Origin of the sequence: Erythrobacter sp. W302b, assembly GCF_046452395.1 — a bacterium.
GTDB lineage: Bacteria > Pseudomonadota > Alphaproteobacteria > Sphingomonadales > Sphingomonadaceae > Erythrobacter.
The window spans coordinates 110,609-160,104 of sequence record NZ_JBKFDH010000002.1; the positions used below are offsets into that span (position 1 = coordinate 110,609).

General features: G+C 63.7%; 46 protein-coding genes (1 of these 46 cut by a window edge). 21 read left to right on the plus strand and 25 right to left on the minus strand.

The features are described 5' to 3' along the window. Positions 1-711, minus strand: partial view of a hypothetical protein gene (locus tag ACLBKT_RS15105; RefSeq protein WP_410183807.1) — the 5' portion only. It extends 576 nt beyond the left edge of the window; only the first 711 of its 1,287 coding nucleotides appear in the window; its start codon is at positions 709-711; its stop codon lies off the left edge, out of view. 67 nt (positions 712-778) lie between these two features. Between ACLBKT_RS15105 and ACLBKT_RS15110 the strand changes: the two genes are divergently transcribed. Continuing rightward, the gene (locus ACLBKT_RS15110) at positions 779-1,276 is read left to right on the plus strand and encodes a hypothetical protein (RefSeq protein WP_410183808.1); all 498 of its coding nucleotides are present in this window, start codon (positions 779-781) and stop codon (positions 1,274-1,276) included. Between the two features lie 7 nt (positions 1,277-1,283). Here ACLBKT_RS15110 and ACLBKT_RS15115 read toward each other — a convergent pair whose 3' ends face one another. From ACLBKT_RS15115 to ACLBKT_RS15145, 7 genes are all read right to left on the minus strand, one after another. Next, a complete protein-coding gene (locus ACLBKT_RS15115; RefSeq protein ID WP_410183809.1) occupies positions 1,284-1,778 on the minus strand; it encodes an RES family NAD+ phosphorylase in 495 nt (164 codons plus the stop codon). 4 nt (positions 1,779-1,782) lie between these two features. Beyond that, positions 1,783-2,133 (minus strand): antitoxin Xre/MbcA/ParS toxin-binding domain-containing protein, encoded by a 351-nt coding sequence (locus tag ACLBKT_RS15120; RefSeq protein ID WP_054590611.1) that lies wholly within the window; start codon positions 2,131-2,133, stop codon positions 1,783-1,785. 111 nt (positions 2,134-2,244) lie between these two features. Then, positions 2,245-2,445 (minus strand): hypothetical protein, encoded by a 201-nt coding sequence (locus ACLBKT_RS15125; RefSeq protein ID WP_410183810.1) that lies wholly within the window; start codon positions 2,443-2,445, stop codon positions 2,245-2,247. Positions 2,446-2,461: 16 nt separating this feature from the next. Then, positions 2,462-3,085, minus strand: a complete 624-nt coding sequence (locus ACLBKT_RS15130; RefSeq protein ID WP_410183811.1) for a DUF6927 domain-containing protein — start codon at positions 3,083-3,085, stop codon at positions 2,462-2,464. Positions 3,086-3,097: 12 nt separating this feature from the next. Continuing rightward, positions 3,098-3,739, minus strand: coding sequence for a hypothetical protein (locus ACLBKT_RS15135; RefSeq protein ID WP_410183812.1), 642 nt, complete (start codon positions 3,737-3,739; stop codon positions 3,098-3,100). 408 nt (positions 3,740-4,147) lie between these two features. Beyond that, the gene (locus ACLBKT_RS15140; RefSeq protein WP_410183813.1) at positions 4,148-5,098 is read right to left on the minus strand and encodes an ArdC family protein; all 951 of its coding nucleotides are present in this window, start codon (positions 5,096-5,098) and stop codon (positions 4,148-4,150) included. 82 nt (positions 5,099-5,180) lie between these two features. Further along, positions 5,181-7,274 carry a ParB/RepB/Spo0J family partition protein gene (locus ACLBKT_RS15145; RefSeq protein ID WP_410183814.1) on the minus strand — a complete coding sequence of 698 codons (2,094 nt, stop codon included), beginning with the start codon at positions 7,272-7,274 and terminating at the stop codon, positions 5,181-5,183. A 247-nt stretch (positions 7,275-7,521) separates the two neighbouring features. On the opposite strand from ACLBKT_RS15145, the gene ACLBKT_RS15150 reads away from it, so the two are divergent. Then, complete coding sequence (locus ACLBKT_RS15150) at positions 7,522-8,850, plus strand: TrkH family potassium uptake protein (protein ID WP_410183815.1); 1,329 nt, start codon at positions 7,522-7,524, stop codon at positions 8,848-8,850. Continuing rightward, positions 8,840-9,499 carry a potassium channel family protein gene (locus tag ACLBKT_RS15155; RefSeq protein WP_410183816.1) on the plus strand — a complete coding sequence of 220 codons (660 nt, stop codon included), beginning with the start codon at positions 8,840-8,842 and terminating at the stop codon, positions 9,497-9,499. Before ACLBKT_RS15150 ends, ACLBKT_RS15155 begins: the two co-directional genes overlap by 11 nt. A gap of 10 nt (positions 9,500-9,509) precedes the next feature. Here ACLBKT_RS15155 and ACLBKT_RS15160 read toward each other — a convergent pair whose 3' ends face one another. The 6 genes from ACLBKT_RS15160 to ACLBKT_RS15185 are packed head-to-tail and all read right to left on the minus strand — an operon-like array spanning position 9,510 to position 17,175. Further along, the gene (locus tag ACLBKT_RS15160; protein WP_410183817.1) at positions 9,510-10,190 is read right to left on the minus strand and encodes a response regulator transcription factor; all 681 of its coding nucleotides are present in this window, start codon (positions 10,188-10,190) and stop codon (positions 9,510-9,512) included. After that, the gene (locus ACLBKT_RS15165; RefSeq protein ID WP_410183818.1) at positions 10,183-12,822 is read right to left on the minus strand and encodes an ATP-binding protein; all 2,640 of its coding nucleotides are present in this window, start codon (positions 12,820-12,822) and stop codon (positions 10,183-10,185) included. The genes ACLBKT_RS15160 and ACLBKT_RS15165 overlap by 8 nt, the downstream gene beginning before the upstream one ends. Before the next feature lie 9 nt (positions 12,823-12,831). Next, on the minus strand, positions 12,832-13,386 hold the full coding sequence (gene kdpC, locus ACLBKT_RS15170; RefSeq protein WP_410183819.1) for a potassium-transporting ATPase subunit KdpC: 555 nt from the start codon (positions 13,384-13,386) through the stop codon (positions 12,832-12,834). Between the two features lie 13 nt (positions 13,387-13,399). Beyond that, the gene (gene kdpA / locus ACLBKT_RS15175; RefSeq protein ID WP_410183820.1) at positions 13,400-15,058 is read right to left on the minus strand and encodes a potassium-transporting ATPase subunit KdpA; all 1,659 of its coding nucleotides are present in this window, start codon (positions 15,056-15,058) and stop codon (positions 13,400-13,402) included. Positions 15,059-15,076: 18 nt separating this feature from the next. Then, a complete protein-coding gene (kdpB, locus tag ACLBKT_RS15180) occupies positions 15,077-17,086 on the minus strand; it encodes a potassium-transporting ATPase subunit KdpB (RefSeq protein WP_410183821.1) in 2,010 nt (669 codons plus the stop codon). After that, entirely contained in the window at positions 17,086-17,175 is a 90-nt protein-coding gene (locus ACLBKT_RS15185) for a potassium-transporting ATPase subunit F (RefSeq protein WP_267619191.1), read from the minus strand. Before ACLBKT_RS15185 ends, kdpB begins: the two co-directional genes overlap by 1 nt. 241 nt (positions 17,176-17,416) lie before the next feature. Between ACLBKT_RS15185 and ACLBKT_RS15190 the strand changes: the two genes are divergently transcribed. Then, positions 17,417-18,160: a transporter gene (locus ACLBKT_RS15190; protein WP_410183822.1), complete on the plus strand. Its 744-nt coding sequence runs from the start codon at positions 17,417-17,419 to the stop codon at positions 18,158-18,160. Between the two features lie 438 nt (positions 18,161-18,598). Beyond that, the gene (locus tag ACLBKT_RS15195) at positions 18,599-18,838 is read left to right on the plus strand and encodes a hypothetical protein (protein WP_410183823.1); all 240 of its coding nucleotides are present in this window, start codon (positions 18,599-18,601) and stop codon (positions 18,836-18,838) included. A gap of 6 nt (positions 18,839-18,844) precedes the next feature. Here the strand turns inward: ACLBKT_RS15195 and ACLBKT_RS15200 are convergent, their stop codons facing one another. The 8 genes from ACLBKT_RS15200 to ACLBKT_RS15235 form a co-directional block, all read right to left on the minus strand. Further along, a complete protein-coding gene (locus ACLBKT_RS15200; protein ID WP_410183824.1) occupies positions 18,845-19,090 on the minus strand; it encodes a hypothetical protein in 246 nt (81 codons plus the stop codon). Beyond that, on the minus strand, positions 19,087-19,710 hold the full coding sequence (locus ACLBKT_RS15205; protein ID WP_410183825.1) for a phosphatase PAP2 family protein: 624 nt from the start codon (positions 19,708-19,710) through the stop codon (positions 19,087-19,089). Before ACLBKT_RS15205 ends, ACLBKT_RS15200 begins: the two co-directional genes overlap by 4 nt. Further along, on the minus strand, positions 19,707-20,435 hold the full coding sequence (locus tag ACLBKT_RS15210) for a superoxide dismutase (protein ID WP_410183826.1): 729 nt from the start codon (positions 20,433-20,435) through the stop codon (positions 19,707-19,709). Before ACLBKT_RS15210 ends, ACLBKT_RS15205 begins: the two co-directional genes overlap by 4 nt. Before the next feature lie 10 nt (positions 20,436-20,445). Further along, entirely contained in the window at positions 20,446-21,765 is a 1,320-nt protein-coding gene (gene chrA, locus ACLBKT_RS15215; protein WP_410183827.1) for a chromate efflux transporter, read from the minus strand. A gap of 224 nt (positions 21,766-21,989) precedes the next feature. Next, positions 21,990-22,292 carry a HigA family addiction module antitoxin gene (locus ACLBKT_RS15220; RefSeq protein ID WP_410183828.1) on the minus strand — a complete coding sequence of 101 codons (303 nt, stop codon included), beginning with the start codon at positions 22,290-22,292 and terminating at the stop codon, positions 21,990-21,992. Next, entirely contained in the window at positions 22,292-22,573 is a 282-nt protein-coding gene (locus ACLBKT_RS15225; RefSeq protein ID WP_410183829.1) for a type II toxin-antitoxin system RelE/ParE family toxin, read from the minus strand. The genes ACLBKT_RS15220 and ACLBKT_RS15225 overlap by 1 nt, the downstream gene beginning before the upstream one ends. Positions 22,574-22,671: 98 nt before the next feature. Continuing rightward, positions 22,672-26,889 carry a strawberry notch-like NTP hydrolase domain-containing protein gene (locus ACLBKT_RS15230; protein WP_410183830.1) on the minus strand — a complete coding sequence of 1,406 codons (4,218 nt, stop codon included), beginning with the start codon at positions 26,887-26,889 and terminating at the stop codon, positions 22,672-22,674. A gap of 113 nt (positions 26,890-27,002) precedes the next feature. Next, complete coding sequence (locus ACLBKT_RS15235) at positions 27,003-27,269, minus strand: WGR domain-containing protein (protein WP_410183831.1); 267 nt, start codon at positions 27,267-27,269, stop codon at positions 27,003-27,005. A 655-nt stretch (positions 27,270-27,924) separates the two neighbouring features. Between ACLBKT_RS15235 and ACLBKT_RS15240 the strand changes: the two genes are divergently transcribed. From ACLBKT_RS15240 to ACLBKT_RS15250, 3 genes are all read left to right on the plus strand, one after another. Continuing rightward, positions 27,925-29,007: a replication initiation protein gene (locus tag ACLBKT_RS15240; RefSeq protein WP_410183851.1), complete on the plus strand. Its 1,083-nt coding sequence runs from the start codon at positions 27,925-27,927 to the stop codon at positions 29,005-29,007. A 169-nt stretch (positions 29,008-29,176) separates the two neighbouring features. Beyond that, positions 29,177-30,379 (plus strand): AAA family ATPase, encoded by a 1,203-nt coding sequence (locus ACLBKT_RS15245; RefSeq protein ID WP_410183832.1) that lies wholly within the window; start codon positions 29,177-29,179, stop codon positions 30,377-30,379. A 48-nt stretch (positions 30,380-30,427) separates the two neighbouring features. After that, positions 30,428-31,447 carry a ParB/RepB/Spo0J family partition protein gene (locus ACLBKT_RS15250; RefSeq protein ID WP_410183833.1) on the plus strand — a complete coding sequence of 340 codons (1,020 nt, stop codon included), beginning with the start codon at positions 30,428-30,430 and terminating at the stop codon, positions 31,445-31,447. On the opposite strand, the gene ACLBKT_RS15255 is transcribed toward ACLBKT_RS15250, so the two are convergent. Beyond that, the gene (locus tag ACLBKT_RS15255) at positions 31,407-32,354 is read right to left on the minus strand and encodes a MarR family transcriptional regulator (RefSeq protein ID WP_410183834.1); all 948 of its coding nucleotides are present in this window, start codon (positions 32,352-32,354) and stop codon (positions 31,407-31,409) included. The two genes, ACLBKT_RS15250 and ACLBKT_RS15255, sit on opposite strands and share 41 nt — an antisense overlap. Before the next feature lie 328 nt (positions 32,355-32,682). On the opposite strand from ACLBKT_RS15255, the gene ACLBKT_RS15260 reads away from it, so the two are divergent. Next, the gene (locus ACLBKT_RS15260) at positions 32,683-33,552 is read left to right on the plus strand and encodes a site-specific integrase (RefSeq protein WP_410183835.1); all 870 of its coding nucleotides are present in this window, start codon (positions 32,683-32,685) and stop codon (positions 33,550-33,552) included. Positions 33,553-33,777: 225 nt separating this feature from the next. Here the strand turns inward: ACLBKT_RS15260 and ACLBKT_RS15265 are convergent, their stop codons facing one another. Both ACLBKT_RS15265 and ACLBKT_RS15270 read right to left on the minus strand, forming a co-directional pair. Beyond that, on the minus strand, positions 33,778-34,359 hold the full coding sequence (locus ACLBKT_RS15265; protein ID WP_410183836.1) for a hypothetical protein: 582 nt from the start codon (positions 34,357-34,359) through the stop codon (positions 33,778-33,780). Further along, complete coding sequence (locus ACLBKT_RS15270) at positions 34,352-34,831, minus strand: RNA polymerase sigma factor (protein WP_410183837.1); 480 nt, start codon at positions 34,829-34,831, stop codon at positions 34,352-34,354. Before ACLBKT_RS15270 ends, ACLBKT_RS15265 begins: the two co-directional genes overlap by 8 nt. 127 nt (positions 34,832-34,958) lie before the next feature. Between ACLBKT_RS15270 and ACLBKT_RS15275 the strand changes: the two genes are divergently transcribed. The 12 genes from ACLBKT_RS15275 to ACLBKT_RS15330 all read left to right on the plus strand — a co-directional run. Beyond that, complete coding sequence (locus ACLBKT_RS15275) at positions 34,959-36,380, plus strand: amidohydrolase family protein (RefSeq protein ID WP_410183838.1); 1,422 nt, start codon at positions 34,959-34,961, stop codon at positions 36,378-36,380. Then, positions 36,380-36,637 (plus strand): hypothetical protein, encoded by a 258-nt coding sequence (locus ACLBKT_RS15280; protein ID WP_410183839.1) that lies wholly within the window; start codon positions 36,380-36,382, stop codon positions 36,635-36,637. The genes ACLBKT_RS15275 and ACLBKT_RS15280 overlap by 1 nt, the downstream gene beginning before the upstream one ends. Before the next feature lie 299 nt (positions 36,638-36,936). Further along, entirely contained in the window at positions 36,937-37,230 is a 294-nt protein-coding gene (locus ACLBKT_RS15285) for a hypothetical protein (protein WP_410183840.1), read from the plus strand. Positions 37,231-37,665: 435 nt separating this feature from the next. Beyond that, positions 37,666-38,901 carry a glycerate kinase gene (locus tag ACLBKT_RS15290; protein ID WP_410183852.1) on the plus strand — a complete coding sequence of 412 codons (1,236 nt, stop codon included), beginning with the start codon at positions 37,666-37,668 and terminating at the stop codon, positions 38,899-38,901. A gap of 70 nt (positions 38,902-38,971) precedes the next feature. After that, on the plus strand, positions 38,972-40,381 hold the full coding sequence (locus tag ACLBKT_RS15295) for a glycoside hydrolase family 28 protein (RefSeq protein WP_410183841.1): 1,410 nt from the start codon (positions 38,972-38,974) through the stop codon (positions 40,379-40,381). A gap of 78 nt (positions 40,382-40,459) precedes the next feature. Continuing rightward, positions 40,460-41,224: a FadR/GntR family transcriptional regulator gene (locus ACLBKT_RS15300; RefSeq protein WP_410183842.1), complete on the plus strand. Its 765-nt coding sequence runs from the start codon at positions 40,460-40,462 to the stop codon at positions 41,222-41,224. A 5-nt stretch (positions 41,225-41,229) separates the two neighbouring features. Further along, complete coding sequence (uxaC, locus tag ACLBKT_RS15305; RefSeq protein ID WP_410183843.1) at positions 41,230-42,657, plus strand: glucuronate isomerase; 1,428 nt, start codon at positions 41,230-41,232, stop codon at positions 42,655-42,657. Then, on the plus strand, positions 42,654-43,934 hold the full coding sequence (locus ACLBKT_RS15310; protein WP_410183844.1) for an MFS transporter: 1,281 nt from the start codon (positions 42,654-42,656) through the stop codon (positions 43,932-43,934). The genes uxaC and ACLBKT_RS15310 overlap by 4 nt, the downstream gene beginning before the upstream one ends. Further along, a complete protein-coding gene (locus ACLBKT_RS15315; RefSeq protein ID WP_410183845.1) occupies positions 43,931-45,421 on the plus strand; it encodes a mannitol dehydrogenase family protein in 1,491 nt (496 codons plus the stop codon). Before ACLBKT_RS15310 ends, ACLBKT_RS15315 begins: the two co-directional genes overlap by 4 nt. A 3-nt stretch (positions 45,422-45,424) precedes the next feature. Continuing rightward, on the plus strand, positions 45,425-46,936 hold the full coding sequence (locus ACLBKT_RS15320; RefSeq protein ID WP_410183846.1) for a UxaA family hydrolase: 1,512 nt from the start codon (positions 45,425-45,427) through the stop codon (positions 46,934-46,936). Further along, positions 46,933-48,234, plus strand: coding sequence for a hypothetical protein (locus tag ACLBKT_RS15325; protein WP_410183847.1), 1,302 nt, complete (start codon positions 46,933-46,935; stop codon positions 48,232-48,234). The genes ACLBKT_RS15320 and ACLBKT_RS15325 overlap by 4 nt, the downstream gene beginning before the upstream one ends. Next, a partial coding sequence (locus ACLBKT_RS15330; protein ID WP_410183848.1) for a glycoside hydrolase family 2 protein occupies positions 48,210-49,496 on the plus strand: 1,287 nt, incomplete at its 3' end. The genes ACLBKT_RS15325 and ACLBKT_RS15330, both read left to right, overlap by 25 nt.

The following is a 49,496-nucleotide window of genomic DNA, read 5'->3' on the forward strand; positions in this document are numbered from 1 at the left end:
AAACTCGGGCGGCCAGGTCTCGGCCGCGGCCCGCAATCGGGCATGGACCCGCCGTTTCTCGTAATCGATCGCGTTGGTGTACAGATGATCCGACAGCCGGATGCCCGGCGCGATTTCGAGGCCCTCGGCGGCGCGCTTGAGGTGGCGCATTTCTTCGCTGATCGAGCCTGCGCGCCTGCCACTGGGCGGTAATTCGCGCAGGATATTCGAGCCAGCGCGTTCGAGCAGCAGCCAGAGCAGCTTACCAAGGCGCGGGATGGCGACGCCGCGTGAACGGTCGTCAGGCTCTATGTCCTCTGGCTTCTGTGCAAGCTTCTCCGGCGCCTTTTGGTGCGCGCTGAACAAGCCTTTTGGCAGGCCGATGGCATAGAGCGAGTCCTTCATGGTCTCGCGGATGCGCGGCGGCGCCTGCGGCAGATGAAACGGGCAACCGGGCTCGTGGCCTGGCCGCGAGGTGAGACGCCGTAGGTAATAGGTTTCCTGAAAACTGAGATAGGCCGCGCTCATCAGCGGCGGTGGCCGCTCTGCCCCAAGGCAGTCGCAGGCGATCCACTTGTGGTTCTCTCGCGCGGTCGAGACCAGTGAGACTGAAGCACGGTGGTCGGCCTCGCTGCCTCGGCCTGTATACCAGCGCACCAGCGCAGCCTTCAGCTCGTCGCTGATGGCGACCCTGCCGGTCTTTCCTGTGGTGTCCTTACCTACCAGCCACATGCATGATGACGCCTTGACCCTGTCGTTTGTTCACGGTATGTTCATAATCTGCAGGAGCCCATGAATAATGAACAAGGTCTTTGATATCGGCAAGTTCGACCTCGATATCACGCTGCGCGACGCGGCACTTGATCCGAATTGCCGTCCAACCAAGCGCATGCTCGCCAATGCCTCGATCGGAGTGGAGCCGTTCGATGCCTATTACTCGGCGCGCGAGCTCTACGAGACCTTGCAGGGCGTGTTTCAGGGCCTGCCCAATGCCAAGGCTCGGCTGACGCAAATCCTGTCCTGCCATTGCGATGACTATCAGCGCTGCCTCTACTATGCGCTGGCAGGGCGCGGGGTTATCCAGATGCTCGACGATCTCGAATGGCTCTTCGAACTCCTTGGGGCCCGATGCCAGATGTCGGGGCACATTCTTCGCTCGGGCCAGCACCCTGCGCCGATGGTCAACCCTTACGTGTCGTCAGAGCCTGATGGCCCTGTTCCTGCCCGCAATGCCGACTTTACCGAAGGCCCATCGTGGTATCTCGATCCCGGCCTCGGAGGGATGATCGAGGAATAAGCGGCCATCAGGTATTGCGAAGGCCAAGCCGGTCGTCGTCATCAACAAGCGTGATGCGGCCATCCCAGTCCCACAGGACCAGATTGAGCGCGTCCGCGGGAGCACCCCGGGCGTAGCTCGGGACCACGATGCCGGCATAGCCTTGCGCGATCGCGGCCTCCGCCAGGTCCTGCGTCGGGACCGGCTTGCCGGAGAGCATCCGATCACGCCACGACTGGTCGGCGAGCTCAGCCGGTGTGATGCCGAAGGGATGCAATGCAGCCATGTCCCGGCCATCGAGCAGCGGTCCGACGTCGGCCTGATAGGCGACCAGCGTGGTGGGTTGCAGCGTGCCAACCTGATTGGCCTCGCGCAGCGCGGTCTCGGGGGCGAGGGAAGTATAGAGCGCCGTGCGCCCCATGCGATTGAACCGTCCGCCAAACCGGGCCGCCCCCTCCCCTGAGAGGGGTTCGCGGGACCAAACCGGGTTGTGGGCGCGGTAGAGCAGCCCGGTAAAATGCATTGGACTAGGCGTGGACGCCGGCGTCGACCGCGTCGATATAGGTCAGCACGTCGTCGGCCCGGTTGCTTTGCACCAGCTGCATAGCGGTCTGGCCCGAGAAGCCGGGCAGCGGTTCCGAGCGGTACCAGGCATAGGCCAGCAACGCCGAGCCAAAGCGCGGCTCGACCTTGTTGAGCACCTCGACCATCTGGCGAAGGCGGCGCTGGGTGCGATCGGAAGCGATCCGGTCTTTGCGCTGGATCGCGTCCTTGCCGAGGCCCAGCGAGCGTGCGAGTTCGTCGCTGGTCGTCCGCAGCGCGTCGACGATCTTGCGCGGAGCAAACGCACCGTTGTCAGCGTAGTTTTGAATCGCCATTGCACTTTCCCATGAATTCTGACGCGATATAGCGTCAATCTTTGCGGTAATCAAGGTTTGCTGTGCCGGGCCCGGCAGCTCTTTCGGTTCAGCCGCAGAGGTTTCCCGCTCTTACAAAACCACGACCTGCAATTCGAACGCACCTGGAAGGCCCTCTTCTGCAGGCAGAACGCAGAAGGGCTGGAGCTTGCTGTCTGTCCTCACCACGGCATGGCTCCGCCCGGAATTTGCTGTCATCCGGATGGCCAGGCGCTCGGCATTGGCGCGTCCGCACAGGATCGCCCTTCTGGGATCGAGGCTCTGAAGCAGCATGGTCACCTCCCGAGCGTTACGGCATTGCCGGGAAGAATGTGCGCGGCGCACGTTTGGGGGGCACGACTTCGAACCGGCGCTCCATCAATCTGCTGATGCGGAACCGGCCTCGGCCATCGGGCGTGCTGAGTTCAATCTTCGCGCCGCGCTTTGTCACACTGAATTCGGCGTGTTCGCTCCCGTCGGTGAACTTCATGGGTTCAGTCAGCCGGATCATGTCACCATCGGCGATCTTGCGTTCCTTCAGCCGCAGCTGCCGGTAGCAGCGGTTGCGCCAGTCGAGGGCATAAGGGTGACGGGTTGGCCCAAGTTCCTCGAGGATACTTCTGGGACACCCGGCCTCCACCGGCCCGGAGTTTTCATCCATGTCCTTGTAACCGAACAGGAGGCCGTCGGCTGCCTTGGGGTTCCAGCGGACCAGACAGATCACCGCGGAGATGGCGTGGGTCTGGTTGTTCGGTCCATAGCGCTGGACAGCCGCGTAATAGGCCCCGGTTGTGGACACGCTTCTGATGACCCGGCATCCTTCGAAGGTGCCGGTTTCTTCATTTTCGCGCTCCCATGTGAGCTGATTGTCGAGATAGGCCTTGGGAGTGTCGAAGCCCCCCATTCCGGCACGGTGCATGTAAAGCCAGCCCATGCGTGTTCTCCTTCAGATGAGCCCCGGCTGCGCCGGAGGTGCGATCTTCAATTCGCGCGCGATCCGCGCCGTGAGTGCGGGAATGTCTGCAAGGGCGGTGATCGGCGCTTTGCGCATCACCGCGCCAGGCGGTTTCCAGAACGGGTTGCGCCAGGCGAGACCCGGCTCGCCGAACCTTTCCGGGCTGATCCGGACATAGATACCTTCGGCTTCCAGCACATGCTCGCCCGCGAGCTGTTCCTGTGAGGTGTAATAGCTGATGCGGTAATCGGCATGCTCGAGCCCGATCCCTGCTGCGATCTGGCGAAGGGCGCGCGTGCCCTCGCGCCGGTAGTGGCGCAGCTCTTCGGGACGATAGTCGATCCCTCGCTTGACCAGCGCAATGATCGCCGGTCTGTGCTTGAGCTCGGCAAGGCGTTCGATGCACTGGGACCGCAGCGCCTGGTCGTCGGCATCACATTCGGTCGGCCTTCCGTCGGCAATGCGCTGGAGGTGGCGCGTCAGCAGCAGCACTGCCGGACAGTTTGCAGCCTGCCGGCCTGCAAGGCGGACGTCATCGACGGCCTCGTTCAAAGCTCGCAGCGCATTCTCGAAGGTTGTCAGCCCATCAGGCTGGAGTGCGCGGCGGTAACGGTAATCGATGTCGCAGGACATGAGGCTTCCTTTCCATTGCAAGATGCAATGGCCCCATCCCCCTTCCCTCAATGCAGGCTGCGACGATGTGCGCTTAGGCCCTGCAGCGGCAACGGTTCGTAGATCATCGGTCGCAGGAGCGTGCCTGGCGCAATCTGCTCGAGGATTCGCGCAACAGCCGAGACCGCAACGCCCGCCTCAGTTGTCTGAATGACAAGCGATCGGCCTTGAGCCGGAGCTGTGCCAAGTGACCAACCGGCTTCCCCCTTGCCGAGAAGACCGTCCAGCACCTCGCGTGGATCCCTTAGGGGAAACAGGCCTGCGATATACTCAGCCAGCACACCGCCAAGGGGCGCCCTCCCCCGGCCTGCAACATCGCCGGCATAACGGTGAAGCTGGGTGAGGCGAACGACCTCCTCGGGGGCTGGCTCAAGCACAAGCCGGAACTGGCGCCGTTTCATCGGCTTCCTCCCCTTCATCCTCCGCAGGTTCGCTCTGGTAGCCCGAATAGGCCGCAAGATGGTTGAACGCCTGATCGGCCTTCGCAGCCGCGGTGATGATCGCCGTCTTGTCCGCTTTGAGGATCTCCAGCCAGTGCGAGACGTAACTGGCATGGCTTTCGTGGAGGTCTGCCGGAAGGCCCAGTTCGTAGCAGATCCGGGCACTCACTTGCTCGGCCACCAGTTCCTCGAAAGAGTATGCCTTGTCGCCGAAACGCTTGCCAAATTCGCGGGCAAGCCGCGAGGCATGGCCCGACCAATGGCCGAGTTCGTGCGCTTTCGTGGCCACGAATCCGTCTTCGGTGTTGAAGACATTGGGGTGCGGAAGCTGAATATAATCAGCGCCCGGCGAGTAGAACGCGCGGTCTCCGCCGAGGCGTATATCAGCCGGGACGGGTGCGAAGAAGCGCTCGATGGCAGCGGCCTTCTGCGAGGGCGTCGGCGGCGCTTCGGGCACCGGACTCGGATAGAAATGGGGCGGCAGGCCATCGATCTGCGAGGCGTTGAACACGCTGTAGGCGCGCATGAAGCGGATTGTTTTCGACGATTCCTCACCGGTCGCCTGGTCGATCGCAGTCTTCTTCGTGCTGTTGAAGTAGATGCTCGGCTCGGCGGTCTCGCCCTTGCGGACCTGTCCGCCAAGCTCGATGGCCTGGCGCCAGGTCATCCAGTAGCGTGAGCCATAACCATAGTGGTCGGCGACCGCCCAAAGATAGAGGCGGTTGATCCCTGTGTAGGGGACGCCTGCAGCGCGCAGCGGCGCTCCGCCCATACCTGTCTTCTTCCAGGGTCGGCGCCACGGCAGCGTTCCGGCCTCAATTGTCTTGATGATCAGATTGGTGATTTCCTGCGCGACGTCGCGCTTGGGTCTTTGGCGCATTGGCCTACTCCTCAACAAAAAGAGGCCCGGCTCACTCAGGCGAGTGGCCGGGCCAGGTCATCAGGAGGGGTGATTTGCCGCCTCAGGCGGCTACCGCCGCTTCTTCAAAGGCGACTTCAGGTTGATGGTCATCGATCAGCTCGCCGGCCTCGCTGTCGGCTTCACCGTCATCGCCATCGCAGACGTCGGCGACAGGGTCGCTTTCGTCGGTGTCCGGGATGACCGGATCAGCGGGATTGGCACCAATCGTGAACTTCATGCCTTCAGGCAACCAGGCCAGCGCTGCTTCCTTGACGTCCTGTTCAATGATCGCCTTCCCGGCGAAGATCGTCTCGCAGGTCTTGGCAAGGTCAGCCTTCTTCGATGCGGCATAACGCGCCGCAAGATCGCTGCCGCCGACTTCGGTCAGTGCCGCAAGACACGAGGTCTTGCTCACGCGGTCGAAGAAATTTTCGGCTGTCGGGCGCCACATCGCTGCAACGTCGATGTCGAGCATACTGCCGATGACAGCATGGATCGGATGGTATTCCGAACCATAGCCCTTCTTGGCTTCGAGCGAGATGGCCACCGCATAGGCGAGCCACGCCGCCTTGGCTTCGTCGACAAGTTCGCGGAAGGCAATGAAGCGCTGGGCTGCACAGCCATGTTCCTGCCATGCCGTGTCGAGCGCGTTTTCGGCCTCGGCGAGAATCCCTTCGGCTGTGGACTGCGAAAGTTCTCCGGTCACAGGATCGCTCGGTCGTCCGCCCTTGATCGAGGTTCCTCGGACCTCATAGCTGCGGCTGTCAGCCAGCGCGAAGATGGCGAAGTCGAGCGCGAGCCCCGCATCGGTGAGCAGCGATGCCGACAGGATATTGCGGCGCTGTACCGAAAGCTCGTCGAAGAGGCGGGCGCTGATCGGCTTTTCCGTGCCCGGCGCAACTGCCTCGGGCCTGGAAGGTGCGGCGCTGCCTCGCTTGGTGGAACCTGGCACCGGCTCTTCGGCCGTCGCTGTCACCTTGCCATTCTCATCAGTCTCGAACGAAAGGCGCTTTTCGCTATAGTAGTCGGCCTCGAGCACCATTTCGCCGCGGGTGGTGAGAACGAGGAACCGTCCGGCCTCGCTGCGCCATTCTTCGGGCAGTTCGCGCACCGGATTATTGAGATCACTGCGCTCAGCATCGAGATCCTCGTACTCGGCCTCGAGCTGCCCAAAATCGGCCTCACCGCCTTCATGGCCTTCGTCGATGATCTCGCTGATTTCTTCCATGCGGGCATCGATCGCGTCAATTCGGGCTCGTGCTTCTTCGGAGAGCGGCGCGGGCGGCAGCCGGACAGCATTGACGCCCATTTCGCTGCGCGCCTGCCATGAATTGGTCGAAGCCACCGGGCTGATCCAGGCAAGGCCCGTCTCGGCAGTGATACGCTGGGCTTCGGTCTCCATCTTCTCGGCCGCAAGTCTGTGAGCGATCTCGATGTCGATCCAGCGATCATCTGCCGCTTCGCTGAAGAGGTCGCGCTCGATCTTGCCGCCGGCGGCCACATAGGCATCTTCGCCAATCAGCAGCGCGATTGGGTCATTGCCGCGCATGGAACCGCTCGCCACCATCCGCCGGATGGCATCGGCGCTTGGGTTATAGGCGTAGCGCATCTGCTCAAAGACTCGCAGCTGCACCTCGTGCTGATCGGTCGCGGCGTAAGCCTTGGCGATCTCGAGGGTGACATCGCCCTTGGCGAGTGCTTCGAAGATCGGCTCGGCAAGGTTGGCAAGCCGCAAGCGGCCTTCCACGAAGCGCTGGGTGAGACCGAAGCGTTTGGCGACCGCGGCAACATCGCTGCCTTCCTTGATGAAGTGCTGGAAGGCGCGGCATTCCTCAGCCGGTGACATCCCGACGCGCTGGAAGTTTTCGGCAAGCGAGGCCTCGCCGGCTTCCTCTTCGCTGCCCTCAAGCAGCTTGCATTCGATCTCGGTGTCGGGGTCCCACGCACCGCGCGCGACAATCATCTCGATGGCCCGCAACCGGCGGCCACCGGCGATCACGGCAAACTTGCCGCGCTTCTTGCTCTTGGTGACCAGCAGGTTCTGCAAAAGGCCGCGTGCTTCGATGTCGGCGGATAGCTGGATATCGTCTTCTTCGCTGCGCGTTTTGCGCACATTGGCATCGCTCAGATAGAGCCGGGAAAAGGGAATAAGCATGGTCGTGACTCCTGATGTACACCCGGCAATCACCCGGGCACACATCCCCTCCCCCTCCCCTTCTGATCTGCGTTTCACGCAGACCTCAAGGTTAGTCGTTGTCGTCCCGCGGATGGAAAGCGTGGCATGCAGTGGGGGGCGGAATACAACCCGCTCATGACTGGATCGCGGTGGTTTTTTGCAACGCGCCGACTGCTTTAATTGCATCAAGGTTGCCGAACTGAGCAACATTCGCCAATCCAGCGGGATGAAGTTGCTGCGCAATCCGATCCGACTTGTGCCGAGTCTGTTTCTGCTTGCCATCGCGATCGGAACGCTGCTGCTCAGCCTACCCATTGCGACGGCTGACGGCAGCCGCGCACCGTTCCTGACCGCGCTGTTTACCGCCACATCGGCGGTGGCGGTCACCGGGCTGGTGGTGGTCGATACCGGCAGCTACTGGTCGCCATTCGGCCAGGTGGCCATCCTGTTGATGTTCCAGATCGGCGGGCTGGGGATCATGACGGCGGCGACCTTGTTCGGACTGCTTGCGGGGCGCGGGTTCGGTTTGCACGACCGTATCGCCACCCAGGTGGAGCGGGGGCGACTGGAGCGCGGCGATGCGCTGTCGGTGCTGAAGCTGGTGATTGGCGTGACACTGGCGGTCGAGGCAGTAACGGCGGTTGTCCTTACCATCCGCATGGCCGCTGCCTATGACATGAGCCTTGCAGCAGCCCTGTGGAACGGGATGTTCCACGCCATCAGTGCGTTCAACAATGCCGGATTTTCAACCCATGCTGACAGCGTGATGGGATACCAGACCGATCCGCTTATCCTGATCCCGATCATGGCCGCGATCACTCTTGGCTCGGTCGGCTTCCCAGTGATGCAGGATTTGCGCGACAAACGGTTCGACTGGCGAAGGTGGTCGCTGCATTCCAAGGTCACGGTCTATGGTTCAGCCGCACTGCTGGTGCTGGGGTTCGTCGCGATTCTGGCGATGGAATGGAACAATCATTCCACACTTGGGCCGATGGCTTTCGGCGGCAAGGTGCTTAACGCGGCGTTCCATTCGGTCATGCCGCGCACTGCCGGGTTCAACAGCCTTGATGTCGGTGCGTTTCGGGAATCGACGCTGATGGTCAATTACCTGCTGATGTTCATCGGCGGTGGCAGCGCGGGCACGGCGGGCGGGATCAAGGTGACCACCTTCGTGGTGCTGTTCGCCATCGTGCTGTCCGAAGTGCTGGGCCGCCGCGATGTAGGGCTGTTTGGCCGCCGCTTCGGCCACGAGGTCGAGCGGCAGGCGCTGACCGTCACCGTCATAGCCGCGGCCCTAGTCTTTGCCGCCACCACCTACATCGTCTCGATCACCGCACTGCCGCTGAACGAAGTGCTGTTCGAATGCATTTCAGCCTTTGCCACGGTCGGCATGTCGACCGGCATCACCGCCGATCTGCCGCCCTCGGCGCAGGTCGTGATTGTGCTGCTGATGTTTATCGGACGGGTCGGCACGATTACCTTCGCCACCGCGCTGGCGATTGGCAGCAGCCCGCAGCTTTATCGATATCCCAAGGAGAACCTCATTGTCGGCTGACACGCGCAAACCCGTTCTGGTCGTGGGGCTGGGCCGCTTCGGCGGGGCGGTCGCGCGCCGCCTCGCCAGCATGGGCACCGAGGTGCTGGGGGTCGATATGAGCCCCGATCTGGTGCAGGACCATGCCGAGGCGCTGACCAAGGTGGTCGAAGCGGACTGCACCGATCCCGCCGTGCTGCGCCAATTGGGCGCGGGCGATTTCGCCACGGCGGTAGTCGGCATCGGCAGCGATATCGAGGCGAGTGTCCTGACCGTGCTGGCGCTGGCCGACATGGGCCTCACCAATATCTGGGCCAAGGCCAGCAACGCCAATCATGCACGCATCCTCGAGCGCATCGGGGCGACCCATGTGGTCTTCCCCGAAGAACGCATGGGCGAGCGTGTGGCCCACCTACTCAACGAACGGCTGCTCGACTTCATTGCCTTCGACGATGAATTCGCCATCGCGCGTCTGGCCGCTCCGCAGCCGATCATCGGGCTTCCGCTCGTCACCAGCGCCTGCCGCAAGAAATACGATGTCACCGTGGTGGGCGTGAAAAGGAAGGGCGAGGCTTTCATCCACGCCGTGCCGGACACGATCATCTTCCCGGACGACGAATTGGTGGTGTCAGGCAAGATCAAGGATCTGGAGCGATTTTCGGCGATCTGACCGCCGGTCGCTACCCTGCGACCCTGTATCCCACGCCAGGCTCATTGATGATCAGCTGCGGCTCGCCCGGATTGGACTCCAGCTTGCGGCGCAACGACCGCACCGCCACGCGCAGGTAATTGAGATCATGGCGGTGGGCCGGTCCCCAGACCAGTTCCAGCAGACGCTCGTGCGTCACAACCCGCCCGGTATGATCGGCGAGCGTCCAGAGCAGATCGAATTCGCGCGGGGTAAGGTCGATTTGTGTGTCCCGGACAGTAACCTCGTGCGCATCCCGGTCGATATGTCCGCCGGCGAACTCGCGCCGCGCCGTGGTCGATAGCGGCCCCGCCTTGCGGCGCAGGGCCGAGCGGATACGGGCCAGCAGCTCCTCGCTGTCAAAGGGCTTAGTCACGAAGTCGTCAGCGCCAAGGTCGAGCGCGGCGACCTTCTCCTCGGTCGCGTCGCGGGCGGTGAGGACAATCACAGATAGGCCAAGCGCCGCAAGCTGCGGCACCACCTCCAACCCGTCTCGATCCGGCAAGCCCAGATCGAGCAAGGCGACCAGCGGCGCGGGCACAGCCCCTGCAATGCGCAATGCTTCGGCGGCGGTGGCGGCTTCGACGTGAGCAATACCAGCCCGGTCGAGCGCACCGATCAGTAGCCGCCGGATGGCGGGTTCGTCGTCGATGATCAGCACGTCCTTACGCATCGTCAGCTTCGTCTCGCGGGTTCAAGGCCGGAAGGCTGATCGCAAACTCAGCCCCGCCCTCGGGCCGGTTAATGGCCGATATGGCACCGCCAACAGCTTCGACGAGGTTCTTGGCGATCCACAGTCCCAATCCGGTTCCGCCGACGCGGTCGCTGCCCTCGAGCCGTTCGAAGCGCTCGAACAACCCATCGTGCTGCGCGGGCAGGCCCGGCCCCCGGTCGCACACCCGGCACACCGCCCGGCCTTCGGCATATTCCAGGACGATCTCCACCTCACTGGTCTCGGGCGAAAACTTCAACGCATTATCGACCAGATTTATCAGCGCATGGCGGAGCAGCACCGGATCGCTGGCGATCAGCGGGCCATCATCATCGATGCGGGTCACGACCCTGGCGCCATCGCGGTTCTGCCGCAGATCGCGCAGAACAGCATGGATCACATCGGCAAGATCGATGCTCTCGATGCGGGGCTTGACCCCGCCGTCCTCGATTCGGGAAGCCTCCAGCAAATCACCCAGAAAGCGTTGCAGGCGGCGTGCTTCGCTGCGCGCGATCAGCACTTCTTCGGCAAAGGCGCCCTCTGCCGGGATCGCTTCGGCAGCCGCGATGACCGAGGTGAGCGGGGTGCGCAGGTCGTGGGCGATGCTGCCGAGCAGCGCGCCGCGCAGCCGGTCCCGTTCGCGCAGGGTGCCGACCTGCCGGGCCTCGTCCTCCAGCACCAGACGTTCATGCGCCAGCGCAGTCTGATCGATCAGCGAGGCAAGCAGCGTTGCATCGTCGGCGCGGATGATCCGGCCCTGTTCGGGGCGCGCGACCCCTAGGGCCCCCATGATCCCGAGCGCAGTCTGGAGCGGATGGAACTGCCAGTCGGAGGCATTGAGCGTGCCGGTATCGCGCCCGGTCACCTCGCCGCGCTCCAGCGTCCAGCGCGCTGCCGCCTCATCGACAAGGTCGAGCACGGTGTGGGCCGGATTGCCGCGCACGGTCAGCCGGTCGCCTTCGAGGCTGACGATGATCGCTTGGACAGCCAGCAGCGCGCCGATCTCGCGGCAGGCGACAGCGGCGGTGCTGTCCCGATCTGACAGCCCGCCGAGCAAACCGGCAAATCGCGCGAGCGAGGCGTTCAGCCGGGCGACCCCGGCACTGGTTTCGGCCTGACGACGCACCTTGCCCGCCAGCGCGCCGATCACACCGGCGACCAGCGCCAGCACCGCAAAGGTGATTACATCGGCAGTGTCATTCATCAGCAGCGTGAAGCGCGGCTCGGTGAAGAAGTAATTGTAGGCCAGCGCCGCAAACCCCGCCGCCCACAATCCGGCATAGGTCCGCAGCAGGCTCGCGGCGATGATCACCGGCACCAGCAGCAGCATGTCGATGGCCCCGCGGGGCAGCCAGCCTTGCGCTGCAAACACCGGGCCGACCGTTGCCGCGACAATCGCCAATGCCGACAGGGGCGCGCGCCACGGATGATAATCACTCGCTCGTGCCGGGCGCTCATCGGCCTCCTCCAGCGGCACCACCTGCACCGCGATCCCCCGCGCTTTACGGATCATGTCCTGAGCAATGGAACCGTGCCGCCATTCGAACCAGCGGCTGCGGCGGCTCTTGCCGATCACGATCTGGCTGGCCCGAAGCTCGCGCGCCTGATCGACCAGGGCCTGCGCTACGTCGGTTGCCGCCACTGTCATCAGCGCCGCACCCAATGACGATGCCAGCGCCAGGTTCTCGGCGAGCTGCTCGCGTTGTGTCCCTGCGACCCCGCGCGCACCGCCGCTCTCGACCACCACTGCCGTCCATGGAGCATAGGCAAGATCGGCGAGGCGTTTGGCGTGGCGGATTACCTGCGCGCCGCCCTTGCCCGGGCTGACTGCCACCAGAATACGCTCGCCGACAGCATAGTCGCCGTCGTCGCCGGCGAGCGCGAGCTGATCGGTAAGCCGCCGGTCCACCGAGCCCGCTGCATAGCGTAGTGCCAACTCACGTAAGGCACCTAGCTTCGAAGGCGTGAAGAAGTTCGTGAGCGCCTGCCCAGCGGTGTCGGCGAGATAGACCTTACCCGCGCGCAACCGCTCAATCAGCGCCTCGGGCGGAAGATCGACGACAATAATCTCAGCGGAATCAAGAATGCTATCGGGCACTGTCTCGCGCACCCGAACATGGGTGAACCCGGCAACGAGATCGTTGAGGCTTTCGATGTGCTGAATGTTGAGCGTGGTGGCGACATCGATCCCCGATACCAGCAATTCGGCGACATCCTGCCAGCGTTTCGGATGGCGGCTGCCGGGCGCGTTAGTGTGGGCGAGTTCGTCGACGAGGATCAGGCCGGGGCGGCGTTCCAGCGCGGCGTCGATGTCGAATTCATCGAGCGCATGGCCCTGATAGGCAATGGCCCGGCGCGGAAGCACTTCGAAGGGTTCGAGCTGCACCGCAGTATCGCTGCGCCCGTGCGTCTCGGCAACGCCGACCAGCACATCGAGACCCTCCGCCTGCCTGCGCGCGGCCTCCTGCAACATTCGGTAGGTCTTGCCGACGCCTGGTGCCGCGCCAAGATAGACCGTGAGCCGCCCGCGCGCCTCGCGCTGTGCAAGGCGCAGGAATCGCTCGGCATCATTGGCGGGGCGCGGCTCGTCCATCTCTCTCGCCTACTGCGCCAGTTGGTCGAGCGCCAGATTGAGTTCGAGGACGTTGACGATCCGCTCGGGCGCGAAGGGGCCAGCGGCGCTGACAGCTTTGGCTTCGATCAGACGCTTGACCTCGGAAGCGGCCATTCCGCGTGCGGCGGCAACCCGGTCAGCCTGATAGAGCGTGCCCGCCAGACTGATATGTGGGTCAAGCCCGCCACCCGAGGCTGCGACCAGATCAGCAGGGATCGGGTTACCCGCCGTCGCACCGTAGCGGGCGACGATCTCTTTTGCCCGCTCCGTCAGCTCCGGGCTGGTCGACGACTTGTTGCTGCCGCCCGCACCCATGCCGTTGTAATCCACGGCCGAGGGACGCGGCCAGAAATATCGGGGGCTTGTGAAGTCCTGCGCGATCAACTGGCTGCCGACTGGCCGGCCATTGGCTGAGATGATCGAGCCATTCGCCTGAAACGGCGCGATGGCTTGCGCAAAGCCCAGCACCAGCGCGGTGTAGCCGACGACGCAGACGAGAAAGGTTACCAGCCACAGGCGGAGCGAAGGGAGAAGATATTGCATCGGTCAGTGCTCCTTAGCGCATTAGCGTGACATGCTCGGCAATCGGGCCAAGCGCGGCGGCGGGGAAGAAGGTGAGCGCGCCAAAGATCAGGATGACGATGAACAGCATCACCCCGAAGGTCGGCCCCTCGACGCTTAGAGTGCCAGCGCTCTCGGCGCTGCGGCGCTTGGCCATCAGCGATCCGGCGATGGCTAGTGGCACGATGATCGGCAGGAAGCGCCCGATCAGCATGACGAGACCAGTGGCGATGTTCCAGGCAGGGGTGTTGTCGCCCAGTCCTTCAAACCCTGAGCCATTGTTCGCGGCGGCCGAGCTGAACTCGTAGAGGATTTCAGAAAAGCCATGCGCGCCGATGTTGTTCAGCGTGTCGAGGCCCCACGGTGTCGCAGCAAACAGCGCGGTGCCGCCAAGGATTAGCAGCGGATGTGCGATCAGCGCGAGCACCACGAGCCGCATCTCGCGGCCTTCGATGCGGTGGCCCAAGTATTCGGGCGTGCGCCCCACCATCATCCCCGCCACGAACACGGCGAGTGCGATGTAGAGGAACATGTTGATCATGCCGACGCCGACGCCGCCGAAGGTCTCGTTGAGCCACATCCCGGCCATCGGTACCAGGCCGGTCAGCGGATTGAGGCTGTCGTGCATCGCGCCGACCGATCCGTTGCTGGTTGCGGTGGTAAGCACCGCCCACAGCGGGCCGGTGGTAGCGCCGAGGCGGAGCTCCTTGCCTTCGAGGTTGCCGACGTCCTGCTGCACCGGGAGATCGGCGAAGGCTTGGGTCGGCGCGGTTTCGAAGGTCACGGCGGCGGTCAGCTTGATCGCCAGCAGCGCGGCCATCACCCCGAAGATAACGGCTGCGTGCTTGGGGCGGCCGATGATGCGCCCGAACATCCACACGCAGGCCATCGGGATCAGAATGATCGCGACCATTTCCAGCGCGTTCGACCAGAAGGTGGGGTTTTCGAGCGGGTGAGTGGAGTTCGGACCGAAGAACCCGCCGCCATTGGTGCCCAATTGCTTGATCGCGACAAAAGCTGCCGCAGGCCCGCGCGCGATGGTCTGGGCTGCGCCCTCCAGCGTCGTCACCGAGGCCGCGCCCTCCAGCGTCATCGGCACGCCCGCCAGCGCGATGGTGCTCGCCAGCAGCATCGCGAGCGGCAGCAGCACGCAGAAACTCGCGCGTTGCACATCGAGGACGAAGTTGCCCATGCTGGCCTGCCCCCCGATCCCCCGCGCGAGCGCCGCCAAGGCGGCAATCCCGGTCGCCGCCGACACGAATTGCAGCCACATTAGCCCGCCAAGCTGGGCAAGATAGCTCCAGGTGCTCTCACCCGAATAGTGCTGAAGGTTAGTGTTGGTGGTGAAGCTGGCGGCAGTGTTGAACACGAGGTCGAGGCTGGCCGCGCCCTGTCCGTCAGGATTGAAGGGCAGCAGATGCTGGGTCGCCAACAGTCCGAAAACGAAGGTGAACATCACCACGTTGAAGGCGATGAGCGCGAGCGAATACTGCTTCCAGTCCTGCTCGCCCCCGCCACCGGTGGCTGCCGCGAACAGCCGGTCGGCGCGCTTAAACCGGCCCGAAAAAAGCGCCGCCATGTATCGGCCCAGCGGCCAGGACAGCAGCACAGTGCCGCCGACGATGAGAACAATGGTGAGGATGCTTGCAAGCATGTCAGGTTCCTTTGCGGCTCAGGCGAGGCCGAGGCCGGCGACAGCGAGGTCGATGAGCTTGATGCCGACGAACGGCGCAATCACCCCGCCGCCACCATAGATCGCCAGGTTGCGCAGCAACTGGCTGGCTGCTGGCATGGGGCGATAAGCCACGCCCTTCAGAGCGAGCGGCACCAGCAGGGGAATGATGATCGCGTTGAAGATGATCGCGGACAAGATCGCGCTGTTGGGACTTGCCAGCCCCATCACGTTGAGCGCGCCAAGGCCCGGATAGAGCACCACGAAGATCGCGGGCAGAATCGCGAAATACTTCGCGACATCGTTGGCGATCGAGAAGGTGGTGAGCGCGCCGCGGGTCATCAGCAATTGCTTGCCGATGCCGACCACCTCGATCAGCTTGGTCGGATCGCTGTCGAGATCGACCATGTTGCCTGCCTCGCGCGCGGCTTGCGTGCCGGTGTTCATGGCGACGCCGACATCGGACTGGGCGAGCGCAGGCGCATCATTGGTGCCATCGCCGCACATGGCGACCAGCTTGCCCTCGGCCTGTTCCTTGCGGATGTAGGCGAGCTTGTCTTCGGGGGTGGCCTCGGCGAGGAAATCATCGACCCCTGCCTCGGCGGCAATGGCGGCTGCGGTAAGGGGATTGTCGCCGGTGATCATCACCGTGCGGATGCCCATGCGCCGAAGCTCGACAAAGCGTTCGCGGATGCCCGCCTTGACGATGTCCTTGAGGTGGACGGCGCCGAGCAGCCGTCCGTTCTCAGTCACCGCCAGCGGCGTGCCCCCGGCCTGCGCGATCTTGTCGGTGATGCGGCGCAGCTCCACGACGGCGGGTTCGGGAAAGCTCGCGAGCCTCAGAACGGCATCGACCGCACCTTTGCGGATGCTGCGACCCTGCTGGTCGATGCCGCTGACCCGGGTCTGGGCGGTGAAGCCCACCACCTCCGCGTCGGGCGCAAGCGGTTCGCCTTGGCCTGCCAGAACCACGATGGAGCGACCCTCGGGCGTCTCGTCGGCCAGGCTGGCGAGACGGGCGGCGGAAATCAGGTCTGCCTGCGCCACCCCGGTCAACGCGACGAACTCGCTCGCCTGCCGGTCGCCGATCGTGATCGTGCCGGTCTTGTCAAGCAGCAGCGTTCCGATATCGCCCGCTGCCTCCACCGCGCGGCCCGATTTAGCTAGCACATTGAAGCGAATGAGCCGGTCCATGCCTGCGATGCCGATGGCGGACAGCAGCCCGGAAATCGTGGTCGGGATCAGCGCCACAAACAGCGCGATCAGCACCGGGATGGGAATGCTGCCCCCAGCAAAGGCGGCAAATGCAGGCAGCGTCCCGACCGCGATCAGGAACACCAGCGTCAGGCCCGTCAGCAGGATGGTGAGCGCAATTTCATTGGGCGTCTTCTGGCGGCTCGCGCCCTCGACCAGCGCAATCATCCGATCGAGAAAACCGCTGCCCGGTTCCGCCGTCACCTTCACCCGGATTTCGTCGGACAGCACCGTGGTCCCCGCCGTGACGGCGGAGCGATCTCCGCCCGCCTCGCGGATGACCGGGGCGCTCTCACCGGTGATGGCGGCCTCGTTGACCGATGCGACACCGGCGACGACCTCCCCATCGGCGGGAATTTGTTGGCCTGCGACCACCAGCACTACATCGCCGCGCTTCAGCTGCGTGGCAGGCACCTGGTCCAGCAACCCGTCCCGCCCGATCCGGCAGGCAGTCAGCTGATCCTTGGTCGCCCTGAGGCTCGCCGCCTGCGCCTTGCCGCGACCTTCTGCAAGCGCCTCGGCGAAGTTCCCGAACAGCACCGTGACCCACAGCCAGAACACGAGCTGGCCTTCGAACAGTGCGTCGCCGGTGCCTATCGATAGGTGGTAGAACAGGATCAGCGTTGCCGCCGCTGCGACAACCGCCGTGGTGAACATCACCGGATTGCGCATTAGCGTGCGCGGATCGAGTTTGACGAAAGCATCGCGCGCGGCAGGAGCGAGCAGCGCGCGGTCGAACATGCCAGCGGCAGCCATCAGAACCGCTCCGGTCGAAGCAGCACGATGCCGAGGTAAACAAGCAGGCCCAACGCCACCAGCGCCGCCAGCAGAAGGTCGAAGGTCATGAAGGCTCCTTTCGCATTCGCAAAAGGGCCAATGGGGCAAGGCTGCGTGAAATCTCGCCGGGGGAAACGGCTCTCGTGCATTAAATCTGCGTGAAATCGGGCTACCTGGGTGGCCGTGGGAGGAGCCTTTTCACGCAGATTTCACGCATTGGCGCGGCATTCCGCATGGCGATTTAAGGCGCGGCAGGACGATGAATGCAGCCATCGAGCGGCGCGCAGGCCGCAATGAGGAGCTTCCACAATGCGTTTCCGGTTTTCCCCTGCCGCCGCGGCCTGCGCTGTGATGTTTGCTGCTGCACCTCTGTCCGCTCAAGATGCCCTTGCCGGACCGATTGCGGAACCTGCGCCGATCTGCACGGATCGCCCTACTAAGGGCACCGCGACCTGCACCGTCCCCAAGGGGATGATCCAGGTGGAAAGCGATGCAATTTTCTGGACTCGGTCGGAGACGGGCGGGCAGCGCAGCGATGTGCTGCTCTACACCAATCCGACCGTGAAATTCGGCCTGACCGATAGCAGCGACATCCAATTCAACCTCGCCCCGCAGGTCGAAGTACGCAGCCGCGTTGCCGGGCAGACCGTCACCCAGCGCGGGGTGGGCGATCTGACGGTGCGCTTCAAGCAGCGCCTGACCGATCCCAGCGACCGCGTTCAAATTGCCGTAGTCCCCTTCGTCAAAGTCCCGACCGCGGAGCGCGGGATCGGCAATGGCGAATGGGAGGGCGGCCTCGTGACTTCCTTTCAGGTTCCCGTAGGCGCTGCGACGCTGACGCTGGTGCCGCAATTTGCGTTGCTCGCCGACAGTCTGGAGCCCGACAATCGCCACATCGAGTTTCAGGGTCTGGTCAACCTCGCCTATCCGCTGGCCCCGCGCACTACGATGGCGCTCGAACTGTGGACCGCGCAGAACTGGGATCCGTCAGGGACGGTGCGGCAATACTCAGCTGATGCGGCAATCAGCCATCTGTTGAACAACAATCTTTAGATCGACGTCGGTGGAAACTTGGGCCTCAATCAGGCGTCGCCGGACTTGCAGGTCTATGCAGGCATCTCGGCGCGGTTCTGACGCATTCCGTTGGAAGAATCGGTCAGCACCACGATGGTCGGATTGGGGTCGATTTCTGAATGTCATCTGCCCACGAGAAACGCGCAGAAGCTGACTGGCAGGTTCCCCCACCATAGGCCGAACGATTGGAAGCTGCCTTCGTTGAGAAGGATCTGCCATTCAGGTCACAGCCCCAATTCAGTCGCTCATAACGAGTTTGGCCTAACCAAACGGGCACGGAACTGATCAATCGCTTGCCCGCCTGAATAAGCACCAGCTAAATTTCTGCGCAGCGCCCCACGGGGTGAGGTGTTCCTCGCGCCAGTCGTCGAGCATCGTGAACTCGCTCCCGAGTGCAGCTGCAAGGCTTGCAGCATCATGGCGCTGCACCGACAGACCACTGCATTTTTCTGGCCCATCGGGCGCGAAAGTGGCGATGATGACAAGTGCACCGAGGGCGGTTCCAGCTCGCAGCGCGCGACGATAGGCGGCCCGTTGCTCCGGCTCGGTCAGGAAATGGAAGACGGCCCGGTCATGCCATACCCCGTAGCGGCGCGGCGGGTTCCAGCGGGTTATGTCGGCGACCTCCCAGTGGACGCCCGCTGCCGCCTCTCCTAGTCGGGCCTATGCCGCCGCCAGCGCAGGGGCAGCAATATCGACCACCGTCACATCGCTCCACCCGTCTGCCAGCAAGGCATCGACGAGATTGGAGGCGCCCCCTCCGATGTCGACGAAATGATCTGTGTGGGGCACATCAAAGCGTGCAAGCGCGGCGAGCGAAGGGCGCGGTTCGCTCTGGAACCAGCTGACCTCGCTGGGTGCCTTGTCGGAATAGACCCGATACCAGTGCTGCTGGGGTTCTTCTGTCATCGTGCGACCTCCTTCATGAGCAATCGATAGACAACTGCGCTTGCGGCAGCGGCCGCCAGCAGGCCCAGCAAAACCGAGGCGACCATCTGGCTTGTCCAGTGCCCGCCGAGCACCACCCGGGCCGCTGCTCCGGCGAGGGTCAGAGCGAGCGCAAGAGCGCGTAGCACGATGGCCGACCTGCCCGTCGCTGCCGCAAAGACAACCACACCGAAGATGCTGCCATAGACCAGTCCGAAGGTGGAGGGCAGCCCGCTGGAACTGCTGGCACTGGCAACCGCGACCAGATCCGGGGACGGTCGCGGCGCAAAGATAACAGCGCGCAAGCCCTTGTCGATCAGCCAGGCGAGGGCGAAGGCGAGCGGTACAGAAAGCGCTGAGCGCCAGCCAGCAGCAAGCCATGCCAGCCCGGCCCCCACCCCCATAGTTGCAATCACCATTGGTGGCTTGGCCGTGTCGGTCAGCCATCCAGCCCAGCGCGGCGCATCGCCAAACAGCGATTGCAATGTGCGCGTGGCCCCGTCATCGCCCAGCAATGGTCCCTGAACTGCGAGACTTGCGCCGCCGATCGCGAGGGCTAACACGGTAATGATCAAGAGGCGATTTGCGGAACGATCCTTCACGCTTTTGCCTCCCGATAACGTGCGTCCACCACTTCCCAATCGAGATTGGCCATGAAGGCATCGACATATTTCGCTGCGGCCGCGCCGTAATCCATGTGGAAGCTGTGTTCATACATATCGAGCGCGATCAGCGGCGCGCCGGTGGCTGCACCATGCATGTGATCGAAGGCCCAGTAATTGTGTAGCGACCGGGTGTTGCGGTTGTAGCTGAGGATGCACCAGCCCGATCCGCCCGCGAGCGACATTGCGGTGCGGCGGAATTCGGCTGCCCACGCATCAAAGCTCCCGAACCAGTCATCGAGCGCCTCGTAAATCGAGCCGCCCGGTTTGCCGTTGCCACCAAGTGCATCGAAGTAATATTCGTGCAGCACCACCGATCCAGTGCGGTGCAGTTCCTCGCGCTTCAGCCCCGCATAGGCGACCGGGGTAAAGTCGGGATCGGCCATGGCGGCGGCGAGGCGGGTCTCGATGGTGTTGAGCCCGCGCACCGAGCCCTGATAATTGTTTTCCCAGTGCGAGGTGATCAGCCGTTCGGAGAGGCCGGTGAGCTTAGCCGGGTTGAACCGCAGCGGCTTCGGTGTGTGCTTGCCGGCAAAGGCACCGGCGCGGGAAGCGGATGCGGCAGGGCCTTGCGCCGAGGCTGCGCTTGCCGTTCCTGCCAGTGCGATGCCCGTGGCCGATAGCGCTGCCGTGCCAATGGCTTGCCTGCGCGTGATGATGCTCATGTCGCCCTCCTCAGATTGCCAAGACCAGAACCATGCCGCCCAGCGCGGCGGCCATCAGAACCCGCAGCACGGACCATTTGAGCCCGAACACCAGCACGCAGGCAATCGCCGCCAGCACGCCTGCGCGCCACTCGAAGCTCGTCGGGTCCGGCCAATATAACCGCAGCGGGCCGAAATGGCGCTGGCCCACCTCAGCAAACAGCACATGCAGCGCAAACCATGCGGTGAGGTTGGCGATGACGCCGACAACCGCCGCCGTCACTGCTGCGAGCCCACCCTTCAGGCGCACGGCATTACCAAGCCGGTCGATCCACGGCGCAAGCGCGAAGATCCACAGGAAGCACGGCGCAAAGGTCACCCATGTCGTCAGGCCCGCGCCCAGCAATCCGGCGACAAACGGCGAGAATGGCTCCGGCGCGCGGAAGGCAGCGAGGTAGCCGACAAATTGCGTCACCAGGATCAGCGGCCCCGGCGTGGTTTCCGCAAGGCCCAGCCCATCGGCCATTTCGCCGGGTTGAAGCCAGCCAAAGCCCTGCACCGCTTCCTGCGCCATGTAGGCCAGCACCGCGTAAGCACCGCCGAAGGTAACGATGGCGAGCTGCGAGAAGAACTCGCCGATCTGCCACAGCACGTGATCCTGCCCCAGCGTCAGCGCAATCAGCAACATCGGCGCGGCCCAGACTGCTCCCCACAGAGCGATCGACAGGATCGTGGTGCGCCATGGCTGTTCGGACAGGACTTCGTAAGCCTTGCCGGGCTTCAGCCCCAGCAGGTCAGGCCGCTTGGCAGCCACCGCCATGCCGATTACCCCGGAGCCGAGCACGATCAGTGGAAACGGCAAGTCGAAAAGGAACAGTCCGCTGAACGCCGCCACCGCCAGCACGCGCTTCAATGCGGTATCAAGCGCACGCCCCGCAATCCGAAACAAGGCCTGCACCACGATCGCCAGCACCGCTGCCTTGACGCCCAGAAACAGCGCCTCGACCCATGCGAGATTGGCGGCGATGGCATAGAGCACCGACAGGGCCAGAATGATGAGCGCTCCGGGAATGACAAACAGCAACCCCGCTGCCAGCCCGCCACGCCAACCATGCAGCCGCCACCCGATCCATGTGGCGAGCTGCTGCGCTTCCGGGCCGGGCAGCAGGTGGCAGAAATTGAGCGCGTGGAGGAAATCCTCCTCGGCAATCCATTTTCGCTCTTCCACCAATTCCCGGTGCATCAGCGCGATCTGCCCTGCAGGCCCGCCAAAGCTAAGCAGCCCGATGCGCGTGAACGCCCGCAGCAGATCGACAAAAGCGATGGGACGGGTGAGAGCCGATGACGCCAAGATGACCTCGCACAAAAGGCCTCGCCAACAACGGCAAGGCTACGAGGCAACGCTTGGGCTTTTCTCGGCCTGAACGGGAGGTTGCTTCGACCCGTCGTAAAGAGTTTAAAATGCAGAGCACGTCTCTGCAAGGTCGAAACGAAAATTCAGCTGCCCACCCACTTGTTGCAAGTTCGATTACCGTCGAACATCGACAAGCGCAGTCACCGGCGGCCCGATTCCTGCTATGCAGGCTCGCGCACGCGCTCGATAGAAATCGTCTCCGATCCGCCTTTGACTTGCGCAAGATCATAGGCGGACTGCATCCGCAGCATGGTGGCGGCAGAAACACCAAATGCCTTCTCAAATCGGATCGCCATCTCTGGGGTCAGCGCAGCCCTGCCATTCAGCAAGCGGCTCAACGCAGGCCGCGTAACCTTGAGATGATCTGCGGTGCTCGACACATTCATGTTGTAAGGCTTCACGATCTCTTCGAGCAACCAAGGGCCCGGGTGGATCGCGAAGCTGTCATGGAGCTTGATAGCCATCAGTGATAGTCCTCCAGGTCAAGATCAGCGACGGTGAGTTCGTCGATCATTGTGAATGTCAGCCGCCAGTTTCGGGTTACCGTCATGGCAAAGTATCCCTCCCTGTCGCCAGTGAGGGGATGAAACCCAAAATTCGGCGGCACCGCCAGCTCATCCAGGCTCTCTGCCGAGGCAATGAACGCCAACATGCGACGGAGCCGGTCAGCTTCCATCAGGCCGGTTGGCTTTCCGGTTTCAGCAAACCTGCGAAGCGCCTTGTGGCGGATGCTTCCGATTTCCATGGAGGTGTAATCCCATAAGTTACACAAAGAGTCAACAGGAGTGTAACCCCTGAAGCTACACCTCGGTCATTGGGGCGGCAGCTTGCAAAATATGCAGATCACACGTGAAGCAGATCGCTGATCACCGAGGAAGCGGTCGCTGTTGGAATAAATAGCCGCGTTCGGAACGCGATTATCTCCGTGAAGCAGCCGATGCTCTTGAGCCAAGGTATCTGCTCGGCGGGCACCCCTACGATTTCATAGCGCTGCTCCCCTGCCACACGCGAGCATTTGATGGTCGCCTCGAACGGCTGCTTGATAGGGACTGTCCGGCCTTCGCCGAGCGCCCTGATGATCGTATCCGGGGTTAGTTCTACGGTGGAGGCAATATCGAATTTCTCGAGCAGCTTCGCCACGTCGAGTTCGTGGACCATGCGGCCGAGCCAGCTTCTGCCTTCCTCGTCCACGATGCGCCGGACCTCCAGATAGTCGATAGGCAGGCTCGACCAGATCGGGAGGAGAAGTCCGGTCGCAAGGTACACGGTCTCTGTCGTTAGCCGTTCGGCAAGCTCCGCAACCTCGCTTTGCCACAGCTTCTCGAAGGTACGGCGGGGGGCTTCCTCCCAGGCCGATTCCGCAAGGTCATCGAAGTGGTGGTATTCACGACGGAGCGGACGGTGCAGGATAACTCGCCTGATTAGCTCGCCTTGTTCGGTCATGAAGTGCCGCGAAGGTTCGGCCAGGGCCGCTTTCCCGCTCTTGGTATTTTGGAGCAGAATGCAGCCGTCGGCGTAGTCGCGGCGCTGAAGGACACGCTCAAGGGAGATCGGCCGTGCTCTGGTCTTGAGAGCCAACTGCAGCAAATGCGACGTAGCGCCGGTTCGCCCGTCGGTCCGCAGGACCATGTCTTCGACAACCTCGGCCTGTTCAACCCGAAGGGTTTCGACGCCAACATCGAGCGATCCGGCCTCGCGCGCAGCCGACACCCGCGCTTCGACCAGCCCCAGAAATTCTTCGAAGATCGCATTCTGCATTCCGATCGGCAGCGCGAGGATGCGGTTGAGCCAGCGCTGGATCGGCGGAAGGTCCTCTTCGAGAATGCCGTCTTCCGAGACAATCTTGAGCCCGCTACGTCGCTGGAAATCGGTTAGCGTTGCGCTCTTGAGCTTGCCCTCCGCCAGCAAGGCAAACCAGGTCGAGAGAGCCGCCTTGGCGTATTCGCTTTCGAGATTGTCGGCAGGGTCAAAGAGGTTCTGGCCTCCCGTCTGGCGTTGGCCCCGTGTCAACGCCCCAAGGCTGTCGAGCCTACGTGCAATGGTGCTGGTGAACCGCAATTCCCCCTTGCAGTTCGTGGTGACAGGCCGGAATAGCGGCGTGTTCGCCTGATGTGTCCGGTGCGTTCGGCCCAGCCCCTGGATGGCGCGGTCGGCTCGCCACCCCGGCTCAAGCAGGAAATGGATGCGCCGCTTCTGGCAAGCTACGTCAAGGCTGGCGTGATAGGACCGCCCTGTGCCGCCCGCGTCGCTGAAGACAAGGATCGGCTTCCTGCCATCCATGAACTGGTCTGTCTCGGACTGGTTCGTCCGCGGCGAGCGGGTCTCGAGACGCTGCTGGCCGTCGCTCTGGTTTATGAGCCGCTTGCTGCGCCCGGTCACCTCGGCGACCTTCTCCGGTCCATAGTGCTCGATGATCCCGTCCAGGGCAGGCTTGATCGGCGGCATTGCGCACAAGTGCTCGATCATATCGCCGCGGCGGGCGATCGCAGTCTGATTGTGGACTGGACGGCCTTCCTCGTCGAACATCGGTGCAGAGCGCTGAGTGCCGGTATCATCGACGAACACCTGCATCTGTTGCGTGGGGAAGGCGCGCTCGAGGTACTCGATCACGGCGTCGAGCGGGCTGAGGTCGAGGTCGAGCTCCGCGCGCTCTTCTGGCGAGAGGCTGTCGAGACGGCGATCGAGGATGCTCTCGGCGGTCGAAACCAGTTGGACGACAACCACCTCATCGCGGTCCAGATGGAGATTGATGGCAGCAATAAGTGTGGGCAGCTTCATCGACAGCAGCAGCTGGTTAAAGAACCGCTGCTTGGTGCTTTCAAACCGGCTTCGCGCTGCGGCTTTCGCACCGCTGTTGAGCGTTGCGCCATCGATTTCGTCGACGACGCCGGTCAGAGCCAGCGCCTCCTCAAGGTTCTGATGGATGATCGCCCAAGCATCGGCATAAGTGTCGTAAACGGCGATCTGTTCGGCGGTCAGATCATGCTTCAGAATCTCGTATTCGACGCCTGCAAAGCTGAGTGCGCGCGCCTGATAGAGGCCCAGTGCCTTGAGGTCCCGCGACACGAGTTCCATCGCGGCGATGCCCCCTGCCCTGATCTGGCTTATGAAATCTTCCCTGTTGGCAAACGCGGTGCCAGGTCCCCACAGACCAAGCCGCACAGCATAGGCAAGGTTGTTGACCTCCGACGCTCCGGTCGCAGAGGCGTAAAGAACCCGGGCATCGGGCAGATTGTTCTGCAGCAGCACGCCGGCGATGCCCTGCAGCGATCCGCTTTTCGTGCCGCGGGCGCCCTCGCCTCCTGCAACACCGCCCATCTCGTGGCTCTCATCGAAGGCGATGACACCGTCGAAATCCTTGCCCGCCCAATTGAGCAGCTGCTTCAGGCGGGTGGCGTCCTGACGCTGGCTGCGAAGGGTCGGGTAGGTGACGAACAGGATCCCTTCGCGAAACGGAATCGCCTGATCGATCCTCCAGTTGGAAAGCGGCTGAACGTCGGCCGCAAGGCCGCCGATGGCGCTCCAGTCGCGGCGCGCATCCTCAAGCAAGCTCTCGTTCTTCGAGACCCAGATAGCCTTGCGGCGTCCAGCAAGCCAGCCATCAAGGATGCAAGCGGCGATCTGTCTGCCCTTCCCTGCCCCCGTGCCATCGCCGAGGAAATAGCCTTTGCGGTAGGCGCGCCCTTGCTCGTCGAGTTGCAGGCCAACGCCTTCCTCAGCCGGAACGAACAGGCCAGGCAGATACTGATGCCACGCGTTCCCGGCATAGATGACAGTTTCGATCTGGGCCTCGGAGAGCAGGCTTTCCTGAAGGACCCGGTCCTGCAGCGCCGGGACGTAATCCGGGATAGGTGCCGGGATCGAGCCCATGGCCACGCTTTCGACGAGCGGCGTCGGATGCTCGCGTGCGCCAACAATGTCGACCCGGCTTGGCCGGTACGGGATGTAGACTCCGCTTTGCTCACCGAGCACGCGCGGCTTGTCCAGGGTACTGAACGCCAGTGCTTTGATCTTGGGGGCTTGGGCTGCCCTCGCCTTGACGGGCTTTGCGTTCGGCGTCGCCCGCATGGCTTTGAAGAGCGCACTCGGCTTTGCTTTCGGTGGGATCGCGCGTGACGCGCATTCGGGCTGGGCTGTCACGCGTTTGATGATTGGAACCGCAGACGCGACGTCTGCAACTGTCTCCCGCGCCAAAACTGCAGGTCTGATCTGCCCCGGGATCTTGTCGATCACGTACAAGCGCACGGCCACGCTGGTGCCCTGCTTGTGATAGCATTTATCGAGCCGGATGGATGTGCGGACCGTGCAAGCGGCAAAGGTGTCTTCGTAGATTTTCGCGAGCTTTGCGCTCGTCGTGAACCAGTCCGGCATGATCGCGACGATACGACCCCCCTTCCCTAGCCGCATGATGGCAGCGCGCAGATGACGCACAGCTGCGAACTCGTCTGCCCCTCGTCCCATTGAACGGGAAAACGGCGGGTTCATCAGGATCAGGCTGGGCCGTACAGTCGCGTCGAGATGGGAGGCCAGCATGGCTCCATCGATCCCTGTGATGTTGGCATCGGGAAACAACAGAGCCAGCTTCTCACGCCTGCGCGGGTCGATTTCGTTGAGATGCAATGCGCTGACATCGGGCAAAGTTGCCACGAGAGCGCCATGTCCGGCGCTCGGTTCAAGAACGATATCAGTTGCGAGTGGCTGCGCCAAAATCACGGCTAGGCTTGCTAGGTCTGCCGGCGTCGAGAATTGCTGGTACCTGATCTGGTCTTCACTTCTGACCGTATGTGTCGGCAGTGCCTCGATAAGCGCACTGGTCTCCGAAATCTGGGTCAGCATCTGAGGTTTGCTCAGCAGTCCGGCCATGTGGCGCGTCAATGCCGCCTCGAGCAGGTCAAAAGCGTCCCTCTGGCTCCAGGCACCGTTGGCGGAGCCCTCCCCGTAGAGCTGGCGCATTGCCTCAAACAGGCGTGGCTTGTTCGCCAGTCCGGTGGCGATGGCGTGCTGGATTTCGGTGATTGCGGCGTCCAGCTTATGACTGGATTGTTGAAAAAGGTCGGTCACGGTCTGCTCCTGATGCTGAACCGCATCAGGTCATCCCCCTCCCCCCTTTGGCGAAGCTGCCTCGTTTCAGGGAGAAGATCTCAGTTAGAAGAACGCCTACTTATCGACTGAAGTTATCCGACTGCTCGGTAGCGAACACCAATTCGCTTGATTGCGCTTTCGCGTCGTGTTCGGATCTGCTGTGCGATTACGTCAGCCGTTGCTCGGTCCGGATAGCTCGTGGTGACCGCCCTGCCCTTTGACCCTATCCGTCCCCATCGCCGCTCAATGGTTATCCAGCCAAACAGATCTGTTTCGATCCAGAGGTCGTAAGCGCGCGCAACATTGCGTGAGGGGTCGATAGCTTGCCAATGCCACGACTGGCTGAACGGTGTTTCCATGATGGTAGCGTGGCAGAGACATGGGTGAGCGGTCCAACCGGAAATCTGAATCACAGTCCCGTCAGTGATTCAGTGAAGCGATTGGAGGCTGTGACCTGGCTCCACACTTTCAAAAACATCATCAAAAAACGCCGCTGCTTGCAGCGGAAGGATTTCTGATTCTAGAGATTCAGATTCAGGGCTGAATTCTAATGTAAGTTCAATGGCCTATGACAATGTTCCTGACCCGGCGGGGGTGTTTGCCTGACCCTATGGGGGCTGTCACCTGACCGAGTGGGGGCTTCCCCCTGACCTTCTGGGGCATTCCTGACCAATTGGGGGAAGCGCCAATGTCTGATCTGCGAGGTCCCTTTCGAGAGGATCGCGCTGCCAGTTCTCGCAAAAACTGAAACCTAGCCTGCATCTCCTTACAAGCTTTGACGACTCGCGGGAAATCCGACGATTCCGCCAGTCCATCACGGCCGTCTAATCCTGACCTTTTGGGGGCTGCGTTCAGGGTTCGATCCTGACCTGACTTGACGCGAGAGGTCAGGTCAGGCAGCAATCAGCTCTTCAAAGAATCAAGCTCTGATCGCACTATGGCATGGAAACGGATGACAGCCCAATAGCTGAGGCTCTCGAAGAGAAGCCTGAAGAGGTAACACCGGGCCGTGCGATGCGCGTTGCTGCTGCATTGAAGGCAAAAGGCGGGGACGAGTTCGCCAAGCCGGGCAACATCATCGAGATCAAGTTCGTCAAAGGTGAGTCGCTGAGTCTGACAGCATCCCGGCTCCTTGCCCTCATGATTCTGACTGCCGGTGGTGATGCGTGGGAGGACCGGCCTCACCGCATTCGCAAGGCCGATATCCGTCGCGGCCATAAAGGCAACGAGCGGATCAGCGACATGCTTCAGGAACTTCACCGGACTCTCTTTGCCGTTGATGACAAATCCTGGCGTGGAAAGAAGGCCACCCTCCTGTTCTCCCTGATCTCCCGGTCCAAAGAGGAGACCGACGAGGATGGCGGTGAGACGGGTTGGATCGAATGGGAGTTCACGCCTGATGCGCGCAAACTGATCCAGGCGTCTGAGACCTATGCGGTGCTTAATCGGCAAGCGGTCCTGGGCTTCCGCTCGAATTATGCCCTGAAGCTTTACGAGCTAGGAGCGCTTCGCCTTCACCGACGGCAGGCAACCTGGAGAGGAGATATGCAAGCGCTGCGGGCGGCGCTTGGCATTCCGCCTGACGTTTACACCGACTTTGCTCAACTTCGGCGCAAGGTGTTGGAGAAGGCAAAGTCCGAGATTGACCAGTTGGCGCACTTTCGCGTCGAATGGCGTGAGATCCGACAAGGGCGAACGGTCACCGAGCTTGAGTTCCGATTTGAGCCGAAAGGGGCGCCTGAAGTCCTCGAAACGGTAGATGAACTGGATAGGCACTCCGCGGGACGCCAAGCAAGGCGTGCTGGTTCCGTCGAAACTGTGACAGCGGGGCAGGGGGCAATCGCCGCACCAACCACCGCCGCGCCTGTCGCCAAGCAGCTAGAATCAACTTTCCCCTCGTCAGGTTCGATCCGCTTCGGACACGCCGATCTGCTTGAAGTCGCCCGAAAGCACGGCGGCGGATGGGATGTCGATCTTATCGCGAGCGGGTTCCGCGAACATATGGGCAATCGGTTGGACAAGCTACGTGGCGCCAAGTTGCTCGCTGCCTGGAAGGGCTTTTGTGAGGGGTGGGTAAACCGGCGGGGGCGGCCCTGAGCCGCCTAAATTGCACGCGTGCAATTCTCCTTGCCCCCACCGAGTCAGGATGGCGCGCATCCATCCTAAAATCGGCCTGACAAGGCGTCGCGACTTTCGAAATTTGTGATTTTCTTGACCGAAAAGCGCAAGTGGGTGTAGCACACTCCGAATTGCGAAAGGACGACATGTGTCTAACGGACTTCAGATCGAAGAGGCCGAGCGTTTGGTCTCGGTCGCAACGCTGGCCAGTCGAACATCTTCAGTGCTCGAAAAGCTGCGCGACTCCGCACGAAGCGCTCGGGCAGATGCGCGTCGGGAGCCTACCTTTACGATCGGGAAGGCAGCCGAGCTCGTCGGGCGGACACCGGCGGCCATTCGGGACGCCGAGAAAGATGGAAGGCTGCCCGAGCCAGCGAGGACAGATAGCAATCGGCGTGAGAGATACACTCTTGCCCAGCTTAACGATATGCGCGGCGTGTTCGGCACGAGGCCGTATCGTGCCCCGAGCGATCCATGTTGCGTGGTTGCGGTTCAGAATTTCAAAGGCGGTGTCGGCAAATCGACGCTCTCCGTACATCTAGCGCAGTACCTCGCGATCAAGGGCTATCGTGTTGCGTTGATCGACTGCGACAGCCAGGCGTCTGCGACGACGCTGTTCGGCTATGTGCCAGACCTCGATTTGACAGAGGACGATACGCTCTACCCGTTCCTTCGTGAGGGTGAGCGGTCATCGCTCGACTACGCCCTCCGCAAGACCCATTTCGACGGCCTTGAATTGATCCCTGCCAATCTTCGCCTGTTCAATTCCGAGTATGAATTGGCCGCCAGAATGGCGCAAGGGAACGGTGCCTTGCTCGACCGCCTCAAGGAAGGGATTGAGAGCATCTCGGACCGGTTCGATGTGGTAGTCATGGACCCGCCGCCGGCGCTCGGAGCCATATCTCTTTCCGTGCTGCGGGCAGCGAATGCGTTGGTGGTTCCGGTTCCCCCAACCGTGATGGACTTCTCGTCGACCGCGGCTTTCCTATCCATGCTTGATGAAACAATTGAGCAGCTCGCCGACCGGGGTCTCGCGCCAGAACTGACGTTTTTACGCTTCGTCGCCTCCAAGGTCGATGAGAACAAGTCCATGCAGAAAGAGCTTCTGCAGCTGATGCGGACCCTGTTTGGCCACGCCATGGTTCGCACGCCGCTAAAGGATTCTGCCGAGATCGATAATGCGACTGCGCGGTTGATGACCGTCTATGAACTGGACGGACCGGCTACGAGCTCGGCGGTGCGCAATCGCTGCTTGAACTATCTTGATGGCGTGAACTCCGAGATCGAAGTCGACATTCGTTCGATGTGGCCAAGCCATCAGAAGCGCCTCCGCCAGGAGGCCTTGGTATGAGCTGCTGGAAAAATTGCACGCGTGCAATTCTGCTGATGGGAGGCATGCATGAGTAGGAAGAACAGCGGGTTTGCCGCCGACTTGGCGGCAGGAATCGATCTGACCGAAGAGTCCGCCGCGCCGCGTCGATCGAGCATCGCGTCGAACGTGCTTACCGGGCGTTCAAACCGTTTGGCCGATCTCGCTTCCGGAGCAATCGTCTCGCGCACGCATGAGCTCGTTGACCCGGCAAGGTGTCGGATGTGGTCTGGCCATAATCGCGACTATGCGCTCCTCAATGAGGAACGCTGCGCAGATTTGATCGAGAGCATTAAGGCGCAGGGCCGGCAGGAGATCCCGGCAATTGTCAGGCGCCTGTCTGGTGACGATGGATATGATTTCGAGGTCATCTGCGGCGCGAGGCGGCACTGGTCGATCAGTTGGTTGCGGACGCACAACTATCCAGATTTCAAGTTCCTCGTGGACGTCCGCGAAATCGGCGACGAGGAGGCGTTCCGGCTCGCTGATCTCGAGAACCGCGCACGAGACGACCTCACCGATTTTGAACGGGCGAAGGACTATCTGCGAGCTTTGACGGCCTACTACGAGGGTCGGCAGAAGACGATGGCCGAACGCCTCAAGGTGTCCGAAAGCTGGCTCACACGGTACCTGGATCTGGCCCGCCTGCCCGAGGAGTTGACCAGAGCCTTTGCTAATCCGCAGGAGCTCGGAATTCGCAATGCGATCGCACTCAAGGCGCTCATGAAGCCTGAGGACCGAAAGGAGAGAGCTTTCCGGGAGGCAGCCCGGCTTGCCGCGGAGCGCGAGCGAAGTGGCCAGTCACCTTCTGTGCTGGAAGTGATCAAGGCGCTTTCTCTTGCGGTCGATCCCCCCAAGAAGTCAGGATCCCCCAAGAAGTCAGGAAAGGCCGAGACTGTCGCCAATGCTGTGGGCCAGCCTGTACTTCGGATTGAGGGAGCTGATCGTAAGGGGGTTCGGATCACCTTGTTGAGCAAGGGTGGTGCGACGCGCCAGGAAGCCGAAGAGGCTATCCGCGGTGTACTAGATCAGCACTGGCCGGTAGCATAGCGCTATCGATCTCGCGCAAGCGCACCATGCCTGCCTCCTGCAGCGACAATACGGATTGCGAAGCGGTTCGCTTTGTCACGCCAAGGCTTCTTGCAAGCTCCGCTCTGGTGAGGGGGCCAAGGCTGACAATCATGCGCCACGCCTGCGGAGCGGTGGAGGAGGCATACAGTCGTCCGGCCAGCTGCTTGTCGGCCAAAGCGACAGCTTCTCGCATCATCCGCAAATCGGCCGCGGCTTTGTCAGCGGCCATCTGAATCGCTGAACGGAGAAGCGCGGGCAGGGGTTCTTCGTGGAATTCGCGGAACAGGACCCGTGGCATCACGCCTGCAAGGGCCAGCGGGGCCGACCCCAAGCCAAAAAGATGAGGCCGTATGGCCGTCGCCAGTGAGGCGGCCCAGGCCGCGCCACGCGGCGCCGAGCGCGTGATCGCGAACCCGCCGACCTTGACCATTTCGCTCCCGCCTTCGAAGAAGTCGAGTTCCTCGGTTCGCAGTTCCTCAAGCCACTCAAGCAGGGTGCCCACCGGATCTCGGGTCGGCAGCAGCGCATCAAGCCGTTCGAGCGCGCGATCGGCGGGCAAATAGGCCTCGCTGAACCCTTCGGAGTGGTTTTTGGCGGCCATGACCAGCTTGGCGGCATGGGCGAGGGGAGGATGGCCTCGCCGGCTGATCCACGACAAAAACTGTCGGCGCTCTTCGGAGTACCACGTGCGCACTAACTCGCTCGCTTCGAGCCCGGGATTATGTTCGATACCAAGATTATCAAACGGATAATCGCGGACTTGCACACGCCAGAGGCGCCGAAGAGAGGCCAGCGCAAGGCATTCGGCGAGCTCGGCTGAGATGAAGGGAAGGGCGCCCTCAATCCGCGCGAGCGTCAGCTGCCAGGGGGCGGGCGCAGAAACCATGAGGCAGATAGTATATAAATGGCCTGAAAAGTATACCCGGCTTGTACGGTCCATTTGCTGTCCGATAAGAGCCCTTCACGGACGATAAGGTATTCGATATAAAGCAGCCTGAATTGGCCGCGATGACGCCCGCGCCCAACGCAGGGATAGGGCACACCAGCGGCAATGAAGCTTGAGGAGTGTCGCCGTGGACGATGACAGCAGCAGGGCTTTGGGGCTTTCAGATGAAGTCGCGCTTTCGCCGCTGGGGAATGCGATCCCGCCGCAGCTCGCAGCTGAGATCGAAGCGGCACGCTCGTACCGGGCGCGATCCAAGGCGGCCAACACTGTGCGGGCCTATGACAGTGACTGGCGGCAGTTCGAGGAATGGTGCTGGACGCGCGATCTTGAGCCTATGCCTGCCATGCCGGAGGCAGTTGCCACATACCTTGCCTCGCTGGCGCAGGCGGGGAGGGCGGACAGCACCATCGGGCGGCACCTTGCGGCCATCGCCTGGCATCACAGGCAGGCGGGACAGGTCGCACCCCAGCATCGCGACCCACGTGATGTGATTGCTGACACACTTGCTGGGATCCGGCGTGAGCAACGTGCTCGGCCGACGCGCAAGAAGAGCGCAATTCTGGCGGCCGATCTTGCGCGGATGATTGCAGCTGCCGAAGGCCAGAGTCCGCGAGCGATCCGCGACCGAGCGGTCATGGTACTGGGGTTGGCGGCGGCGCTCCGGCGTTCCGAACTTGTCGCGCTACAGCTGGCTGACCTTGAGCTGGTGCGGGAGGGTCTCAAATTGACGATCCGGCATTCGAAAACCGACCAGGAGGGCGCAGGGCAGGTCATCGCGGTGCCTTCTGGTAAGGTGCTAAAGCCCGGCGCGCGCCTCAACGAATGGCTCAGCGTTAGGGGAGGGGAGGCTGGACCTTTGTTTTACCGCACCGACGCACAAGGTATGATGACCAAGGAGCCCATGTCGGATCGCTCGGTTGCCCGCCTGATCCAGCGTTACGCCGAAAAGGTTGGGCTCGATCCTGCCGCATTCGGTGCCCACTCGCTACGCTCAGGGTTCCTGACCGAGGCAGCCAAGGCGGGGGCCTCATTGCCGAAGATGCAGGAGGTATCGCGGCAGAAAAAGGTCGAGGTGCTGCTTGGCTATGTCCGCGACGCAGCGCTGTTCGAGAACCATGCGGGTGAGAGATTTCTGTAGTGCGTGTTTTTGAGCACGCTGCATGGTCCAATTGACCGGGTCTGGGACGAAGCGGCCCTTTCCAATCGGCATGTTGAATGCCTGACTTTGACAAAAGCTGACACGCCTCAGCCCGCGAGCATAGACGGTAGCTAATAAACGCCGGCTTCCTGAAACCCGACATGCAGAAATCGACCCCTGTGTTGACGGCTCCCCGAGTGTTGGGCAATCGGGAAACTTTTAGTCCTATTCCGCGCCCTTCAGCTCGGCAGTAAAGCGGTCGCACGTGGCAAGTTCCGCCTCAGTCAACCGGCGCCGCCGCCACTGCCAAAGCAGCAGCAACCCGGCGGTGGCGGCCCAGACCAGGGACAGAACCAACGCGGAGCCCAAGCTCACCGCTGCGAACGCGTGGAGCGCCCAGACAGCCGCTGCGCAAGTGATTAGTATCGCTGCTGCAAGCCGCGAGCCCTTAAGGATTAGCAGCATGAGCTCGGCCTGACGCCGTGCCTGGCCCACGACCGCGTCCGGGGTCTCGAGAGACCCGGCGGTCCGATGCTTGCGAAGCCACCAATGTTCTATGAGCATGAACGGCAGTGCGACAAGCAGCGCCCCCGCTCCAAACAGAAAGAGCGCCTCCTCCCCTTTCCAGGCGCTCACGATGAACCACGCACAGGCGCCGATCGTCACCACGACCCCAATGCTATTCAACCATGTCCAGAGTCTGATCTGCTGCTCGCGCCGGGCTATCAGGCTGCGCGCCTGGTTTATGTCGACTGGCTGCTGCCGCCACTGAACCTTCATCATCTCCAGGAGATCGTGGTCATTCATCGAGCATTTCCTTCAGCAGCGCCTTTGCACGCTTGATCCTCACTCCGACGTTGGAGACGCTGATTCCCAACGCCTCGGCGATGTCCATATAAGCCAGCTCCTCAAGGACCAAAGTTATCACCTGCCGATACGGCAGCGGCAGTCGCCGGACCGCCGCTGCCAGCTGGCGCGACCGATCCGATTCGATCAATCGCGCTTCCGGTGTTTCCGGGTCGGCGGACGGCAGCGACTGGGTCTTCCGGCGCTTGGCCTCAGACTCGCGGATGACATGCGAGACTCCGCGATTGTGGGCGATCCGGAACAGGAAAGGCGCCAGCTTCTCCCTCGAGCGAAGGCGGGGCAGCGCCTGGTGAATCGCAAGCAGCATATCCTGTCGCAGATCCTCCTGCAGCACCTTGTCCGCTTCGTACGAGGCGGCGATTCGAGCGAGCGACGCGCCATAGTCGCGTATGATGTCATCGAGCTGGCTCACGCGTGATTCAGTCTGCGCCTGGTCCGGAAACTTACAAAATATTTGTTCCGCGGCCGCGTAAGAAAATCAGTTCTGATACCGACTGTACAAGCAAATCCAAAGTTGGAGACTGCTCGTGAAGACTCGAATGACAATCGCCCTGGCGGCGGCCACGCTGATACTGACACCATCCGGAGCGCAATCGCCAGTGCGCGATCTATACTATGGCGTGACAATTATCGACCCAGCTACCGAAACGGTGCAGCCTGACAGCTACATCGCAGTAGAGGCAGGGCAGATTGTGGAGGTGGGTCGCGGACAGCCGCCCGCAGCGCCGAACGTCCGGCTCCACGATTATCGTGGTCATTTCGCAATGCCCGGTCTCATTGACACCCATGCCCATGTGACGCTCGGACCGATGCGGATCGAAACCGAGGACGGTTTAAAAATGGTCGCCGCGCACAGGCCCGACGTCGTCACCCACAACGCACGCCATCTGCTGGCGTTCGGAGTGACCACGATCCGCAATCCCGGCGGCGACATGGCAGCGAACCAAGCTTACGACACCCGCATTGCCGCAGGCCTGCTCGACGGCCCCGAAGCCTTTCACGCGGGAGAGGTGATTGATCGCTCACCGATACCGATCGAGGGACTGGTATCCCGGCCGGGGCCGGACCTCAGCGTCTCCGACATCGTCCGCAGGCAATCAACGGCCGGCGCAGACTTCATCAAACTCTACACCAACTTGTCCGAGGAAGAGCTGAAGCAGGGCATTGATACGGCACATGCAGCGAACCGGAAGACCATTGCCCATCTGTCGGATGTCAGCTGGACCCGTGCAGCCGAAATCGGAATCGACTCGATTGTTCATATGATGCCGATCAGCCCGGACCTCCTGCCGGAGGATCGGCGCATGAAGTATCGAAAAGAGCGCCGCGAGGGATTCTTCCAGTCCTTCGAGTGGTATGAGGCCGCGGACTTCGACGCCGAGCCGGTGCGGGAGATGATTGAGACGCTGGCGCGCGAAAAGGTGTTCATCGATGCGACGTTGGTCGCCTTTCAACCAGCCTTTTGGGGAGACAGGCCCGAGATCCGCGATCGCGATCTCGCCTTTGTGCACCCCGACATGGCGGCAAACTGGCAAGCCGGTTTCCGCTTCGATCTCGGATGGAAGGAGCAGGACTACCGCCGGGCGCAGGCAGTCTGGCCTAAGGTGCTCAGCCTGACCCGGTGGCTCCACGAGGCGGGCGTTCCGATGACGATCGGTACTGACCTCGCGAATCCGTTCATCGCTCCCGGGATCAGCTTGTCGCGTGAAATGGAGTTGCACCTCGAGGCCGGAATCCCAGCTTGGGCAGTACTGCGGATGGCGACGGTTGACGGCGCTCGACTGCTCGGAATCGAGGGGCGCACCGGCAGGATCAAGCCCGGCCACGAAGCTGACATTCTGATACTTAAGGCTGACCCGCTCGCTGACTTCGCGAACCTTCGGCAAGTCCGTGCGGTGCTGAACAATGGCAAACTGCTGTGCCCTGCCGAGCTTCGGCAGGCGCGCGCGGAGCCGCAATAATGGTTCAGGGCACCAAGCGCCGGGTCGCTGTGCTCGGAGTGGCGGCGCTGATCTTCCTGCCGTGGCCGACACTCGCCGCCGCTTGGCTGATTTTGGACCCAGGCCTGACCGAATGGACGATGATGGTCGCCGCAGCCGCGGTGACTACCGAAGCAGGACTCTACTTGGGCGCGGTAGTGCTCGGAGTGTCGTCATTTCGACGCATTCGGAGTCGGCTGCGGTTTCGGCGGGCCAAGGACGAGGACAAGAGTGCCTAACGCGCACGTTTCGACGAGCGGAGATAGCAGCCCAGGGATCTGTCAGAGCAAATGCACCGGCCAGTGAAGAATTGAGGGCAGGACGGTGCATTGCCCAGACCTCGCAAGCCAGTAAGCCCGGTTCGGTACTTCAACTGTTCGCCCGAGATCATCCGTTTGGTGGTTATGATGTACGTGCAGTTCCCGCTGAGCCTTCGAAACGTTGATGACTTGCTGGCTGAGCGCTGGATCGATACCGGATACAAGATGCCGGCATCGGCACGGGCCTCATCATTGCTGGAGCGTCAAGCGCCTACAAAGTGCAACTTGATCTGCGTGGCCTGGTGGTGACACGCGAAGCGCCAGTTGCCTCAGTTTATATCGAACGACTGCCAGATGGCAGCAGCGTGCGCACGAGCTTTGCATTGGGCCGGACGTCCAGCGGCATATCCGGAAATAGCGAAAGGATCGTGCTAGAACCTGAATCCTATGCGAGCTTTTTTGCGCGAACAGATACTGAGTTTGCTGAACGCCATGTCTCAGAGAAAGAGATCTTGGTTGAGGTCAATAATACCGACAATGTAAACGACACTGCAAAATTCGCAAATCGGTGATCCTAGTCACTATCCATCATCGATCATAAGTAGCTCCGATGCACGACCCTGCAAGTGACACGACTGCGTCGGACGGATGAAGACATTGAATTCGGTGATCAAGAACGACCAATTCTGGCTCGACAGCGGCCACTGCCCAACTCGGGCCGCGAATGGCGGCTATTGTGGGTTCGTTTCCCAAAATCTGCCATTCCGGAATCGACCCCGTTCAGGACATGGAAAACGGACGTTTGACCGTCCAGAATTGGCCTGTACAAGAAAATGGTTGGTCAGGCCAATTGACAGCCGCTTGACCTTACTTGATGCATCGCCTGCCTGCCTGCCTGCGGGCGCGCTCGATATTGCTCGGCATCAGGAAAGGTTGAATAGCATATGCCTCGCGTCAATCGAACCGCCGATAGCCACCGGCACAATGCTTCCCTTCTGCTGAACGCGATGCACGCGGGCCTTGCCGCTGTGCGCGGAGAAGCCTGTCTGCAGGGGCACCTGATCCCGAGACTCGTGCGGGGACGGACAGTGGTTGTCGCCGCGGGTAAGGCGGCGGTGTCGATGATGGCCGGGGCGTGCGACATACTCGGGCCCGAGCGCGTCGAGGGGATCGTGTTGACCCGATATGGGCATTGCGGCGCGATCCAGTTGCCGGCCGGTGTGGAGCTCGCCGAGGCCGCACACCCGGTTCCCGACGCGAACGGCGAAGCGGCCGCGCGCCGGATTCTTGCGCTCGCGGCCGGCCTGACCGCTGGCGACCGACTGATTGCGCTGATTTCGGGTGGGGCCTCAGCGCTGCTGACCTTGCCCGCCGCTGGGATCACGCTGGCCGAAAAGCAGGCGCTCAATCGCGCATTGCTGGCGAGCGGGGCTTCGATTGCGGAGATCAACTGCGTGCGCAAACATATCTCGGCAATCAAGGGCGGGCGGTTGGCGCTGGCGGCATATCCGGCGCGCGTGGAAACCTACTGCATTTCGGATGTGGCAGGCGACAATCCGGCCCTGATCGCATCCGGACCGACCGTGCCCGACACCACCACACAGGCCGATGCGCGCGCGGTGCTCGAACGCTACGGGATTGTGCCTTCGTCGGGGGTGACGGCCGCGCTGGCCGATCCCCTCAATGCTCTTCCCGCCCCCGATCATCCCGCCTTTGCCGGGGCGCAGGTGAGAGTCGTTGCCCGGCCGCTGGCGGCGCTGGAGGCGGCGGCTGGCGTGCTGGCCGGAGCGGGGTATGCTCCCGTGATCCTCGGCGATGCGATCGAAGGCGAGGCGCGAACCGTCGGAGCACAGCATGCGGCGCTGGCGCTGGCGCATCATGCGCAAGGGCAAAGGGTTGCTCTGATCTCAGGCGGCGAGTGCACGGTCCGGCTCTGTGCAGGAGCAGGCAGGGGCGGACCTAATGCGGAATATCTGATGGCGCTGGCGCTCGGCCTCGACGGAGCAAAGGGAATCAGCGCCCTTGCGGTGGATACCGACGGGATCGATGGGAGCGGCGACAATGCCGGGGCGATGATCAACCCGACGACGGTCGCCCGCGCCGTCGCCGAGGGAATCGACTGGGCCGCAGCTCTGGACGCCAACCGCTCCTATGACAGTTTCGCCGCGCTGGGCGATCTGGTGATGACCGGGCCGACGCTCACCAATGTCAACGACCTGAGGATTATCCTGATCGACCCCTAAGTCGGCCGCCTTGCAAATTGTCCTGACCAAATTATAGACTGGTCAGATAGTCTTCGGGGAGCGAACGACAATGCTGGATCGACGCACGGCGCTTGCCTCCCTTCTGGCGACCACGGCGTTGTCGGTGTCGGGATGCCGCACACCTATGCACGCGGAGGCCGACTGGTTGGTCGCCCCCTGGGGCGACGCCGAACGGATTGTTGCCGCGATCCGGCGCGTGGCGATCCCGCCGCGCACCTTCCCGCTCGCCGATTTCGCCCCCGCTGCCGACGACGCCCGCCCCGCGATCCTCGCCGCGATCCGCGCCGCACATGAGGCCGGCGGCGGGCGGGTGGTGATCCCTGAGGGGCTGCACCTCAGCGCCGGTCCGATCCAATTGCGCTCGAATGTCGAGCTGCACCTTGCAGCGGGTGCCACCCTGCGTTTCCTGCCGGGCGAGGCGCTCTACCTGCCCCCCGTTCGCACCCGCTGGGAGGGGACGGAGTGCTACACCCTCTCGCCGCTACTCTATGCCGAGGATTGCGAGAACATCGCGCTCACCGGCCCCGGCACCATCGACGGGCAGGGCGCGGCGCATTGGCTGCCCTGGCGCGAGACGCAGAAAGCCGCCCAGACCGCCCTGCGCGACATGGGCCGTGACGGGGTGCCGGTGGAGCAGCGCATCTTCACCGGAGAGCGCCGGTTGCGCCCGCACTTCGTCCAGTTCAACCGCTGCAAGCGCGTGCTGGTCGACGGGCCGCGCCTGATCGATTCCCCCTTCTGGATGGTCCACCCGCTGCTGTGCGAGGACGTGATCATCCGCAACATCACCTGCAAATCCGATCATGTGAACAGCGACGGCGTGGACCCCGACAGCTCACGCCGGGTGCTGATCGAGAACTGCGATTTCGACGTCGGCGATGATGGCGTCTCGCTCAAATCGGGGCGCGATCAGGATGGCTGGCGGGTCGGCATCCCGACCGAGGATGTGGTGATCCGGGGCTGCACCTATAGCGGCCATGCTGGCGGGGGCATGGCGATCGGATCGGAAATGTCGGGCGGGGTGCGCCATGTCTTCGTCGACGGGTTCCGCATTCCCAAGGCGCGGCACACCTTGTATTTCAAGGCCAATCTCGACCGCGGCGGGCGGATCAGCGATGTCTTCATCCGCAACATCACGGCGGGAGAGACCGCCTCGCTGCTGGTCTTCACCAACGACTATCACTCCTATCGCGGGGGCAATTTCCCGACCGTGTTCGAGCGCATTCTGGTCGAGAACGTCACCGTCGCCCGCACCGGAGCGGGGATTTCGATCGCCGGTCACCCCGATGCCCCGGTGCGCGATGTGGTGATCCGCGACGTCACGATGGGCGCAGCAAAGCACCCGCTACAGATCAGCAACGCCCCAGGTACGATGCTGCAACGGGTCATGCACGGCACGCGCATGATTTCGCTCGCCGATGCCGAGCCGGTGCCTCCCAGCGTGCCGGGCGGTTATTGACCGGCGGCAGGCCGAAGGCGGCTTGACGCTGGGTGATTGGTCTGCCAATCGTTCACCAGAGGTCAGGCCAGTTTGAGGTTGGCCATTTCGGGGTGTGTGATGCAGGGCAAGCGGCTCTACGAACGTGTAGCGCAGGCAGTGGCGGGCGATATCGTCGCGGGCCGCTACAAGCTGGGCGAGCGGCTGCCGTCCGAGCGCGATCTCGCCGCGCTCCACGATGTCAGCCGCCCGACCATCCGCGAGGCGATGATCGCGCTGGAGGTCGACGGGCTGGTCGAGGTGGTGACCGGCTCTGGCGTCTATGTCCGCGCGCTGCGGCGAAAGCACGGCAAGCCCGCCCCCGCCGATGTCGGCCCCTTCGAACTGCTGGAGGCCCGCGCCCGGATCGAGGGCGAATCTGCCGCGCTCGCCGCCTCGCACATCACCGACGAGGAACTCGCCGCGCTCGAAGCGCTGGTGGCCGAGATGGAGGCGGAGAACGCGCGCGATGTCGTGATGTCGGAAGATGCCGACCGGCGTTTCCACATGGCGATCGCCGCCGCCACCCGCAATTCGGCGATGGAGCAGGTGATCGAAGGCCTGTGGGAGGCGCGCAACCAGTCGCTCCAGAACCTGCGCTTCCTCGAAAAGGCCCGCGCCGAGGGGGTGAAGCCCCGGATCGAGGAGCATTCCGCCATTGTTGCCGCGCTGCGCAGCCGCGATCCGCGCGCCGCCCGCCATGCGATGCGCACGCATTTGCGCGGGGTTGCCGACATGGTGTTCGCCGCGACCGAGGCCGAGGCGATGGAGCGCATCCGCGCCGAAATCGCCGGGGAACGCCGCCGGTTCCAGCTGGGAGATTGACGAGAGTGCCGAGGCTCCACCTGCACGAGGACCGGCTGTTCCCGGCCGATCCCGCCACCCGCGACATTGCCCGCAGGCTCTATGCCGGGGTGCGGCATCTGCCGATCATCAGCCCGCACGGGCACACCGACCCCTCGTGGTTTGCCGACAACCAGCCCTTCCCCAATCCGGCGGCGCTGCTGATCACGCCCGATCACTACGTCTTCCGGATGCTCTATTCGCAAGGCATCCCGCTGGAGGCTCTGGGCGTGCCCAAGCTGCCCGGCGCGGACGGCCCGCCGACCGAGACCGATCCGCGCAAGGTCTGGCGGCTGTTTGCGGCCAATTACCACCTGTTCCACGGCACCCCGTCGCGGATCTGGCATGACTGGGTCTATTCGGAAGTCTTCGGCCTGACCGAGGTGCTCTCGCCGGAAACCGCCGATCACTATTACGACGTGATCGACGCGAGGCTCGCGCAGGACGATTACCGCCCCCGCGCGCTGTTCGAGCGGTTCAATATCGAGGTGATCTGCACCACCGAAGACCCGCTCGATCCGCTGGTGCATCATGCCAAGCTGCAAGCCGATGGCTGGGGGCGCAAGGTCATCACCGCCTTCCGTCCCGACAATGTGCTCGATCCCGAGTACGAGGGATTTGCGGACAATGTCGCCAAGCTGGGCGCGATCACCGGCTGCGATACCGGGACGTTTGACGGCTATCTCGACGCGCTCAAGAACCGCCGCGCCTTCTTCAAGGCGCATGGCGCGACCTCGACCGATCACGGCCACCCCACCGCGACTACCGCCGACCTGCCCCGCGCCGAGGCCGAGGCGCTGTTCGCTCGCGCGCTTTCGGGCCAGTGCTCGCCGCAGGACGCCGAGACCTTCCGCGGCCAGATGCTGACCGAGATGGCGCGCATGAGCCTTGAGGATGGGCTGGTGATACAGATCCATCCCGGCTCCTCGCGCAATCACAATGGCGAAGTGTTCACCCGCTTCGGGCGGGACAAGGGCGCGGATATTCCGATGCGCACCGATTACGTCGCCGCGCTGCGCCCCTTGCTGTCGCGCCACGGCAATGACCCGCGCCTGAACGTGATCGTCTTCACCCTCGACGAAAGCACCTATGCCCGCGAACTGGCGCCGCTGGCGGGGCACTATCCCGCGCTGAAACTTGGCCCGGCGTGGTGGTTCCATGACAGCCCCGAAGGGATGCGCCGCTTCCGCGAGAACACCACCGAGACAGCGGGCTTTTACAACACGGTCGGCTTCAACGACGATACCCGGGCCTTCCTGTCGATCCCGGCGCGGCATGATGTGGCGCGGCGGATGGATTGCGCGTTCCTCGCAAGGCTGGTGGCCGAGCACCGAATGCTGGAGGACGATGCGCACACCGTGGCGCAGGATCTCGCCTACAACCTCGCCAAGGCGGCCTACCGGCTCGGCGCATGAGCACTGCCGCCGCCGCCCCCGTCCGCATGACCCGCCACCGCTGGGTGATCTGCGCGCTGCTGTTCTTTGCCACCACCATCAATTACATCGACCGGCAGGTGATCGGCATTCTGAAGCCGACGCTGAGCGCGGAATTCGGCTGGTCGGAGACCGACTATGCCGACATCGTGTTCTGGTTTCAGGCGGCCTATGCGCTGGGCCTGCTGCTGGTCGGGCGGCTGATCGACCGGGTGGGGGTGAAGTGGGGCTATGCCCTTGCAGTGATGGTGTGGAGCCTGTTTGGCATGGCCCACGCGGCCGCCTTCAGCATCGCCACCTTTGCCATGGCGCGCTTCGGGCTGGGGCTGGGCGAGGCGGGCAATTTCCCCGCCGCGGTGCGCGCCACTGCCGACTGGTTCCCCAAGAAGGAACGCGCCTTTGCCACCGGCATCTTCAATTCGGGATCGAATGTCGGCGCGATCCTGACGCCCTTGCTGGTGCCGATCATCGTGATCGACTGGGCGCTCGGCTGGCAGGGGGCCTTCATCATCACCGGGGCGCTGGGGTTCCTCTGGATCATCGCCTGGTGGCTGATCTACCGCGAGCCCGAAGGCAACGCCCGGGTCAGCGCCGCCGAGCTTGCCCATATCCGCAGCGACCCGGTGGAGGCGACCACGCCGATCGCCTGGGGGGAATTGCTCAGGCACCGCCAGACCTGGGCCTTTGCGCTGGGCAAGTTCCTGACCGACCCGATCTGGTGGTTCTTCCTGTTCTGGCTGCCCGATTTCTTCGGCAAGAATTACGGGCTGGACCTCAAGACCTTCGGCCCGGCGCTGATCGCGATCTACCTCTTGGCGGATGTCGGCAGCATCGCCGGGGGGTGGTTCTCCAGCTTCCTGATCAAGCGCGGGTGGAGCGTCAATGCCGGGCGCAAGAGCGCCATGCTGCTCTGCGCCATGTGCGTGCTGCCGGTGAGCCTTGCGATCTATGCCGAGAACCTTGTGATTGCCGTGGGCATCATCGGGCTGGCGGCGGCGGCGCATCAGGGCTGGTCGGCAAACCTGTTCACGCTCGCCTCCGACCTGATGCCGCGCCGCGCGGTTGCCTCGGTGGTGGGGCTGGGAGGCATGGCGGGGGCTGTGGGGGGTATGCTGATGGCGACGTATGCGGGCTATGTGCTGGAGAATGTCGGGAGCTATACGCCGATCTTCCTCCTCATCGGCTCGATGTATCTGATCGCGCTGGCGGTGATCCATGCGCTGGTGCCCCGGCTCGATCCGGCGAGGATCGACGCATGAGCAGGACCGCGCGCCTTTCCGCCGCCGCGCTGGGCGATCTGCCTGCCGGTTGGGCGCGGCCTGCCTATGACCGCAGCCAGCCTTGCGGGGTGGTGCATCTGGGCACCGGAGCCTTTCACCGCGCGCATCAGGCGTGCTTCTTCGATGCGCTGCTGGCGGCAGGGCATGAGGGCTGGATGATCCGGGGCGCGAGCCTGCGCTCGCCCGCCGTGGCGCAAGCGATGAACCCGCAGGACGGCCTGTTCACCGTGCTGGTCCGTGATGGCGGGGATGAGCGGGCGCAGGTAGTGGGATCGGTGCGCGACGTGCTGGTCGCGCCCGATGACCCTGCCGCGCTGGTGCAGGCGCTGGCCGATCCGGCGGTCGCTCTGGTGACGCTGACCGTGACCGAGAAGGGTTACTGCCTCGACCCTGCTACCGGCGCGCTGCGCAGCGACGATCCGACGGTCGCTGCCGATATTGCCAACCTAGCCGCGCCCCAGACCGCGCCGGGCTTTCTGGTCGCCGGGCTGGCGGCGCGGCGGGCGGCGGGGCTGGCGCCGTTTACCGTGCTCTCCTGCGACAACCTCCCCGAAAACGGCCAGCGCACCCGCGCCGCCGTGATCGCGCTGGCCGAGGCGGTGGACCCGGCGCTGGCGGCGTGGATCGCTGCCGAGGTCGCCTTCCCCTCTTCGATGGTCGACCGGATCGTGCCCGCGACCACCCCGGACGATCTCGACAATTTCGAAAGCGCGAGCGGCTGGCGTGACGAGGCGCTGGTCAAGACCGAGCCCTTCACCCAATGGGTCGTGGAGGACTGGTTCTGCAACCGCAGGCCTGCGCTGGACACCGTCGGCGTGCAGTTCACCCGCGATGTCGCCGGGTGGGAGAAGGCCAAGCTGCGGCTCCTCAACGGCGCGCATTCCGCCATCGCCTATCTCGGCGGGCTGGCGGGCTATGCCTATGTCCATCAGGCCATGGCCGCCCCCGGCTTCGGCGCGCTGATCGAGGCCTTGTGGGACGAGGCACAGGCGACGCTCGATCCGGTCGAGGGCTTCGATCCCGCCGCCTATCGCGCCCAGCTGCGCGCGCGTTTCGCCAATGGCGCGCTGATGCACCGGACCCACCAGATCGCGATGGACGGGAGCCAGAAGCTGCCGCAGCGCTGGCTTCAGACCATCCTTGCGACCCGCGCCGCCGGTCGCCCGGTGCCCCCTGCGCTGACGCTGGCGCTGGCCGGGTGGATGCGCTGGCAGGCGGGGGTGAGCGATGCAGGCGTGCCCTTCGTGGTCGACGATCCGCTCGCGCGCGAGAGCGCCGCCGCCCTCGCCGCCGCTGATGGCGACCGGGCTGCGGAAGTGCGCGGATTGCTCGGCATCGGGGCGATCTTCGGGAGCGAACTGCCTGCCGACGCGGAGTTCGTCGCCGCGCTGGCCCGCGCCTATGCGGCCATTGCCGATGGTTCTGCCGGGGCGGCGGTGCGGGCCTTTGCGGAAGGGCGGGGCTGAGCCATGGGTGAGGCGCGCATCCTTGCCATGCACCCGGATGACAATGTCGCGCTGTGCCTCGATCCGGTGGCGGCGGGCGATGCGCTGGCGGGCGGGGTGATCGCGGGCGAAGCCATCGCGCCCGGCCACAAGATCGCGCTTGTCGCAATCGAGCCGGGTGAGGCGGTGCGCAAATACGGGCAGGTGATCGGCCTTGCCACCGCCGCGATTGCGCCCGGCGCGCATGTCCATGTCCACAATGTCAGCGCCGATGTCGGCGCCTTGCGCAGCGCCGCCGGAGCGCCTCCTGCGCCCGCCCTGCCTGCGCGCCGGGCGCGCTTTCGCGGATACCGCCGCGCTTCGGGCACGGTCGGCACGCGCAACTATATTGGCATCCTCACCAGCGTGAACTGCTCCGCCAATGTCGCCCGCGCGATTGCCGCCGCCTTCCCCGATGCGATGTTCCATGATGGCGGCGCGGTCGATGGCGTCGTGGCGCTGACCCACACCACCGGCTGCGGCATGACCCCGGCGAGCGAGGGCACCGCCAACCTCCAGCGCACGCTCGCCGGATACTGCGCCCACCCCAATTTCGCCGCCGTGCTGGTGGTGGGGCTGGGCTGCGAGATGATGCAGATCGCAGGCTTTGCCGACGCGGTCGAGGCGGCGCGGCAGGGCGTCACCTTGCGCACCCTTACCATTCAGGAGGAAGGCGGCACCCGCGCCGCGATCGAGGCCGGGCGCGCGATCATCCACGAACTGATCGCCGAGGCCAGCACGGCGACGCGCGAGGAGGTCTCTGCCGAGCATCTGATCCTCGGCCTGCAATGCGGCGGGTCGGACGGGTGGTCGGGCGTCACCGCCAACCCGGCGCTGGGCCGTGCGGCGGATCTGCTGGTGGCGGCAGGGGGCACGGCGATCCTCTCCGAAACGCCGGAAATCTGGGGTGCCGAACAGCTGCTGTTCGCTCGCGCTGAGAGCGATGCGGTGCGCACGACCTTGCAGGAGCGGCTCGACTGGTGGGCGGATTATGTCGCCCGCAACGGCGCAGAACTCAACAACAACCCCTCCCCCGGCAATATCGCGGGCGGGCTGACGACGATCCTCGAAAAGTCGCTGGGGGCGGTGGCGAAGTCGGGATCGAGCCCCTTGCGCGGCGTATATCGCTATGGCGAGCCGATCACGGCGCGCGGCTTCGTGTTCATGGATTCGCCCGGTTACGACCCCTGTTCGGCGACCGGGCAGATGGCGGCGGGGGCGAATATCCTCGCCTTCACCACAGGGCGCGGATCGGTGTTCGGATCGAAGCCCGCGCCCTGCATCAAGCTCGCCAGCAACCGCGCGCTGGCCGCGCGCATGGCCGAGGACATGGATATCGACTGCTCCCCGGTGCTGGACGGGGTGAGCCTCGATGCGATGGGCGAGGCGATCTTCGATCTGCTGCTGCGCACCGCCAGCGGCGAGCGGTCGAAGTCCGAAGGCCTCGGCCTCGGCGATCTCGAATTCGTGCCCTGGCAGATGGGAGCGGTGATGTGAGGCGGGCGCTGCTCGCTTTCGCGCTGGCGCTGCTGCCGGTGCCGGCCCATGCCGCGCCCCGGGTCGAGGCGGTGGAAGCGGCGCTCGCCACCCTCGCCGATCATGCCGCGCAGGTGCTGATGACCGAGGAAGGCCGGGGCCGCGCCGATTACGACATGGTCGCGGTGCGCTGGCATTCCTACGAGGATCACTGGCACACCGGCCAGCTGGTCTGGGCCTTGCTGGAGGCAGGCGCGGTGCTGGACCGGCCCGATCTTGTCGCCACGGCAAGGCGCGGCGGGGACTGGTGGATTGCGACCGAATATCCGGCAGGGCACCCGCTCGCCGGGCTGGTCGCGGCGGCGCATGGCGACCGGCTGGGCGAGTTGATCAACTTCACCACCATCGCCGACGGCACTCCCGGCCTCTTCGCGCTGACCCGCGCCACTGGTGATCCGCGCTATGCCGATGCCGCCACCCGCTCAGGCCGCTGGCTGTGGGCCAACACCCGCGTCCCCGAAGGCACGCCGGGCGGCGAGGGGCTGTTCTACAACATCATCGATCCCGCCACCGGCGAAGTCTGGCGCGACTGGGACGTGCACACCCAAGGGCCCATCCGCGACGCGGACAAGGCAGCGCGCGCTCCCGCCCCCATCACCCGCGTTGCCCGACCCAATATCGAAGGCTTCCTGTTCCACGATATGTGCCGCCACACCGGCGACAAGGTGTGGTGCGACCGCTTCATCGCCCAGGCCGACGCGCTGCTCGCCCGCCAGCATGAAAGCGGGCTGTGGCTGGAGTTCGAGCCGAACGAAGCGGACGGCAGCCAGATCCACCCGCGCTTCAACATCTGGAACGCCGAAGCCCTGCTGCAGGCCTACGAAGTCTCGGGCGACCGCAAGTATCTCGAAGGCGCCGCCCGCACCGCGCGCTGGGCGCAGAAGGTGATGCAGAAGGACGGCACGCTGTTCTACCGCACCAGCATCGACGGCGCCTCCAACCGCGCCGAGGTGACCGGATCGGCGGTCGCCTTCAACGGCATCCTGATGCTGCGCCTCAAGGACTACGGCTTCACCGAATTCGCGCCGACCATCGATGTCTTTGCCCGGTGGCTGATCGCCAACCGCTACGCCGCCGATCATCCCGACAGCAATCTGGCGGGCGCGGTGATCGACACGCGGCTGAAGCTGGCGGACGGCAAGGTGGCGCTCATCAACCGCGACGTCGGCAGCACCTTCGGCATCAGGTTCCTGTCGCTCTACCTGCGCGACCGGCAGTGCGAGGATGTCAACGCATGGCTCAACGGGCGCGCGCCATGAGCGGGCTGACCCGGCGCGGCGCGATCACGGCGGGGGTGGCCGGGGCGGCCATCGGCGCGCTGGCGCGTCCGGCGCTGGCGCAGACGCCCGCCCCTGCGGCCGCCGCTTCCTTCCTCACCAACCTGCCCGGGCGCGAGCGGGTGGCGCTTGACGGGCCGTGGAAGGTGATCCTCGATCCCTTCGATGTCGCCGGCCGCAAGCCGAGCAAGCGGCGTTCGTTCTGGCTCGATACCATCGAAACGCCCGAGACGGGCCTCGTCGAATATGAATGGGCCTCCAGCGACGAAATGCAGCTTCCCGCCGCATGGAACGATGTCGCGGCAGAGCTGACCTATTACGAAGGCCCGGCCTATTTCCGCCGGTTGCTCGACGCCGCCCCGCGCGCCGGCTGGCGCCAGTTCCTCCATTTCGAGGCGGTCAATTACGCTGCGACCGTGTGGCTCAATGGCGTCGAGATTGCCCGGCACGAGGGCGGTTTCACGCCCTTCGCGGTCGAGATCACCGATCTCCTCGCCCGCGCCGGGGCTGGCCCGCACAGTCTGGTGGTGCGCGCCGACAGCCGCCACCGGGCGGACACGGTGCCGGGGCTGGATTTCGACTGGAAGAACCGCGGCGGGATCACCCGCTCCGTATGGCTGGTGGCGGTGCCCGAGACCCATATCCGCGACACCTATGCCCGGCTGGAAGGTGATGTGCTGGCAATCGACGTAACGCTCGATGGCCCGGCGCGCGGGGGGCAGACCGTGACGGCGAGCCTCGCCGGGCGCAGCGCGCGTGCGGTGACAGATGCCGAGGGCCGGGCGCAGCTGCGCCTCCCGGCCAAGGGCCTTGCGCGCTGGTCGCCCGAAGCGCCGGTGCTGCACGAGCTTGCCGTCACCGCCGCCAGCGGCCGCCTGACCGAGCGCATCGGCCTGCGCACCATCGCCACGCGGGGCCGCGAGATCCTGCTCAACGGCGCGCCCGTTTTCCTGCGCGGTATCTCGATGCATGAGGAAGCCTTCGGGGCCGAAGGCGCGCGCGCTGTCAGCCCTGCCGAGGCCCGCGCGCTGCTGGCCGAGGCCAAGGCGCTGGGGTGCAATTTCGTGCGCCTCGCCCATTACCCCCATGCCGATCACGTCGCGCGCCTCGCCGACGAGATGGGCCTGATGCTGTGGGCCGAAATCCCGGTCTATTGGGAGGAGATCGACTACGCCTCCCCCCGCACCCTCGCGCTCGCCCGCCAGATGATGGGCGAACTGGTGCGGGGGGGGGGGGGGGGGGGG

Coding starts and splice junctions, on each gene's coding strand:
- ACLBKT_RS15110 (WP_410183808.1), top strand. CDS start 779: ATGAACAAGGTCTTTGATATCGGCAAGTTCGACCTCGATATCACGCTG.
- ACLBKT_RS15115 (WP_410183809.1), bottom strand. CDS start 1,778: ATGCATTTTACCGGGCTGCTCTACCGCGCCCACAACCCGGTTTGGTCC.
- ACLBKT_RS15120 (WP_054590611.1), bottom strand. CDS start 2,133: ATGGCGATTCAAAACTACGCTGACAACGGTGCGTTTGCTCCGCGCAAG.
- ACLBKT_RS15125 (WP_410183810.1), bottom strand. CDS start 2,445: ATGCTGCTTCAGAGCCTCGATCCCAGAAGGGCGATCCTGTGCGGACGC.
- ACLBKT_RS15130 (WP_410183811.1), bottom strand. CDS start 3,085: ATGGGCTGGCTTTACATGCACCGTGCCGGAATGGGGGGCTTCGACACT.
- ACLBKT_RS15135 (WP_410183812.1), bottom strand. CDS start 3,739: ATGTCCTGCGACATCGATTACCGTTACCGCCGCGCACTCCAGCCTGAT.
- ACLBKT_RS15140 (WP_410183813.1), bottom strand. CDS start 5,098: ATGCGCCAAAGACCCAAGCGCGACGTCGCGCAGGAAATCACCAATCTG.
- ACLBKT_RS15145 (WP_410183814.1), bottom strand. CDS start 7,274: ATGCTTATTCCCTTTTCCCGGCTCTATCTGAGCGATGCCAATGTGCGC.
- ACLBKT_RS15150 (WP_410183815.1), top strand. CDS start 7,522: ATGAAGTTGCTGCGCAATCCGATCCGACTTGTGCCGAGTCTGTTTCTG.
- ACLBKT_RS15160 (WP_410183817.1), bottom strand. CDS start 10,190: ATGCGTAAGGACGTGCTGATCATCGACGACGAACCCGCCATCCGGCGG.
- ACLBKT_RS15165 (WP_410183818.1), bottom strand. CDS start 12,822: ATGGACGAGCCGCGCCCCGCCAATGATGCCGAGCGATTCCTGCGCCTT.
- kdpC (WP_410183819.1), bottom strand. CDS start 13,386: ATGCAATATCTTCTCCCTTCGCTCCGCCTGTGGCTGGTAACCTTTCTC.
- kdpA (WP_410183820.1), bottom strand. CDS start 15,058: ATGCTTGCAAGCATCCTCACCATTGTTCTCATCGTCGGCGGCACTGTG.
- kdpB (WP_410183821.1), bottom strand. CDS start 17,086: ATGGCTGCCGCTGGCATGTTCGACCGCGCGCTGCTCGCTCCTGCCGCG.
- ACLBKT_RS15185 (WP_267619191.1), bottom strand. CDS start 17,175: ATGACCTTCGACCTTCTGCTGGCGGCGCTGGTGGCGTTGGGCCTGCTT.
- ACLBKT_RS15190 (WP_410183822.1), top strand. CDS start 17,417: ATGCGTTTCCGGTTTTCCCCTGCCGCCGCGGCCTGCGCTGTGATGTTT.
- ACLBKT_RS15195 (WP_410183823.1), top strand. CDS start 18,599: ATGGCGCTGCACCGACAGACCACTGCATTTTTCTGGCCCATCGGGCGC.
- ACLBKT_RS15200 (WP_410183824.1), bottom strand. CDS start 19,090: ATGACAGAAGAACCCCAGCAGCACTGGTATCGGGTCTATTCCGACAAG.
- ACLBKT_RS15210 (WP_410183826.1), bottom strand. CDS start 20,435: ATGAGCATCATCACGCGCAGGCAAGCCATTGGCACGGCAGCGCTATCG.
- ACLBKT_RS15220 (WP_410183828.1), bottom strand. CDS start 22,292: ATGGCTATCAAGCTCCATGACAGCTTCGCGATCCACCCGGGCCCTTGG.
- ACLBKT_RS15225 (WP_410183829.1), bottom strand. CDS start 22,573: ATGGAAATCGGAAGCATCCGCCACAAGGCGCTTCGCAGGTTTGCTGAA.
- ACLBKT_RS15235 (WP_410183831.1), bottom strand. CDS start 27,269: ATGGAAACACCGTTCAGCCAGTCGTGGCATTGGCAAGCTATCGACCCC.
- ACLBKT_RS15240 (WP_410183851.1), top strand. CDS start 27,925: ATGCGCGTTGCTGCTGCATTGAAGGCAAAAGGCGGGGACGAGTTCGCC.
- ACLBKT_RS15250 (WP_410183833.1), top strand. CDS start 30,428: ATGAGTAGGAAGAACAGCGGGTTTGCCGCCGACTTGGCGGCAGGAATC.
- ACLBKT_RS15255 (WP_410183834.1), bottom strand. CDS start 32,354: ATGGTTTCTGCGCCCGCCCCCTGGCAGCTGACGCTCGCGCGGATTGAG.
- ACLBKT_RS15265 (WP_410183836.1), bottom strand. CDS start 34,359: ATGAATGACCACGATCTCCTGGAGATGATGAAGGTTCAGTGGCGGCAG.
- ACLBKT_RS15275 (WP_410183838.1), top strand. CDS start 34,959: ATGACAATCGCCCTGGCGGCGGCCACGCTGATACTGACACCATCCGGA.
- ACLBKT_RS15280 (WP_410183839.1), top strand. CDS start 36,380: ATGGTTCAGGGCACCAAGCGCCGGGTCGCTGTGCTCGGAGTGGCGGCG.
- ACLBKT_RS15290 (WP_410183852.1), top strand. CDS start 37,666: ATGCACGCGGGCCTTGCCGCTGTGCGCGGAGAAGCCTGTCTGCAGGGG.
- ACLBKT_RS15295 (WP_410183841.1), top strand. CDS start 38,972: ATGCTGGATCGACGCACGGCGCTTGCCTCCCTTCTGGCGACCACGGCG.
- ACLBKT_RS15310 (WP_410183844.1), top strand. CDS start 42,654: ATGAGCACTGCCGCCGCCGCCCCCGTCCGCATGACCCGCCACCGCTGG.
- ACLBKT_RS15315 (WP_410183845.1), top strand. CDS start 43,931: ATGAGCAGGACCGCGCGCCTTTCCGCCGCCGCGCTGGGCGATCTGCCT.
- ACLBKT_RS15320 (WP_410183846.1), top strand. CDS start 45,425: ATGGGTGAGGCGCGCATCCTTGCCATGCACCCGGATGACAATGTCGCG.